The organism is Faecalibacillus sp. (assembly GCF_047023275.1).
GTDB lineage: Bacteria > Bacillota_I > Bacilli_A > Erysipelotrichales > Coprobacillaceae > Faecalibacillus.
Window position 1 is genome coordinate 57,672 of sequence record NZ_JBKYAR010000003.1, and the last position, 51,432, is coordinate 109,103.

General features: G+C 28.6%; 56 protein-coding genes (1 of these 56 cut by a window edge). 18 read left to right on the forward strand and 38 right to left on the reverse strand.

The window, feature by feature from the left end; translation table 11 throughout:
* Positions 1-359, forward strand: the 3' portion of a protein-coding gene (locus ACLVEP_RS01895) for a Fic family protein (protein ID WP_412113016.1). 832 nt of this gene lie to the left of the window's left edge; 359 of the gene's 1,191 nt are visible here — the last part of the coding sequence; the start codon falls outside the window, past its left edge; the stop codon is at positions 357-359.
* 100 nt (positions 360-459) lie between these two features.
* Here ACLVEP_RS01895 and ACLVEP_RS01900 read toward each other — a convergent pair whose 3' ends face one another.
* The 4 genes from ACLVEP_RS01900 to ACLVEP_RS01915 all read right to left on the reverse strand — a co-directional run bounded on the left by ACLVEP_RS01900 (position 460) and on the right by ACLVEP_RS01915 (position 5,267).
* Positions 460-1,605, reverse strand: a complete 1,146-nt coding sequence (locus ACLVEP_RS01900; protein WP_412113015.1) for a hypothetical protein — start codon at positions 1,603-1,605, stop codon at positions 460-462.
* A gap of 218 nt (positions 1,606-1,823) precedes the next feature.
* Positions 1,824-3,119: a hypothetical protein gene (locus tag ACLVEP_RS01905; RefSeq protein WP_412582460.1), complete on the reverse strand. Its 1,296-nt coding sequence runs from the start codon at positions 3,117-3,119 to the stop codon at positions 1,824-1,826.
* Between the two features lie 78 nt (positions 3,120-3,197).
* The gene (locus ACLVEP_RS01910) at positions 3,198-4,493 is read right to left on the reverse strand and encodes a hypothetical protein (RefSeq protein WP_412582462.1); all 1,296 of its coding nucleotides are present in this window, start codon (positions 4,491-4,493) and stop codon (positions 3,198-3,200) included.
* An 87-nt stretch (positions 4,494-4,580) separates the two neighbouring features.
* Complete coding sequence (locus ACLVEP_RS01915) at positions 4,581-5,267, reverse strand: hypothetical protein (RefSeq protein ID WP_412582464.1); 687 nt, start codon at positions 5,265-5,267, stop codon at positions 4,581-4,583.
* Positions 5,268-5,379: 112 nt separating this feature from the next.
* On the opposite strand from ACLVEP_RS01915, the gene ACLVEP_RS01920 reads away from it, so the two are divergent.
* The gene (locus ACLVEP_RS01920; protein WP_412582465.1) at positions 5,380-6,348 is read left to right on the forward strand and encodes an IS1595 family transposase; all 969 of its coding nucleotides are present in this window, start codon (positions 5,380-5,382) and stop codon (positions 6,346-6,348) included.
* Positions 6,349-6,724: 376 nt separating this feature from the next.
* Positions 6,725-7,639 carry an SDR family NAD(P)-dependent oxidoreductase gene (locus ACLVEP_RS01925; protein WP_412582466.1) on the forward strand — a complete coding sequence of 305 codons (915 nt, stop codon included), beginning with the start codon at positions 6,725-6,727 and terminating at the stop codon, positions 7,637-7,639.
* 207 nt (positions 7,640-7,846) lie between these two features.
* Here ACLVEP_RS01925 and ACLVEP_RS01930 read toward each other — a convergent pair whose 3' ends face one another.
* The 6 genes from ACLVEP_RS01930 to ACLVEP_RS01955 all read right to left on the reverse strand — a co-directional run bounded on the left by ACLVEP_RS01930 (position 7,847) and on the right by ACLVEP_RS01955 (position 12,975).
* Entirely contained in the window at positions 7,847-8,305 is a 459-nt protein-coding gene (locus ACLVEP_RS01930) for a hypothetical protein (protein WP_412582467.1), read from the reverse strand.
* Positions 8,306-8,375: 70 nt separating this feature from the next.
* On the reverse strand, positions 8,376-8,903 hold the full coding sequence (locus tag ACLVEP_RS01935; RefSeq protein WP_320096969.1) for a GNAT family N-acetyltransferase: 528 nt from the start codon (positions 8,901-8,903) through the stop codon (positions 8,376-8,378).
* A gap of 273 nt (positions 8,904-9,176) precedes the next feature.
* Positions 9,177-9,527 (reverse strand): EamA family transporter, encoded by a 351-nt coding sequence (locus ACLVEP_RS01940; protein ID WP_412582469.1) that lies wholly within the window; start codon positions 9,525-9,527, stop codon positions 9,177-9,179.
* 408 nt (positions 9,528-9,935) lie between these two features.
* Positions 9,936-10,916: a D-isomer specific 2-hydroxyacid dehydrogenase family protein gene (locus ACLVEP_RS01945; RefSeq protein ID WP_331872527.1), complete on the reverse strand. Its 981-nt coding sequence runs from the start codon at positions 10,914-10,916 to the stop codon at positions 9,936-9,938.
* Positions 10,916-12,085 (reverse strand): trans-sulfuration enzyme family protein, encoded by a 1,170-nt coding sequence (locus ACLVEP_RS01950; RefSeq protein ID WP_405316651.1) that lies wholly within the window; start codon positions 12,083-12,085, stop codon positions 10,916-10,918. The genes ACLVEP_RS01945 and ACLVEP_RS01950 overlap by 1 nt, the downstream gene beginning before the upstream one ends.
* A 41-nt stretch (positions 12,086-12,126) precedes the next feature.
* Positions 12,127-12,975, reverse strand: a complete 849-nt coding sequence (locus ACLVEP_RS01955; protein ID WP_412582470.1) for a MurR/RpiR family transcriptional regulator — start codon at positions 12,973-12,975, stop codon at positions 12,127-12,129.
* Between the two features lie 192 nt (positions 12,976-13,167).
* Between ACLVEP_RS01955 and ACLVEP_RS01960 the strand changes: the two genes are divergently transcribed.
* The gene (locus tag ACLVEP_RS01960; protein WP_331872524.1) at positions 13,168-14,457 is read left to right on the forward strand and encodes a PTS sugar transporter subunit IIC; all 1,290 of its coding nucleotides are present in this window, start codon (positions 13,168-13,170) and stop codon (positions 14,455-14,457) included.
* Positions 14,458-14,816: 359 nt separating this feature from the next.
* Here the strand turns inward: ACLVEP_RS01960 and tatC are convergent, their stop codons facing one another.
* From tatC to ACLVEP_RS02020, 12 genes are all read right to left on the reverse strand, one after another.
* Positions 14,817-15,497: a twin-arginine translocase subunit TatC gene (gene tatC, locus ACLVEP_RS01965; protein WP_405316653.1), complete on the reverse strand. Its 681-nt coding sequence runs from the start codon at positions 15,495-15,497 to the stop codon at positions 14,817-14,819.
* Between the two features lie 245 nt (positions 15,498-15,742).
* Positions 15,743-16,105: a hypothetical protein gene (locus ACLVEP_RS01970; protein ID WP_412582473.1), complete on the reverse strand. Its 363-nt coding sequence runs from the start codon at positions 16,103-16,105 to the stop codon at positions 15,743-15,745.
* A 394-nt stretch (positions 16,106-16,499) separates the two neighbouring features.
* Complete coding sequence (locus tag ACLVEP_RS01975) at positions 16,500-17,273, reverse strand: HAD-IIB family hydrolase (RefSeq protein ID WP_412113010.1); 774 nt, start codon at positions 17,271-17,273, stop codon at positions 16,500-16,502.
* 1 nt (position 17,274) lies between these two features.
* Positions 17,275-18,306, reverse strand: coding sequence for a Gfo/Idh/MocA family oxidoreductase (locus tag ACLVEP_RS01980; RefSeq protein ID WP_412113009.1), 1,032 nt, complete (start codon positions 18,304-18,306; stop codon positions 17,275-17,277).
* Positions 18,296-19,273 carry a Gfo/Idh/MocA family protein gene (locus ACLVEP_RS01985; protein WP_412582475.1) on the reverse strand — a complete coding sequence of 326 codons (978 nt, stop codon included), beginning with the start codon at positions 19,271-19,273 and terminating at the stop codon, positions 18,296-18,298. Before ACLVEP_RS01985 ends, ACLVEP_RS01980 begins: the two co-directional genes overlap by 11 nt.
* Positions 19,273-20,193, reverse strand: coding sequence for a Gfo/Idh/MocA family protein (locus ACLVEP_RS01990; RefSeq protein ID WP_117815333.1), 921 nt, complete (start codon positions 20,191-20,193; stop codon positions 19,273-19,275). Before ACLVEP_RS01990 ends, ACLVEP_RS01985 begins: the two co-directional genes overlap by 1 nt.
* Positions 20,190-20,924, reverse strand: a complete 735-nt coding sequence (locus tag ACLVEP_RS01995; RefSeq protein WP_412582476.1) for an HAD-IIB family hydrolase — start codon at positions 20,922-20,924, stop codon at positions 20,190-20,192. The genes ACLVEP_RS01990 and ACLVEP_RS01995 overlap by 4 nt, the downstream gene beginning before the upstream one ends.
* The gene (locus ACLVEP_RS02000) at positions 20,905-21,357 is read right to left on the reverse strand and encodes a heme-binding protein (RefSeq protein WP_412582477.1); all 453 of its coding nucleotides are present in this window, start codon (positions 21,355-21,357) and stop codon (positions 20,905-20,907) included. The genes ACLVEP_RS01995 and ACLVEP_RS02000 overlap by 20 nt, the downstream gene beginning before the upstream one ends.
* Before the next feature lie 118 nt (positions 21,358-21,475).
* Positions 21,476-22,270, reverse strand: a complete 795-nt coding sequence (locus tag ACLVEP_RS02005; protein ID WP_412582479.1) for a MurR/RpiR family transcriptional regulator — start codon at positions 22,268-22,270, stop codon at positions 21,476-21,478.
* Positions 22,270-23,004 (reverse strand): HAD family hydrolase, encoded by a 735-nt coding sequence (locus ACLVEP_RS02010; protein ID WP_412582480.1) that lies wholly within the window; start codon positions 23,002-23,004, stop codon positions 22,270-22,272. The genes ACLVEP_RS02005 and ACLVEP_RS02010 overlap by 1 nt, the downstream gene beginning before the upstream one ends.
* Positions 23,005-23,146: 142 nt before the next feature.
* On the reverse strand, positions 23,147-23,542 hold the full coding sequence (locus tag ACLVEP_RS02015) for a type II toxin-antitoxin system HicB family antitoxin (RefSeq protein ID WP_412582482.1): 396 nt from the start codon (positions 23,540-23,542) through the stop codon (positions 23,147-23,149).
* Between the two features lie 58 nt (positions 23,543-23,600).
* On the reverse strand, positions 23,601-24,134 hold the full coding sequence (locus ACLVEP_RS02020; protein WP_412582484.1) for a TIGR00730 family Rossman fold protein: 534 nt from the start codon (positions 24,132-24,134) through the stop codon (positions 23,601-23,603).
* 107 nt (positions 24,135-24,241) lie between these two features.
* Here ACLVEP_RS02020 and ACLVEP_RS02025 point away from each other — a divergent pair, with 107 nt between their 5' ends.
* The gene (locus tag ACLVEP_RS02025; protein WP_412582485.1) at positions 24,242-25,582 is read left to right on the forward strand and encodes an FAD-dependent oxidoreductase; all 1,341 of its coding nucleotides are present in this window, start codon (positions 24,242-24,244) and stop codon (positions 25,580-25,582) included.
* Between the two features lie 39 nt (positions 25,583-25,621).
* On the opposite strand, the gene ACLVEP_RS02030 is transcribed toward ACLVEP_RS02025, so the two are convergent.
* Positions 25,622-27,757, reverse strand: coding sequence for a leucine-rich repeat domain-containing protein (locus ACLVEP_RS02030; protein WP_412582487.1), 2,136 nt, complete (start codon positions 27,755-27,757; stop codon positions 25,622-25,624).
* A gap of 188 nt (positions 27,758-27,945) precedes the next feature.
* On the opposite strand from ACLVEP_RS02030, the gene ACLVEP_RS02035 reads away from it, so the two are divergent.
* From ACLVEP_RS02035 to bilS, 3 genes are all read left to right on the forward strand, one after another.
* Complete coding sequence (locus ACLVEP_RS02035; protein WP_412582489.1) at positions 27,946-28,839, forward strand: ROK family protein; 894 nt, start codon at positions 27,946-27,948, stop codon at positions 28,837-28,839.
* Between the two features lie 69 nt (positions 28,840-28,908).
* Complete coding sequence (locus ACLVEP_RS02040) at positions 28,909-29,244, forward strand: hypothetical protein (RefSeq protein ID WP_412582491.1); 336 nt, start codon at positions 28,909-28,911, stop codon at positions 29,242-29,244.
* A gap of 31 nt (positions 29,245-29,275) precedes the next feature.
* Complete coding sequence (gene bilS, locus ACLVEP_RS02045; RefSeq protein ID WP_412582492.1) at positions 29,276-29,731, forward strand: flavodoxin family protein BilS; 456 nt, start codon at positions 29,276-29,278, stop codon at positions 29,729-29,731.
* Positions 29,732-29,754: 23 nt separating this feature from the next.
* Here the strand turns inward: bilS and ACLVEP_RS02050 are convergent, their stop codons facing one another.
* The 7 genes from ACLVEP_RS02050 to ACLVEP_RS02080 all read right to left on the reverse strand — a co-directional run bounded on the left by ACLVEP_RS02050 (position 29,755) and on the right by ACLVEP_RS02080 (position 35,843).
* Positions 29,755-30,537, reverse strand: a complete 783-nt coding sequence (locus tag ACLVEP_RS02050; RefSeq protein WP_412582493.1) for an SDR family NAD(P)-dependent oxidoreductase — start codon at positions 30,535-30,537, stop codon at positions 29,755-29,757.
* A 91-nt stretch (positions 30,538-30,628) separates the two neighbouring features.
* Entirely contained in the window at positions 30,629-31,183 is a 555-nt protein-coding gene (locus ACLVEP_RS02055; protein ID WP_412582495.1) for an NUDIX hydrolase, read from the reverse strand.
* Between the two features lie 23 nt (positions 31,184-31,206).
* Entirely contained in the window at positions 31,207-31,962 is a 756-nt protein-coding gene (locus ACLVEP_RS02060; protein WP_412582496.1) for a MurR/RpiR family transcriptional regulator, read from the reverse strand.
* 13 nt (positions 31,963-31,975) lie between these two features.
* Positions 31,976-32,731 (reverse strand): MurR/RpiR family transcriptional regulator, encoded by a 756-nt coding sequence (locus ACLVEP_RS02065; protein ID WP_412582498.1) that lies wholly within the window; start codon positions 32,729-32,731, stop codon positions 31,976-31,978.
* A gap of 15 nt (positions 32,732-32,746) precedes the next feature.
* The gene (locus ACLVEP_RS02070) at positions 32,747-33,577 is read right to left on the reverse strand and encodes a Cof-type HAD-IIB family hydrolase (protein ID WP_412582499.1); all 831 of its coding nucleotides are present in this window, start codon (positions 33,575-33,577) and stop codon (positions 32,747-32,749) included.
* Positions 33,578-33,589: 12 nt separating this feature from the next.
* On the reverse strand, positions 33,590-34,891 hold the full coding sequence (locus ACLVEP_RS02075; RefSeq protein WP_412582501.1) for a pyrimidine-nucleoside phosphorylase: 1,302 nt from the start codon (positions 34,889-34,891) through the stop codon (positions 33,590-33,592).
* A 67-nt stretch (positions 34,892-34,958) separates the two neighbouring features.
* Positions 34,959-35,843, reverse strand: coding sequence for a LysR family transcriptional regulator (locus ACLVEP_RS02080; protein ID WP_412582502.1), 885 nt, complete (start codon positions 35,841-35,843; stop codon positions 34,959-34,961).
* 104 nt (positions 35,844-35,947) lie between these two features.
* Here ACLVEP_RS02080 and ACLVEP_RS02085 point away from each other — a divergent pair, with 104 nt between their 5' ends.
* Positions 35,948-36,955: an aldo/keto reductase gene (locus ACLVEP_RS02085; protein WP_412582503.1), complete on the forward strand. Its 1,008-nt coding sequence runs from the start codon at positions 35,948-35,950 to the stop codon at positions 36,953-36,955.
* A gap of 31 nt (positions 36,956-36,986) precedes the next feature.
* Positions 36,987-37,952: a D-2-hydroxyacid dehydrogenase gene (locus tag ACLVEP_RS02090; protein ID WP_412582505.1), complete on the forward strand. Its 966-nt coding sequence runs from the start codon at positions 36,987-36,989 to the stop codon at positions 37,950-37,952.
* Positions 37,953-37,973: 21 nt separating this feature from the next.
* Here ACLVEP_RS02090 and fmt read toward each other — a convergent pair whose 3' ends face one another.
* From fmt to gpr, 4 genes are read right to left on the reverse strand one after another with little or no spacing between them, the layout of a single operon-like run.
* Positions 37,974-38,927: a methionyl-tRNA formyltransferase gene (fmt, locus tag ACLVEP_RS02095; RefSeq protein WP_412582507.1), complete on the reverse strand. Its 954-nt coding sequence runs from the start codon at positions 38,925-38,927 to the stop codon at positions 37,974-37,976.
* A gap of 15 nt (positions 38,928-38,942) precedes the next feature.
* Positions 38,943-39,227, reverse strand: coding sequence for a hypothetical protein (locus tag ACLVEP_RS02100; protein ID WP_412582509.1), 285 nt, complete (start codon positions 39,225-39,227; stop codon positions 38,943-38,945).
* Positions 39,224-39,940: a stage II sporulation protein P gene (spoIIP, locus tag ACLVEP_RS02105; protein WP_412582510.1), complete on the reverse strand. Its 717-nt coding sequence runs from the start codon at positions 39,938-39,940 to the stop codon at positions 39,224-39,226. Before spoIIP ends, ACLVEP_RS02100 begins: the two co-directional genes overlap by 4 nt.
* Positions 39,941-39,979: 39 nt before the next feature.
* Positions 39,980-40,933: a GPR endopeptidase gene (gene gpr, locus ACLVEP_RS02110; protein ID WP_412582511.1), complete on the reverse strand. Its 954-nt coding sequence runs from the start codon at positions 40,931-40,933 to the stop codon at positions 39,980-39,982.
* Positions 40,934-41,046: 113 nt separating this feature from the next.
* On the opposite strand from gpr, the gene rpsT reads away from it, so the two are divergent.
* The 4 genes from rpsT (at position 41,047) to ACLVEP_RS02130 (ending at position 44,582) form a co-directional block, all read left to right on the forward strand.
* Entirely contained in the window at positions 41,047-41,307 is a 261-nt protein-coding gene (rpsT, locus tag ACLVEP_RS02115; RefSeq protein ID WP_022002730.1) for a 30S ribosomal protein S20, read from the forward strand.
* A 121-nt stretch (positions 41,308-41,428) separates the two neighbouring features.
* Positions 41,429-43,198: an oligoendopeptidase F gene (pepF, locus tag ACLVEP_RS02120; RefSeq protein WP_412582513.1), complete on the forward strand. Its 1,770-nt coding sequence runs from the start codon at positions 41,429-41,431 to the stop codon at positions 43,196-43,198.
* A 25-nt stretch (positions 43,199-43,223) separates the two neighbouring features.
* Positions 43,224-44,282, forward strand: coding sequence for a flavodoxin-dependent (E)-4-hydroxy-3-methylbut-2-enyl-diphosphate synthase (gene ispG, locus ACLVEP_RS02125; protein ID WP_317999876.1), 1,059 nt, complete (start codon positions 43,224-43,226; stop codon positions 44,280-44,282).
* 45 nt (positions 44,283-44,327) lie between these two features.
* Positions 44,328-44,582 carry a hypothetical protein gene (locus ACLVEP_RS02130; protein ID WP_318037042.1) on the forward strand — a complete coding sequence of 85 codons (255 nt, stop codon included), beginning with the start codon at positions 44,328-44,330 and terminating at the stop codon, positions 44,580-44,582.
* Here ACLVEP_RS02130 and ACLVEP_RS02135 read toward each other — a convergent pair.
* Both ACLVEP_RS02135 and ACLVEP_RS02140 read right to left on the reverse strand, forming a co-directional pair.
* Complete coding sequence (locus ACLVEP_RS02135) at positions 44,558-45,418, reverse strand: deoxyribonuclease IV (protein ID WP_412582515.1); 861 nt, start codon at positions 45,416-45,418, stop codon at positions 44,558-44,560. The two genes, ACLVEP_RS02130 and ACLVEP_RS02135, sit on opposite strands and share 25 nt — an antisense overlap.
* Positions 45,405-46,784, reverse strand: a complete 1,380-nt coding sequence (locus ACLVEP_RS02140) for a DEAD/DEAH box helicase (protein ID WP_412582517.1) — start codon at positions 46,782-46,784, stop codon at positions 45,405-45,407. Before ACLVEP_RS02140 ends, ACLVEP_RS02135 begins: the two co-directional genes overlap by 14 nt.
* Positions 46,785-46,904: 120 nt before the next feature.
* Here ACLVEP_RS02140 and ACLVEP_RS02145 point away from each other — a divergent pair, with 120 nt between their 5' ends.
* Positions 46,905-47,831: a DUF1848 domain-containing protein gene (locus tag ACLVEP_RS02145; RefSeq protein ID WP_412582519.1), complete on the forward strand. Its 927-nt coding sequence runs from the start codon at positions 46,905-46,907 to the stop codon at positions 47,829-47,831.
* Here the strand turns inward: ACLVEP_RS02145 and ACLVEP_RS02150 are convergent.
* Positions 47,823-48,233, reverse strand: coding sequence for a PTS sugar transporter subunit IIB (locus ACLVEP_RS02150; protein ID WP_107029032.1), 411 nt, complete (start codon positions 48,231-48,233; stop codon positions 47,823-47,825). The two genes, ACLVEP_RS02145 and ACLVEP_RS02150, sit on opposite strands and share 9 nt — an antisense overlap.
* A 138-nt stretch (positions 48,234-48,371) precedes the next feature.
* Between ACLVEP_RS02150 and ACLVEP_RS02155 the strand changes: the two genes are divergently transcribed.
* Positions 48,372-48,674 (forward strand): hypothetical protein, encoded by a 303-nt coding sequence (locus ACLVEP_RS02155; protein ID WP_107029031.1) that lies wholly within the window; start codon positions 48,372-48,374, stop codon positions 48,672-48,674.
* Between the two features lie 21 nt (positions 48,675-48,695).
* Positions 48,696-49,625, forward strand: a complete 930-nt coding sequence (locus ACLVEP_RS02160) for a 4-hydroxy-3-methylbut-2-enyl diphosphate reductase (RefSeq protein WP_412582520.1) — start codon at positions 48,696-48,698, stop codon at positions 49,623-49,625.
* On the opposite strand, the gene ACLVEP_RS02165 is transcribed toward ACLVEP_RS02160, so the two are convergent.
* Positions 49,622-50,968 carry an MATE family efflux transporter gene (locus tag ACLVEP_RS02165; protein ID WP_412582521.1) on the reverse strand — a complete coding sequence of 449 codons (1,347 nt, stop codon included), beginning with the start codon at positions 50,966-50,968 and terminating at the stop codon, positions 49,622-49,624. The two genes, ACLVEP_RS02160 and ACLVEP_RS02165, sit on opposite strands and share 4 nt — an antisense overlap.
* 123 nt (positions 50,969-51,091) lie before the next feature.
* On the opposite strand from ACLVEP_RS02165, the gene ACLVEP_RS02170 reads away from it, so the two are divergent.
* Positions 51,092-51,385 (forward strand): HAD-IIB family hydrolase, encoded by a 294-nt coding sequence (locus tag ACLVEP_RS02170; protein WP_412582522.1) that lies wholly within the window; start codon positions 51,092-51,094, stop codon positions 51,383-51,385.
* Positions 51,386-51,432: the final 47 nt, after the last annotated feature.

The window sequence follows — 51,432 nt, forward strand, 5'->3', positions numbered from 1 at the left end:
ATGATCCTAGAAATAATGGTGATATAACTTATTTTGTCTTAATGTTTTTAGATATTTTTAAAGAAGGTTTAGAAGATTATTTAGAAGAACTTACTGATAAAGTAAATCAATACATCTACTATGAAAATAAATTACTTAATTTAACTTTGGATGATACAAGTAGTTTAATCTTAAAAATCATTGTTGATTGTACTCTATTCCATCTAAAAAGTATTTCTATAAAAGAACTTGTTGATATGACACATTTATCTAAATCAACTATTTCTCATAGAATCAATCTTTTAGAAAAAGCAAACTATATCATTAGAATCAAAGAAAGCAGACAAACATATTTTTCATTTAATTTAGATTCTTTATAAAAAGGCATTTAAAAGGAAACTGCGACAACAGTTTCCCTTTTCTTTGGTAATTATCGAAATTACCTGTTTCTCATGTAGACACATAATATCACAAAAACAATCAATCATCCATTTCAAATAAAAGAACTTCTATATTTAAATGTTTTTCTAAATCTTTTTTTAATCTTTTCATAAGAGTTGGTAAAACATTAAAATAACTATTTTCTAATAAATAGTCATGAAACATATGTACTATTTCAATATTTTCTTCAAAATTTAAATCAACACTTTCTTTCATTGAAACAACATCTTCTTGATAGATTTCATCAAATCCTATTAAAAGAGGTTCTATTGAATTTCCATAACATGGGTATTGAATACTTACATAATTTACTTTAAAATCTAATTCTTTTATTTTATTACATATAAAATCATAAACATTTTGATAATAGATTTCTTTTGCTTTTTTATAAGAGAAATAAGCATTTCTTTTTATATATTCAAGAGCTACAAAATAACTTTGATTTAAAAATTGAAGATAATAATATTCTGTTTTTCTTTGTTTTTCGTTAACAACATTAGAAATAGAAAGCATGATATTATCTATAGAAAGCTGTTTTTCATTATCTGTATTTTTAATATGAATATTTTTTTGAAGATAATAAGAATAAAGTATTTCATTCTCTTTTAAAAAGACTTGTCTAAAAATAAACTTTATTTCCTTTTTCTCTTTTATTAAAAAATACTTATGTAGATTTGTATAAATAATAGCAAGAGAAGGACTCACCCATTGATACTTTTCATCATTTAAAACACCATAATAACGATGAATATGTACTATAAAATGATCCTTATCAAATACATATTCTCCTTGTATTTTTATCTTAGGATACAACAAATCATTATTTAATAGAGCCACTTCATACATTTCATTTTCTAAATAGAGATATAAACGATCAACAACATTTCCTTTTTTTCTCAAATAACACCGATTATCTTGTTTAAAACCATATTCATAAACATCTTGCCCTTCTTTTCTTGCCAAGCGACAACTATAAATTCCTTCAACGACCTTTTCATAGATTTCACTTCGTTCAATATAAGATTTTGTTCCTTGTCTTATCTTTTTCATCAAAAAAGAACTTGTATATAATTCTCTATGATCTATAAGATATCCTTTGAGCTTTTCAAGTTTCTTTTTATCTTCTTCTAAAATATCTTGAAAATTATTTTTATAACTTTTATACCATCTTTCTAATTCGTTCATTTCAAACACATATTCTATCATCTTATAACATCAAAAAAGGAGTTATTAAAAAGAAAAATAATAATTTTAGTCACCAAAAGAAAAATCAGTAATGAACCTATGGCTCCTATAACAAGATTTATGATATCTTTTGAATAAAGTAATACAAATAGTCCATGTATAAAAACAACTTATCTTCCTATAAACTTATAAAATTCTTGTTTTTCCATAAAAAACCTCTATTCCATTTTTCTTATTTTGACACTCTTATTCATTCTATCAAATTCTGAAACAACTTCTTTTATCTCAGTTTCGTTCAGTTTTTCTTTTCGTACAATTAATGTAATATCATAACTAAAATCTTCATCTTCATAATAATATTTTTTATCTAGAATCTTTTCATCTTCTTTTTCTAGTAAATACTTATGTTCATTTATTTTTGAGATTTGATAACCCTTTTGTTTCGCAAATTCATATGGATCATCTTCAAATTGTTCAACCGCAATCAGCGCTTCTGTTTCAAAAATACTTTTTACATCTGACTCTTCGTCTTTAATATATATCAACAATCCCAAAAGAGAAGCATCTACTAAGCAGTCTTCATCCATCTTTCTAAAATGTGTTTTCTTATATTTACTTAATAGTATTTCTTTATAAAAAATATCTGCGGGAATAATATGTTTATTTTTTGGTCCTTTTCTTGGTTCTTCACGAACAGTATTATTATAAAAATAAATTCGCTCATAAGGTGCAATACTTTCTATAGTATAAAGACCATTTTCACTTTTTACAGGACTTAATTTTAAAGATATTTCTTTTGCAGCTTTATCTACTTGATAATAATGTCTAATTTTCCATTCTTTAAAAAGTTTCCTTTCCTGCATTAAATTTTCATAGAGTTGAATTTCGATACCATTCTTTGTTTCTTCTGCATGATAAACATAAGGACATGATAAAAGTCTTTCTTTATCAAAATAATCAAACATATAACGACCAAAACACATTTTTCTGCTGAGTCCCACATTGATTCCTAACTCATCAAAAATACGAAAAGAGTCCCCTCTTAATTTATAATCAGCTTTCATCTTTTGAAAACAATTATGCCATTTATTATTTAAATCTTTAAAAGCTTGAATTTGTTGTTCATATATTTGTTCATCTATTACATGGATCATAAAATAACGATCTTGAAAAAGCTCTTTTAAAACATCTAAACAATGATTTATGATTTGTTCATCATTTTTACATTTTAAAAGAATATATGATATTCCTACAACTTGATCTGGTTGTTCCATTCTAAAATAAAGATCTTCATTATGAGAGTAAAAAGACAAATACCAATACCATAAATTGGCATTATTTAAAACCCATTCTGTATATTCTTTAGAATTGTATACCGCAAATCTTTCAGCACGCCAGTTACTTTGATTCAAATTTTCCCTTAAATCTAATCGATTTAACAAATTTTCTATAAAATCTATACTAAGAAACTCTTTTGTGATAAAAGTGATTTTTATAGAAACATCATAACTCATTGTTTGCCCTCTCTTTCCTGTTTAATAAAATACATATACACTTATTTAAATTTCAATAAATAATTTTCAAAAAATAGATTATTTCATTTTTCTTATTTTGACACTTTTATTCATTCTATCAAATTCTGAAACAACTTCTTTTATCTCAGTTTCGTTCAGTTTTTCTTTTCGTACAATTAATGTAATATCATAACTAAAATCTTCATCTTCATAATAATATTTTTTATCTAGAATCTTTTCATCTTCTTTTTCTAGTAAATACTTATGTTCATTTATTTTTGAGATTTGATAACCCTTTTGTTTCGCAAATTCATATGGATCATCTTCAAATTGTTCAACCGCAATCAGCGCTTCTGTTTCAAAAATACTTTTTACATCTGACTCTTCGTCTTTAATATATATCAACAATCCCAAAAGAGAAGCATCTACTAAGCAGTCTTCATCCATCTTTCTAAAATGTGTTTTCTTATATTTACTTAATAGTATTTCTTTATAAAAAATATCTGCGGGAATAATATGTTTATTTTTTGGTCCTTTTCTTGGTTCTTCACGAACAGTATTATTATAAAAATATATTGATTTATACGACACAAGACTTTCAATACTATAAATACTTTCTGTTCCTTCAACCTTTCTTAATTTCAAAGAAATTTCTTTTGCCACCTTACTTATTTGATAATAATGTCTAATTCTCCATTCATTAAAAAGACTTCTTTCCTGTATTAAATTTTCATAGAGTTGAATTTCAATACCATTCTTTGTTTCTTCTGCATGGTAAACATAAGGACATGATAAAAGTCTTTCTTTATCAAAATACTCAAACATATAGCGACCAAAATACATTTTTCTGCTGAGTCCCACATTGATTCCTAACTCATCAAAAATACGAAAAGAGTCCCCTCTTAATTTATAATCAGCTTTCATCTTTTGAAAACGATTATGCCATTTATTATTTAAATCCTCAAAAGCTTGAATTTGGCGTTCATATATTTTTTCTTCTATTACATGGATCATAAAATAATGATCTTGAAAAATGTCTTTTAAAACATCTAAACAATGATTTATGAATTGTTCATCATTTTTACACTTTAAAAGAATATATGAAATTCCTATAACATTCTCTGTTTGTTCCATTCTAAAATAAAGATCTTCATTATGAGAGTAAAAAGACAAATTCCAATACCATAAATTGGCATTGTTTAAAACCCATTCTGTATCTTCTTTAGTATGATATATTGAAAATCTTTCAGCACGCCAGTTACTTTGATTCAAATTTTCTCTTAAATCTAGTTGCTTCAACAGATTTTCTATAAAATCTATGCTAAGAAACTCTTTTGTGATAAAAGTGATTTTTATAGATACATCATAACTCATTGTTTGCCCTCCTTTTTTATATATCATAAAATAAATAATAAAAGTTTATTTATAAAATCTTATTTAACATACTATTATTCGGTGTTTTTAATAAAGTGAATATAAATATGTGAGAGATTGATTAAGTTGATCTTCATGTATAAATATATAATTATTTTTTAATGAGATATAGAGATTATTTATTTTTTTATCTATTTTTATTTTCTTTAGTTGTCCCTCTACGTCATAAAGATAAATATTTTGATTGAGATAGAAATATAGAATTATTTTATTTTTATAAGGTCTTGTAAATTGACATATTTCAAATGTAAATGCAAAATCATCCTGATTTTCAATAGAAAATAATTCTTTATGAAAAGAATTATAAAGTGTTATTTTATGTAAACTTTCATATTCTATATTTTCTATTTTAAAAGGCTTATATTCCTTTCTAATAAAGTAATTAAAATCATAAGAATAAAGATCATATTTTAAAAGATCATTCTTTAATAAAGATAACTTATTATGTTGATCTAAAGTATAATAAACTGTTTTTAAATCATTATGATTGATTATTTGTATAGGATAGATATATTGATTTTTGATTTCTATAGGATGTCTTATTAAAAAAATGTTTGTTGGTAAATCGATATAAATGATTTTATCTGTTTTTATTTGATAGATACAAAGAATATAATCAAATAGAAATAATTCTTTTAAATCACTTTCAAATTCATAAAAATCTTTTATCTTTCCTTTTGCTTTTTTATTTTTTAATTTAATTAACCATTTCATGCAGGAAAAATAATTTTTTGATTTTAACTCCGAAATATCGGAGTTAAAATGCTTTTTTTAAAAACGTTTATTTTCTATTTTGTATATAATTATACATGTGAGGTGTATGATTATGGCAAAAAACTTAAAACCAAAAAAGGATTCCTTAGTTGCATTGACAAAAAAATATGCAAATAATAACGATGAATGTGTTCGATTTTTCTTTGATATGAAATGGCCTACAGGTTTCTACTGTGAAAAATGTGGGTGCACTCATTTTTATTCAATAAAAAAAAGAAATGTTTTTGAATGTACTGAATGTGGGCATCAACATTATCTTCTTGCAGGAACTATTTTCCAGGACAACAAGCTTGATCTTTATACTCTTATTCTTGGAATGTTTCTTTTCTTTACTTCTAATAAAGGAATATCAGCTATAGAACTTGCTAGTGAACTAGATGTTAACTATAAGACAGCTCTTCTTCTTGCAAGAAAATGCAGAATACTTATGGCTGAAAGCTGTAGTGAAAAGATATTGGATAGTATGTTTTATGAATCAGATGTCGCATATATAGGATCAAAAAGCAAAGGATACCATAAGCAAGGTTGTGCTACTGAGCAACAACCTTTTTTGTCTCTTCTATCAACTGATAAGGAAAACAAATATCCTAAATACATTAAATTATTTGCTATACCGAAAGATCAGTCAAAATATATAGTAAAATACATAAAAGAACATGCAATATTAGATCAAACACGAACATTAAATACGGATGGAAAGACAACATACTATACTCTAAGTGATAATCTTAACCTAAAGTCAGATAAAATCATCTATAATGAAGAAGATCATAAACTTAAATGGCTAAATATTATCATTGGAGATATCAAGAATAATATTACTGGTATCTATCATGGAGTAACAAAAAGAGATTTCCCATTATTTTTAAATGAACAAGAATGGAGATTTAATCATCGCTACTCAGGATCTAATATTCTAGATAAGATTAAGAAATATATTAATAAATCGAGTCCTTGTCCAAAAAAATCAATAATTACAGTTCTAAATCTTTCAGAATCTTATTTTTCTTCCTGCGTCTGATGGTTAATTAAACTTTTTTTAAAAATGACGATACTTTTAATTTCTCAAAGAGAATGATACGCTATATGCGAGAATATTGTCTAAAAGATACTCATATTACAATGACTTCTAATAGTAGAGTGTTTATGAGTTTAGACTTTATCTTATATGGTGATGTTAGTTTGTTAAAAAATTGGGTATTACATTATGATATTGTATCAATTGAACAAGTAAAATACTTATAGATGCTCACTCAAATGTCTCTGAACTGACACGAAAAGAGAAAGATAAGTACTTTTTTTGAACAAAAAGTTACTTATCTTACTTTTATATAGAAATATTCATTCTTATTTTTTTACTTCTTTTTTATAATGAATCTACTGAAGGAGATCATTTTATGAATGAATTAAGATTTGATAATCAAGTAGCAATCATTACTGGTGGAGCAAGGGGAATAGGCTTTGCTCATGCAAAGTTACTTGGTAGTCGTGGTGCAAAAGTTGTTGTCAATGATATTTCAGGTGCTAAAGAGGCAGTAGTGAAACTTAAAGAAATGGGTATTGAAGCTATCGCAGATGAAAATGATATTTCAAAAATGGAAAGTGCACAAAAAATTGTTGAAGATGCTGTAAAAGAGTTTGGAAGAGTAGATATTTTAGTGAATAATGCAGGAGTAAATCGCTCTTTATCTATTGAAAATGAAGATGATGAAAGATTTGATTTTTTAATGAAAGTTAATACATATGGTAGTAGAAACCTTTGTAAAGCGGTTTTTCCAATAATGAAAGAACAAGGATATGGTCGTATTATTAATACAACATCTACATCTGCTATGTATGGTGGAGCAGATTTATTTGGTTATTCAGTTTCTAAAGGAGCTATATATGGAATGACAAGAAGTTTAGCGTTAGCAGCTAAAGATTATGGTATTTTAGTCAATGCTATTTCTCCTTGTGCTGCAACTATTATGGCTATGGATGATTTAGGATTTGATTTTAGCAATCCAGATGCAAGAAAGCAATACGAAGCTGCAATGCCACCTGAAGCAATTTCTCCAATTGTTGCTGTATTAGCTCACAAAGATTGCCCTGTAACAGGAAAAGTCTTTGAAACTGGTGGAGGAAGAGTTAATGAAATTTTTATTGGTACAACAATGGGATATTACGATCCTACTTTTTCACCTGAAATGATCGCTAAAAAAATGGATATCATTTCTGATCATGAAGATTACGTTATTATCGAAGACAGTATGCTAGCTAATGTTATCATGCAAAAAGCCATCGAACGTCAACACCAAAAAAAGACAAAATAAATTTTTAGGTGATAAATCATTGAAAATGATTATCACCTTTTCCGCTACTATAATATCGCTTGTATTCTTATAATCTGAAATCGTGTACATAATCTATGGACAAAATAACTTATGTTCACGCTCAATACATCAAATTAATAAAAAAAACATAGTCTTAATTATTTTGACTATGCCCTTAATATTTATATACATTTCATCCCTACTCATTCAAATTGTCTTGTTTAGAAATTTATTTGCTCCCTCAACAAATAATGCATATCTCCTATCTGTTATGCTATTATCTTCTTCAAACCATACTTTAAATATATTTTCTTTATTCTCAAAAAGAATAGAGCAAAATTGTTTTGCAGTATATTTTTCATCTTTTAGATCATACAAATCTATAATTCTTTTATCTAAATTCATATTATAAGTATTTTTACTGGTATATCCTGGTATATGTGTTAAATCATCGATACATTTATTTTGATATTTCTTACATGGTAAACAGATATCATCTCCATAAATCGTTAACTTTAAAGTCACTGTTGGATTATCTATAATTTCATTTGCTATTTTGTAAAAATCATGTCCCATTCTTTCATCAGGAACGAACTTTTCAATACCAGAACCATATAATTTGATAATATCTATAAAATGATGAGGTTTAATTATAATTTCATTCATATTAATTCTTCTCCTTTAATTGCAAATTCTTAGTAAATATATTTATCTATCTAGATAAGCTATCCTTTGTTTAATTCATTTCTTTTTCAAACCTGAAGAAACAATTGTTTTCTTTAGGAATATTACCAATACTTTCACCTGTTTGATGTGAATCTTTATGTTTTGAATGAAAAAATTCTACAATTTTGAATCCACAACGATTTATATAAAAATGAATATTTCTCTTATCATAATATGGTGTGTGTGTTTCCCATATTTTAGTCTCAGGATGTAGTTCTTCAATTGCTTGCCATATCTTATATCCATTACCAGAATTTTGTGAATCTAATTTTACATATAAAAGATGCAGTGAATTATATCCTGTTTCTTCATCAACAACAATAATTGTACCACCAACTCTTTTCCCATCAATTTCAGCAATATATGCTTCTGAGCCATTCGTTTGAAAGGATTCTTCAATATCTTCTGTAGGAAGAATGATCTTTTCATAATCACCAAATTCTTGTATATAAGAATTTTGAAAAGCTTCTTGAATTTCTTTTATAAATATACTCTTATCTTCAGTAGTCATAATAGGCTTTAAAATTAATTTTTCCATACTGCATTCTCCTTTTTAAATAATAATAGCATATATAATTAAAGAAATACACTTCATTCTCTACCTCCTCAATTAAATAATATCATCATTATCATTTCAAATTCTATGTACACAATATCATTAATAAATTAAAATTTATTTATCAACCCATATATGCATAGGATTATGTACATAATGCCTATGCTCATAAATGTGCACTATATTCCCATGCATATGTTTATGAGTATAAATACAGTCGTTATACAATTTTTCCAAGCGTATCTTTTATGATAATCAAAGTGCTAATAATGATGATAATAAGAATAATGCATAATTGATAAGCAGGCTTTCTCCTAAAATAACAAAACTAAATCCTACACCTAAAAATGGGGACACAGAATAAAATGCACTAGTTTTAGCTGCTCCTAAATTCTTTTGAGCCTTGATATAAAAGTTAATGATTAAATCATATGATATAAAGCCAAATAGTATAGTAATAAATATATAGATTATCTCAGGTTCTTTTTCACCTATTATTAATGCAATAATGATATTTCCTAAACCAGAAAAAATACCCTTTTTAAATACAATATCTTTTGAACTCTTATTACTGATACTTCTTGCACAATTATTTTCAATTCTCAAACATATACACGTACATAACACAAATACATCATTTCCTTCAAAACTTAAAATAATACTAGATTACATGACAAGAATAATTACAGACCATAAACTTTTAGAGATTTTCTCTTTAAAAATGACTAAAGCAACAATCAATGTTGCAACAATTTCAAAGTTATTTCATAGTAAAACATTAGCGAAATTTGTGTTGCGATACCAAACATAAAAAATATAGGTGCTGCTGCTAGAATTCCATGAATTGTTGCTGTTATAATTATATCATTGGAGATCTTTTTACATAGGTTAAAAGAAACATCTACCACACGCTTACTACAAGCTATTGACTATGTTATGAAAAAGTGGAAGTATTAATTATCCTTCCACTTTTTCAATATATATGTTTAATTTATCTTTACCATAATACCCTTTTTATACAATCAACCAAGGATTATTCTGTCCTTCTATTGTTTTAATCGCATTAACAATAGAGTATTCAACCATATCACTTACAGCTTGATGTGTAAAGAAAGCTGTATGTGGTGTTAACATAACATTTGGGAATGAGCGTAAAATAGCTAATTCTCGATTATCTAATATTTTGTTTTTAAGATCTTTATAATATAAATGATGTTCGTTTTCCACAACATCTAATGCAGCATAGCCAATACGTTGGTCTTCAATAGCTTCAATTAAAGCTTTTGTATCAATTAATCGTCCTCTTGCAGTATTAATAATAACAACATCCTTTTTCATTTTTAATAGAGCTTCTTTATTAACCATATGATAAGTATGTTCTAATGCAGGAGCATGTAAAGAGATAATATTTGAATCTTGATACAGTGTATCTAAGTCAACATATTGAGCATAATTCCTTACTTCTTCATTTGGATATACATCATAAGCCAATATTTTACAATTAAATCCACTTAACAAACGAATCACTTCTTGTCCAATTTTTCCAGTACCTATAATACCTACAGTTAAATCTTTTAATTCTCTACCTCTAATATAATCTAAGCTGAAATCCTGACTTACAAATCTTTCCATAATTAATTTCATATTTCTAAGTGACATTAAAATCATCATCACTGTATATTCAGCTACACTTGAGTATGTATAACTTACGTTTCCTGCATGAATACCATATTTTCTACACGACTCTAAGTCTATATGATCAAATCCAATTGTTCTTGTAGAAATATAAAGAACGCCATATTCATGTAATTTTTTTACTATTTCTTCATCAACTTTTGTTGTCATGATACTCACTGCTTGAACTCCAGCACATAAATGTACATTTTCTACTGTTAATGCATCTGATGTTTTGATTAATTCTACATCGTATTTTTTTGCATATTCATCTACGAAATCATATTCATCATTTCTTACACTAAAAAATGCTATTTTCACTATATTTCTTCTCCTTCATATGCATAATCCAAAGCACTTAATATATCATTAATAAGAAGATTTGAATCTTCCAAACCTAAATAAACTCTAAAATGCCCTAGATCTAACCCTCGTTTTTTCATTTCTTCTTCATTATTTCCTTTAAACGCAGTTAAAATTAAACTTTCAAAGCCTCCCCAACTATAAGCTAAACTTAAAACGTGTAAATGATTGACAAATCTCTCAATAATTTGAGGAGTAGCATTATCTAATACCATACCAAATAAACTGCTATATCCATTTAAATATGTTGATGCAAGTTCTTTTTGTTGGATGTATGGATGATAAATCTTTTTTATTCTTGAATCATTCTTTAAACAATCAAGGACTTTTATAATCGTTTCTTGTTGTGATTTCATTCTTATTGGTAATGTTCTTAATCCACGAATAGCTAACCAAGCATCATGTGGAGATAAACTCGCTCCCAATAGTACCGCTCCATATTCATCAATTGTTTTTACAATTTCTTTATTCGCTACTACGATTCCTCCAACAATATCACTATGTCCTCCAATATATTTAGAACAAGAATGAATAACTACATCAATACCATGGTTTAATGGATTTTGAAACAATGGTGTTGACCATGTATTGTCAATTACTGTATAAATATTTCTTTTTCTAGCAAAATTAGAAATTTGTTTTAAATCAAGCATTTCAAATTTTTGTGAAGAAGGGCTTTCAAAATAAATCATTTTTGTTTGTTCATTCACATAGTCAAATATTTCTTGTGTTTCATTCACATGAATAACAGAACTTTCTATACCGAATTTTTTAAGTGATTGTATAACCTTAACACTAGAAGTATAAACAGTGTTTACAACAATGACATGATCCCCCTGTTTTAATAAAGAAAAAATTGTTGCCGAAATAGCTCCCATTCCCGAAGCAAAAGCTCTTGCTTTTTCTCCACCTTCTAAAGCAGCTATTTTCTCTTCTAAAATAGCAGTTGTAGGATTCCCATCTCTTGTATAAGAATACATTTCTTCTTTCCCACAATTGACATCTAAATAATGTTGATAGTTTTCAAAACGAAATGACGATGTTTGAACTATAATTGGAGCTACCGGATTAGACATTTTTTGATCATTAACCTCGATACTTGTACAAATATTTTGAATATCTTTCATTTATGTTTCCTCCTCTTTTTTATGATTAGTGATAGATCATATTAAAAATGTAAATAAGATTTTTTACGTAATTCCCTACTTGTAATATTTTCTTCATAATTCATTTTAAATATACAAGCATATAGAACATTAAGTGCATAAAAAATAGCTGTTTGTGATGAAAAAGCAGATATATTCGCTTTTGCATCTTCTTGATTAGGTAGTGGTATAATAACATCAGCAATTTTTGCCACATAACAATTAAGGTTGCTTGATATGAAAATCATTGGTATCTTTTTACGCTTAATGATTCTCGCAATATTTTCTATTTCTGCTGTTGTTCCACTATAAGATAATAATATGGCTACATCCCTAGTTGTCGCGTTAGTAGCTAGAAAAACTTGATCTGGTTGTGAATGTACTAAATGAACATATTTACCTATTCTTAACATCTTCAAATGAAAATCGTTGAGTTTGACAAACGAATTACTCACTCCTACGGCAAATATTTGATCTGCTTTCATTATCATTTTTACTGCTTTATTTAACAATTGATCATTGAACAACTGTTGAGTAAGATCTATTGTATCTTTGCTTAATTCAGCAATTTTTTTTGACACAACAATCATTGAATCTCTACTATTAAAAGGAACATTAGCATCTACCTTTGATATTTGTTTATATTCAGCCTCTAACTCTCTTGAAAAGTTTATTTTAAACTCCTTGAAACCTGAAAGATTAAGTTTTTTACATAATCTAATAATAGTAGATGTAGAAGTATATGAAGATTTAGAAAGATCTCTAATTGACATGCGTATGACCTCTTCACTATGTTCAAGTATATAATCAGCTAATTCTTTTTCATACTGACTAAAGTTTTTCTTTTCTTGTAATGCTTTTATTAAATTCATATGACTATCACCGTCCTTATTTTATACATATGTTTTTTTTATTAAAGATGTTTTCTAACAAAAGGAACAAAATGACAAAAAAATTTTTATAATTGACATAAATAATTATAACAAAATGTTTATCGCATTCATGAATAGTTACATAAAAAAAATTAATGCTAGAATTTTGTTGAAAAAACAAGGAGGTATTATATGAATACAATTATGAATTGGGTGGAAAATTCACTCGTACCAAAAGTATCTTACTTTACTGAAAAAAGATATTTTCAAGCTTTAAGAAATGGTTTCTTTGCCATTATGCCATTAACTATTATTGGATCAATTTTTATGTTAATTACAGATTTTCCAATTCCTGGATATGCAGAATTTATGAATGGTATATTTGGAGAAAACTGGATAAGTTACATTTCACCAGCTTATCGTGCCACATTTAATATGATGGGCTTTATTTTTGCTGGAACTATGTCATACAAGTTAGCTGATAGTTATGATATGGACAAATTAACATCACTTGTATTAGCACTTGTTGCATATGTTGTTGTACTCCCTAAAACAGTAATAAGTGGTTCTGGAGAAGTTATTACTGATGTTTTATCTTTTGGATGGTTAGGAACAAAAGGTGTAGTAACAGCAATCTTTGTATCAATTATATCTGTTGAAATAGCAAGATTTTGTTATCGTAAAAATTTGGTTATTCATTTACCAAATAGTGTCCCAGAAATGGTTGGTAAAGCATTTAGTGCTTTAATTCCAGGTATTTTAATTGTCACAACTTTATTAATTATTAATGGTATTTGTATGGCAACTGCCGGATCATTACCTGAACTTATTTTCAATATCATTCAAGTTCCTTTACAAGGAATTGTTGGATCACCTTGGGCAATTATTATCGTAGCAGGTTTAAATGGATTATTATGGTGGTTTGGAGTTCATCCTACTGTTATTAATTCATTAATTTATCCATTATTATATGCAAATGCTGCTTCAAACCAAACTTTAGCTGATGTAGGTCAACTTACAGCTTCAACAGGAGCTTTCGGAACAGTACAAATGTTAGATCAATTTGCGACTATTGGTGGAGCAGGATGTACTATTGGTTTAATTATATCAATGCTTATTGTAGTAAGATCATCACGTTTAAAAGCTATGAGCAAAATATCTGCTATTCCTGCATTATTCAATATCAATGAACCTTTAGTTTTCGGTTTACCATTGGTATTTAATCCAATGATGCTAATACCAATTGTTTTAGCACCAATTGCTTCAGTAGCTATTGTCTACTTATCTATGTCTATTGGATTTATGCCACTATTTACAAATGTACAAGCACCTTGGGCATGTCCATTCTTCTTCTCTGGTTTCTTAGTAGCAGGATGGAAGGGAGCAGTCACTCAATTATTATGCGTAGCTGCAACTGTTTTAATTTATATGCCATTTGTAAAAGCATTAGACCGTCAATATGTAAAAGAAGAAAACAATTAATAAAATAGAGAAAAAATATTTTTTCTTCCCGTCTTTGTAGGATTCATACAATTTTCGTATGAATCCTACATTTATAATTGATGACAACAATCTGTTAGGGAATTAACCATTCTAGGTTAATTCTCTTTTTTGATTACCATTTTCATTAAATAAAAAACTATATTAAGCTTACTCGCTTCTTAGATGACTCATACTAAAAAAATATCTTGCTTATATTTCGATTTCTTTGAGAAACTTGATGAAAATTTGATATCTTTTAAAAATATATAAATAAAAAAGTAGAATGCTATAGTATCATTAGAATTCTACTTTAAATATAAATTTATTAAAATATCAATAGATCAATTCAATTACTGAATTTACTTCTTACGATTACTCTTATCTACTAGAGTACAAACCAAAATACTTAGTTCTAGTAATACAACCATAGGAATTCCTAACATAATTTGTGATACTACATCCGGAGGTGTAATAAAAGCTGCTAGAATAAATATAACAATAATAATATATGCTCTATTTTTCTTTAAAAAAGCAGGTTTTAATAATCCAAGTTTTGTAAGTAAAAATACTACAACTGGCATTTCAAATATCACACCAAAAGCAAGTAACATCATATTAACAAAAGACACATATGATTGAACTGAAATCATTGATTTTACTTCAGTTATTGCAATTTTAAGAAAGAAGTTCAATGTTGTTGGAAGAACTATAAAATAACAAAATACAGCTCCCATAACAAATAGAATTAATCCAAAGAACAATGAAATCAAGATATATCTTTTTTCATGTTTATATAACCCTTTTTCTACAAATGCCCAAATTTCATAAACAGTAATAGGCGAACATAAAATTAAAGCCATAATAAACGAAAGATTGACATACACTAATAACATTTCAGATGGTGTTGTATAGACAAGTTTCATTCCCGGATTAACTTCAATAAGATAATCCATTAACATTCTAGCTTGACTAAATAACAACATCATGGCAATAGTATTAACCACAACAATAACAACCAATCTTTTTCTTAATTCTTCCAAATGTCCTCTTTTCAAAATTATTATTATTATCTTATAATAAGATAATAATATTTATTCATTTAATTTCAAGTTATGTGGCGAAAACAACATATCATATGACAAAATTGACATATATATTTTCTTAAAGTTGTTTATTAATTTAATTGACCACATGAAGCAGGTAGTAAAAATCAAATCATTATTTATCCAGTATTAATTCTATATTTTATATTTAAATGTACTATAAATTTATACTTTTTGTAAAACTATAATTTTTCCTGTATCTTATGGTTAATTAAATTTTTTAATAAAATAACTACATCATCATTCATGGGACTTATATTTTCTATTTCATAATTTCTCAGAATTGTTTTCTTTGTTAAAAAAGTACCTTCCTTTAAGTCATAAATAGAAAGACATCCAGATTCAAATGTACTCAAAAATAAATAGTTATCTTTCATATCAATACATACATTTTTTACATGTACTTTATTGATTCTTTGCATTTTATCAGTTAAAACATGATAAACATTAATAAAGGTATTGTTTACAAAAATAATATCATTTTCTGATTGTGAAACATATTCATAATCTGATTTTAGCTTTAATATTTCATTTTTCATATTCATCTTACTTTCTTCCATTTATTCAAAGTATAAATCTCTATTAGATCTTTATTAAAGCCTATTATATCATAGATAACATTGAGTTTTATTATTTGATTATTGAATATAAAACAATTTTATTGCAAAACTCTTGTGAAAAATAAGTGTTGATGGATGACTACTTATTAGTTCTAGGGTGTGGTAGATAGCGCATGCAATTCTACTGGCTTACCTACACAATCATTGATGTAGATAGTCAAACCATGGGAAGGTGATTGGACCCCTAGCCTGGCACGGGCTAAAAATAATGTGACAATTGATGCAGGTTGCAGAGCATCGTCAATCAAAAATAAAAAAGTGTAGAAAATATATTTTTGTATGTTAAAAGGAACCGTATTTTCGGTTCCTTCATTTTTTATTAAAACCAACCCATTTTTTCACAGATATTATAAATACCATCATCTACATTTTTATCTGTGATGTAAGTTGCTTTTTCTTTTAAAGCATCACAGGCATTTCCCATAGCGACACCTGTCCATAAATCTTTATCAAACATATCAAGATCATTATAGTCATCACCAAAGACAACTACATCTTGAATAGGTGCTTGGAGTATTTCCATCATTTTGAAAATACCGCCTTTTTTATTATCTGGTTGAAACATTAAGTATTCTTTTTCAAAACGTAATGAACCTAATTGATCTTTGTTTTGAAAAGAAGCTTCTTCTTTTTCATCTAAAGCAAGATAGATTTTATAAAAGTTTTCTACTTGTGTATAATCAAAATCTTGATCTAAGATATAAGTTGTTGGTTCTTTACGATAGCCTACTTGTTGAATAAATAAATCATTTTCACCATAGACTTCTTGACTATCATTGATAGCTACTAAATAACCAATCCCTTTTTCTTTAGCTTCTTGAATGATTTTTAAAGCTCCTTGTTTATCTAAGGGGATATTTTCTTTTAAAATACCATCTAGTACAATTCCATTACCCCCATTACATACCATATTTTCAAAATTAAATTCTTTTCTTGTCTTTTCTGCTTTATAATGGGCTCTTCCTGTATTCAAACAAACAAAATGACCTGCTTGTTTAAGCTTTTCTAAAGCAACTTTCGCACTTGGGACAATTTGATGTGTTTTTAAATCAGTTAGTGTTCCATCAATATCAAAGAAAAAATATTTTTTCATACTATTTTAAATCCTTTACTCCTGTTTCTAACATTTCCATTTGTAGAATTGTTTGCCATGGTTGGATGACTTGTTCCTTACCATTTACAATACTATCATAGATACCATCATACACACGGGCATAGTCGCCGTCAACTGTTGGAACTTTTTCTTCATGATAAATGCCTTCATCATCATAATAAGTAAGAGTTCCATAATGTTCAGGTAAATCTTTTCCAAAATCACTATTTGTTGGCATATGAAAAAGTTTTAAATGTTCTTCTTGTCGATCTTTACTATATTTTTCAAACATTCCCTTTTTACCATAAACGATAAAAGAAGGTCTTGATTTTACTCTAAAGTAACTTGATTTAACGGATACTTTTAATGTTCCATAATAAAGATCTAAATCAAAATAATCATTCATACGACCTGTTCCTAAAAGTTGTCTTACATCATAATGAATATCATCAGGTTTTCCAAAGTAAGAAATGACTTGATCTAAAGTATGACAACCATGTCCATATAAATAAGACATTGCTGGATCAAAATGATCGACACTTTCAGGTATTTCAGGACGATAGTAATCAAAATGCATTTCTAATTCTAATAAATCTCCTAATTTCCCTGATTCAATCACTTTTTGGACAGTTAAAAAATCACTATCATATCTTCTATTTTGATAAGCTGAACAATAAAGTCCTTTTGATTTTGCAAGTGCAAAGATTTCTTTAGCTTGTTCACTATTTTCCATAAAAGGCTTTTCACATAAACAATGTTTATTATGTTCAAGTGCTTTTTTAGTATATTCATAATGATAATGATGTCCTGTACATACAACCACCATATCAATTTCATCATCTAAGAAAATATCATCTTGATTTTCAGTATAGTTGACTCCTTCAATTTTATCCCAAACATCATGATGAATACGTGGATTATAAATCGTTTTAACGATGAATTTATCCGGTCTTTGCATGACAAAAGGTAAATGATAGCGATTGGTACTTTTTCCATTTCCAATATATCCTAAAACAATTTTATTATTTATCATTATCAAACACGATCCCTTCTTGCATTCTTCCTTCTTCCATTAATTTAGAAATCAATAAAGAAAGATCTAACATTTCTTTTTGTTTTTTAACATCTTTTTCTTTCATTATTCTCATAAATTCTTTAAATTCATAAATTAAACGATGTTTCTTTTCAAAAGATTTTACTTCACTTGTCCCATCATTATAACAGATCTCATATTCAGTCATTTGACTTAACGGACATTTAACAACGATGGCTCCTAAGTTTCCTTGAATCGTATTCATTAAAGGCGCTTTACAATCTTTAGCCCCAATACATAACGCTTTAAAATGTTCAAAATCAAAAATCATCATCCCACTTGTATCAATATTTCTATCAATATTTGCCATATATTTATGATAAACAGGTTTCCCAAATAAATCGATCAAAGCATGAATATTATAAACATTTAAATCCATTAAAGCTCCACCTGCTTTATGAAAGTCAAAGGCTGGTAAAATGTTTCCTTCTTTAAAAGCATTATATCTTGATGAATATTGCGAATAGTTAAATGAAACAATTTTAATATCTCCTAATTTCTTTAAATCTTCTTTTAATGAAAGAAAAGCAGGTGTGTAATGTAAATTCATAGCTTCAAAAATCATGAGATTCTTTTTATTGGCGGTTTCAATTAAATCTTCTAATTCTTTACTATTCGCTGTAATTGGTTTTTCAATAATAACATTTTTATCATTTTCTAAAGCTTTTTTTGAAAATTCATAATGTAGATGATTAGGTAAAGCACAATAAATTGTATCAACATCACTTTGAAGTAATTCATCATAATCTGTATAAACTTTATCTAAATGATATTTTTCCATAAGTTCTAATGCTTGTGATTTTGATTTTTTTGTTGAAAAAAGATAAGTCTTTTCAACACCTAGTTCGTGATACATGGTAAGAACATCTTTAACAATCATTCCTGTTCCTAAAATTCCTAGTTTCATTATTTTGCTTCCTCTCTTATTCTTTCAATTGTTTCTTGTAATTTTTTTGAATCTTGTAATGTATGTGTTGATTGATTATGATCAATCAACGCTTGTATTTCTAAAGTCATATCGTCTCCTTCAATTGGATATGTTTTTTGCATAACTTCATTTTCTAAATGAATTGTATATTCAACCACACGGTTAAACATTGGAACATAGATTTCTCCCTTATCCCCTTTAATTAAAGCATAACGTTCTTTATTATAATTAATTGAACCTTCTACTTTTCCTTGAACTTCATTTTTAAAATTTAAAGTTGCTTTAAAATTCATTTCAATCTCATTTTCTTTTTCAATGTGAGATTCCACACTTTCAACTGGTGCATCCACTAAAGCAAGGACAAAACCAACGACATAACTTCCTACATCATTTAAAGCACCCCCTTGTTTTGGATCAAACAAGTAAGAATCTTTTTTATCTGTCCCATCAAAACAAAAGTTTGCTTCAATTGATTTTAATTTTCCGATCAGTTTTAAATCTTCTTTTAAATGATTAAAACCATTATTAAACTTTGTTTTAAAAGCTTCTAAACAATAGCCTTGATATTCTTTAACATATTGGTTAATTTCATCAATATCTTCACTTTTTAAGACAAGTGGTTTTTCACATAAAACCGCTTTATGATGTTTAATGGCTTCTATAATCCACTTTTTATGTTCATAGTGAGGTACTGCAATATAAACGGCTTCAATATCATCATCTTTTAAAAGTTCTCCATAATCACGATAAAGTTTAACTAAAGGATGACTTTGTAAATAACGATCGTTTTCATCTAAAGAATGTGAGGCAATGGCATGCACTCTTCCCCCACTAGTATAAGTAATACTTTTAACAAACTTCCGTGCTATGTTTCCATAACCTATAATTCCAAAATTCATTTTTCTACCTCCAATAACGCTATTGCTTCTGCAATATCATTAACACAATAATGTACTTGTTTTTGTATTTCTTGAGGGGATGTTTTAAAAGTAAAGGCTGTATCTACGACTTTTAACATCGGTAAGTCATTATAGGAATCCCCTATTCCTGCCATCTTTTCTAAGCGATAATGCTCTTTAATGATTTTAATTCCTGTTCCTTTTGAACAGCCTTTTCTTACAATATCAATTGAATTTCTATTTTGAAAACCTTCAACTTCTTGATATTTTTGATTAATTTCAAGACATGCTTTCTTGGTTATTTTGTCATCTTTAAAAACAAGAGATATGCCATAAATTATTTCATGTTCTACTTCTTTAAAAGAAGAAATGACTTTTAATTTAGGATTATAATCTTCTTTAAGGGTTGCATAAAAGACATCCGCATTTCCTGTTTGTAAAATGATATGTGCTTTCTTTTTATATTCATTAAAGATTTGTTGAACGATTTCTTTTTTCATTGGAAAATCTTGAATGATATTTAAATCTTTATCTAAGATCAGCGCTCCTGAAGAAAGAATATAGAAATCTAATTTTAGCTTTTCTAAATCAAACAGGGCACATCGAGGTCTTCCACTACATACTCCAAAAAGATGTTCTTTTTGATACTTTTCAATAGCCTCTTTATCTTGTTTTTTTATTTGTTGATTAAAAACAAGTGTGCCATCTATATCACTTGCAAGTGCCATCATCTTTTAATTCCCTTAAACAATCAACAATGACTTGATGATCTTCATCATGGACAAGCCCCGAAACAAGAATGCTTCCTCTTAATTCATTTTGGATAATCAATGGAAAACCTCCCCCACAAATAACAAGACTTTCATCTTTTTCATCATCTTGATACGTTTTATTTTCTTCATTTTCTAAATAGATGTAATAACTACTATGTCCATATTTTTCAACTGTTTTTTGTTTACGATCAAGCCAAATGACTCCTTTTTTACCATCCATCAAATATTGAAAAACAATATCTCCATCTAAAACAATACGGATTCTAACATTTTTTAAATGATTCTTTTCAATATGATCTACAATGATTTGTCCTAATTGATAGGCAGCATGATTATTGAATTCTTGAAAAGAAAGTTCTTTTTCTAATTGTAAGACTTCTTCTTTTGTCATCTCTTTCACCTCACTTTTGTTATAACATATCTTCTTTCTCTTTTTAAGAGATGCATCTCATTATGGAAATAAGGTTCAAGATAAATGAAAAAAAGCTCAGTTAAACTGAACTTTTGGTTCACTTATTTTTAAGATGATAAATAAGCGCATGTAAATTATTTAAGATGTACATAAAGGCAAGTTGAGAATAGAATGTTGCAATCTTATTTTGTTTTTCATAGTCAGGAATCATAATCTGATATTGACTATAAACAACAAGTGGACTTTGAAGATTAGCAGTAACCAAAGCTGTTTGAATTCCTTTTTGATTTAAGATTTTCATACATTCTAAAAGGGATGTATTTTCTCCACTATAAGAGATAAACAAAGCAAAATCTCCTGGCTGTAATTGTTTAGAAATATAGATTTCTTCCCCGTATTGAGTTGCTAAGATAGGAAATAAATTAATCTTTGCAAGTTTATTAATAAAGTTTGCTGCTGTTATTTGGCTATCGCCATAGCCATAAATAAAAACTCTTTTCTTTTGTACCATCAATGTTGCTATTTTATTTAAGGTTTTAATAGATAAATGATGATAGACTTGTTGAATACTTTCTTGATAAAGAGAAAACATGTTTTGAATGATTTGTTCACTTGTTTCATTGACTTGAAATGGGATTGTATAGTCTACTTGACTTACCATATATTTATTAGCTTCAAGTTCCTGTAATAAAGCCAATTTAAATTGTCGATACCCTTGATAGCCTACTTTATGACATAAACGAATGATCGTGGCATTTGAAGTATAGCTTTTTTTTGCTAGATCATTGATTGAAAGTAAAGTTAAATCTTCTAAATGATCTAATAAATAATCAATGACTTGTTGTTCTGATTCGGTATAATGATTTTCTTTAAGTTGTTGTAATATTTTCATTATTCTTTCATTAAAATATCAAGCGCTTCTTCCACACTATCAACTACATCATCAACAATCGATGTTAAACTCTCTGGTGATGTTGGAAAAGTAAAAGAATGATCCACTGTTTCTAACATAGGAATGTCATTATACGAATCCCCAATTCCGGCAACTTCCTCTAAATGCATTAATTCTTTTAATTTTAAAATTCCTAAACCTTTAGAACATCCTTTTTCAGTAATATCAATAAATTCTTTATTTTGATGTGCTGTTAATTCAGGAAAATGTTCTTCAATATCAAGACACACTTTTTTAGCGTTTTCATCTGTTTTTGCATTCATGGATAAACCATAAATATCTCCTTCCACTTCATCTAAAGATGTAATAACTTGTCTAACCATTGAACCTAAATCTTCTTTTAAAAATGTATAAATTTGCATATTAGCTTGAATAAAAATATCATAATCTTTTTGATAACGATCATAAAATTCATGTAATAAATGTTTAGAAATCGTACTTTTATAAATAACTTCTCTTTCTTTATTAAGCACAAGTGCTCCTGTACATAGAATATAGAAATCAAAATCAATATAAGGCTTACAAAATTCGTAAATACCTTTAAAAGGTCTTCCACTACACAAACCAAATAAGTTGCCTACTTTTTGAAATTCCTTGATTTTCTTTAAATCCCCTTCTTTAAATTGTTCATTAAATAATAATGTTCCATCATAATCACTTGCTAGTACTTTCATAATAATCCTCCAATGTCTTTATTGTAGTTGATTTCATAAAAAAAGAAAATCATTTTTCTTAATAAAAAATAAATATCAAAAAGGAGATCTTTATAATCTCCCTTGATTTAATATGTTAGGAATATCATCCTCTTTTTACATTTTATTGAATTTCTTTAATGAGTGCTTCTTGTAATATTTTAGAAAAATTCAACTTTTTCTTTGTAGCTATATCATTTAACCACGCTGGAATTGTGAGTGTTTTTTTTACAGCCTTATTATCAAATGTCTTTAAATATTCTTTAATATCTAATTCAATCAAAGCAATACATTCATTTTCCTTTAAAACAATATTTTGTAATTTAGAAGGAGTAGGAGCACTTTTAAATAAATCACCAACATAATCTTCTAAATATAATTCCATTGCTTCCTTAGCCATATCATAAGCCTCTTCAAAAGTATCCGCACAGCTAAAACACCCATCTAAATCTGGAAAAGTAATTGTAATACCATCATCCTCTTGCAAAAAAACTGCTGGATAAATTAATTTTTTACGCATACAAACAACCTCCATTTATGATTATAACACGTGTCGATACGTATAATAATATCTACTATTAAGAATTTATAATTTCTTTTATATCCTCTAAATTTTCTACAAAATAAATACCCTCTTGTTTTTCCTTAGATGACAAATCAAAATCAATCATCTTATCTAAAAGTTTCTTTAAATCATCATAATACCCATTTAAATTATAAAGCATACAAGGTGTCTTTAAATGTTTCAATGAGACTTTAGACATAACTTCTGTAATTTCTTCTAATGTACCTGTTCCTCCTGGAAAAGCAATAAACGCATCTCCTAATTCAATCATCTTTGTTTTTCTTTCGCTCATATCTTGTGTCACAATTAATTGTGTTATTTCAGGATAATCAAAACCTGCATCAATGAAAAATTGTGGTTCAACACCTATGACTTTTCCCTTTGCCTTTAAAACACTTTCAGCCAGTTCTCCCATTAAACCACATTTAGAACCTCCATAAACAAGAGTATGTCTATTTTCTCCAATCCACTTACCAAGTTCTCTTGCTGCTAAAGTAAGTTTTTTATCATTTCCACTACTTGCCCCTAAATAAACTGTTATATTCATGAATACCTCCAAAATTTATAAATTAAATCATTTTTATTCTTTTGACTTATTATATCATTTTCTGTATAAAAAATGATCTTTTGCTTCATAATAAAGCAGGTGATTTTATGAATGAATCTTATTGGCAAAAAACAAGTCAACATCCTTGTTTTAAACAATTAAATAAAGATATAAAAACGGATATTCTTATTATCGGTGGTGGTCTATCTGGTATTTCATGTGCTTATCAGCTAAAAGAAACAGGTAAAAAAATAACTGTTGTAGAAAAAAATCTTTTAGGTAGTCATACCAGTGGACATACAACTGCTAAAATTACTCTTTTACAAGGTCTTATTTATCAAAAACTTGTAAAACATTATAATATTGAAACAGCTTATTTATACTATCAAAGTCAAAAAGAAGCGATGAAAGGTATTCAAGATTTAATTAAAAAAGAAAAAATCGATTGTTGTTTTAAAGAATGTACCATGTCTTTATATACCAATGATTTAAAAAATGTCGAGAAACTTGAAAAAGAACAACATTATTTACAACTCTTTGGAGAGACTGTTTTTGATAAACAAAAACATTTAAAAACAATCAGTTTAGATCATCAATATATTTTTCATCCTTTAAAATATCTTTATCACCTTGTTGAACGTTGTCAAAAAGAAAATATCCAATTTTATGAACATAGTCGAGTTGAAAAAATCATTAGAAGAAAAAATGATTTTCTTGTCTATGTACAAGGACATCGTATTATTTGCCAAGATCTCATTCATGCAACGCGTTACCCTTTTATTAAAAGAGGATTCTACTTTTTAAAAATGTTTCAATCTTTAGAAAGTGTTGATTTAAAACAAAGAACAGGAAATCAATGTACACTCTCTATTGATCTTACAGAAAGCTATCGACCTTTAAAAAATCATGCTTTAGTTATTAATTCTAAAAGTAAAGACTGGTTTGCACAAGATACGATTCCTTTAAGAGGAATTCCTTATATAGGGCGTTATAGAGAACATGAATATTTTATTTATGGTTTTCAAAAATGGGGTATGACAAATTCTTTTTTAGCGTCTAAAATCATTAAAGATCTTTATTTAAATAATGATAATGCCTATCTTTCTTTGTTTTCTTGTCATTATTATTCTTTAAGCTATTCTAAAATATATTTTAAACAAATACTTCATCATCTTTATCTTGGTTATATAAAATTTCATTTTCATACCAAAAAAAACTTACAAAGAGGTCAAGGTGGACTTATAAAAATCAATCATAAACTCTATGCTGTTTATTTAGATAAGCACGGTATTTATCATTATTTTTCACCCTACTGTCCTCATTTAAAAGGTCTACTTTCTTTTGATGAAAAACATCAAATATGGCATTGTCCATGCCATCAATCTATTTTTGATTGTTATGGAAAACTCATTGAAGGTCCATGTTTAAAAGATATGAAAAACAAATAAAAAAACAGCAAATGCTGTTTTTTATTACTTGTATAAATATTATTTAATCATGTCTTTTTTCTTGATAAAAATCATTCCACTAAGTGCACTCAATAAAGTAACGATCCACATAGCTATAGTAGATGTATCTCCTGTTTTTACTTTTGAATCTGTTTTTTCTTCTTTTTGAGAAGGTTGTTCTTGAGAATTATTTTTATCAATAGAAACTGTAACATTTTGATCTTTATCGGCTGGTTGTGTTGGTTTCGTTGGTTCTTCTTTTAATGCTGGAATAACTTCACCTTTACTTAAAAGTTGACCACATCCTAAGCAATAAGTATCACCAGTATATCCATCTTGACCAATTTGTGCTTCAATTTGACCTCTTACTTCAGTTTCACCATCATGATTTTCTAAATCAAAATCACCATATTCTTCTCCACAAACATCGCAGATAGCTTTTTTATGACAATTAGCTTTTCCACCTTGATGATCTTCGATATCTTTTTTAGCACCACAACCACATTCTAACCAATGTTTTTGATCATCATGATTCATGACATAAGAATGTGCATGTACCTTATTTCCTTCATTATCTACAAATTGAATTTGACTATCTACTGGCACAGTAATCATTGAATCTTCATGATTATAATCTGGTAAAACAAATTTTCCTTCTGCTTTTTCTTCAATAATAAGAGATGTATCTGCTGTTAAACGGATTTCTCCTGTACCACTTATTGATTTAACTTTTGTATCACCTGTTATTTGTAATCCACCATCATTTATAGAAATATTTAAATCATTTACTTGTTTAGCATCTGCTGATAAATAAGCATCATTTAATTCCAAATTTGTAAAATTTTCAATATCTGGTAAATGGTAATAATAATTACTTCTACCTATATTTTCAAATGTTATTTGAGCATTTTCACTATATCCTTTAATTTGAATTTGTTTACCTAAAGGTGTACTTCCTGGTAATCTTCCTTTAAATGTAAGATGGTTTCCCGTAATTTCACTAAATCCAAAGCTTCCTCCATTTTCCATAACAAAGGCATATTCATTAGCGTTTAAATGGCATAGATTTGAATTTGTAAAGTTGTTGACATTTTTTATTGTTAGAGGTGCTTGTAATGTTATACTTTCAGGAAGGTTTACTTGATTTTGACCAAAATCAATAACAACTGCTTTATTTGGTAAAGTTGCTGGCCAGTCGATTGCTGTTGTATGATTACTCATATAGACCATAAAAGGACCTTCATTACTGCTTTCATTAATTCCTTTAAAAGCATCGTCTAAAGAAGCATATGATAATACTTGTCCTTTATTATCTTTTACAACTGCTTTTGTATCTTCCACATCTTCATTGGCTAATTTAACTGTAACTCTAGAATTTGATTTAAATTTTATTTCCATTTTTGATTTTAAATCACTATTTGGAACTAAGAAAGTAACATTTTGTGTCATTCCAAACATTTCTGAATTCAAATTACTTACAGTTGATATCTTATGTGGACAATTTAAGATAAATCCACTAGGTAATCCACTAAAAGCATATCTTGAAAATTGAAGAGGATTTAAAATTGTTATTTTTTCAATACCCGAATTATAAAATGCGAGTGCACTATTTGTTGTTATTTGTACTGAGGCAAATTGTAATTCTTTTAAAGCTTTACAATTTTCAAAAGCTCTTCTATCTATTGTTAAATAGATAGCTGTATCTTCTGTAAATTTTGCTTCTGTTAAATTAGTACAACCACTAAAACAATATTGTCCAATTTTTTTTACAGAAGTTTTTGATAAATCAATACGTGTTAATGCTGTATTTCCTTTAAATGCATTATCAGCTAATTCAGTAACATCATATTTTCCATTAGAAGTGATAAATGATGGAATCGTGATATCTCCACTTGCAGTATTTCCATTGGTTAATTTAACTGTTCCATGTGTTGAAGTTGATGGAAGTTTAGTGATTTCATATGTTATTCCATTTTCTTCAATAGTATCTCCTATTGAAGCCGAACTTTCATCAACAGTATTTAATTGTTTTACATCTTCATTAATACTTTCTGTTAAAACTTCATTGTTTTCTAAATTTGTTGCGTTTTCTTGCATTGCAAAGACAATTGGACTTTGCGTACACATCATTGTCGCAATTAACACAGCTGATGCTGCTTTTTGTTTTAATTTCATTTTTATGCTCCTTTGCATGTTATTAATCTAAAGCTCTAAATTACATAAATGAGTATATCTAGACAAGTAATTTTCAAATAGCTTAAAATGATTAATATCATGTAAAGATTAAGTAAATGATATTTTGATTTAATGATATCCTTTTCATTTTTTCTATTATATAATAGAAGTAGTATGGGAGGAAGTTTATGAAAACATATTTAACATTAGATGTTGGTGGTAGTGCCATCAAATATGCATTAATGCAAGAAGATTTAACTATTTTAGAAAAATCAAGTGTACCAACTCCTATGGATACCCTTGAAAATTTTATTGAAACGATTGGAAAAATCTATGATCAATATAAAGAGCGAATTGATGGTATGGCACTTTCCATGCCTGGCATCATTGATCCTGAAAGAGGTTATCAATATACGGGAGGATCTTTGCGTTATATTGATAAATTAGAAACTGTTGAGGTTTTAAAAAAACGTTGTCCGACAAATATTACAATTGGTAATGACGCTAAATGTGCTGCCAACGCGGAAATTGGTTTTGGTAATCTCCAAGATATTCAAGATGGAGCTGTAGTAATTTTAGGAACAGGAATCGGTGGATGTTTAATTAAAGATCATAAAGTCCACACAGGAAGACATTTTTCAGCAGGTGAATTTTCTTTTATTAAAACAAACAACTTAGATCCTTTTACTTGGAATCATGCTTGGTGTATGAGAAATGGTATTTCAGGATTATTACAACGTGTTCAAGAAGCCCTTGAAACAGATAAAGAGTATAGTGGCATTGAAATCTTTGAAATGGCTAATAATGGAAATGAAAAAGTCATTGCAGGAATTGATGCTTTTGCCAAGGAAGTAGCAACACAAATTTTTAATGTACACATTATTTTTGATTGTGAAAAAGTAGCTATTGGTGGTGGCATTTCTGCACAACCTTTACTTATTGAACTTATTAATAAAAATATTAATGAAATTTTTGATAATTTACATTTTGATGTCTATCATCCTGAAATTGTCCCATGTAAATTTAGAAACGATGCCAATTTAATTGGTGCACTTTATCAACATATTCAAACTTTTAAATAATTTTCTCTTTGAGAAATATCTTTTTTAAAAGAGAAAATCAGTGTACAATAACATTGAGGGGTGACAATTATGCAAGTGGTATTTGTTGTTTTACATAAGACAGAATTATTACAAAATTTATTAACAAGTTTAAAAAAAGCAGGTGTCAGTGGAGGAACAATCATTGATTCCCAAGGAATGATTTCTTATATTCAAGAAAGTGATGAAAGTTATATTTTAGGTTCTTTACGACTTTTCCTTGAACAAGCACGTCCTGATAGTAAAACAATGTTTTTCATTATCAAAGATGAACAAACTGACCTTGTTTTCGATACAATTGATAAAGCTTTAGGTGGTTTAGAAAATCATAATACAGGGATTGCCTTTGCAATGCCTATTACAAGAGTCGCAGGAGTTGTAAAATAAAGAGGACGAAAGTTCTTTTTATTTATAAAAAATGATTTACTATTTTAGTCAAACAGGAAACACCAAACTCCTTGCAGATACTTTAAAAGAAGTTGTTAAAGATTCAAAAATCATCTATGTTGGTTTTTGGACAGATAAAGGAAACGCCAATCAAGAAGCTTTAGATTATTTAAAAACATTACATCATCAAAAAATCTTTCTCTTTGGAACAGCTGGTTTTGGAAAAAGTGAAGAATACTTTAAACGCATTATCAATAAAGTTAAAGAAAGTATTGATTCTACGAATGAAGTTGTAGGAAGTTTTATGTGTCAAGGGAAAATGCCTGAAACTGTTTTGCAACGCTATCTTTCTTTAAAAGAAAGTGGAAAAGCACCAAAAAATATTGATTTACTTATTGAAAACTATTATGAGGCACTTAATCATCCAAATAAAGAAGATTTTGAGAATTTAAAAAAAGAAGTCCTAAATGAAAAAGACAACTATTAGTTTCTAACAGTTGTCTTTTTTCATTAATAAGTTTGTCCACCATCAACGCCTAAGTTTTGAGCTGTAATGTTGTTAGAATCATCACTTGCTAGAAATAAAACGGCATTTGCAATATCCTTTGCTTCTTGTGGTCTTCCTAAAGGAATATCTTTTGTAAAAGAAGTAAAGACTTCATCTTTTTGATCTTCATGACCAACAGTAAGTTCATTTAACATGTTTTCCCATAATGGTGTACGAATAATCCCCGGTAATACGCAGTTAATATTGATATTATCTTTTGCATACTCTCTAGCAAGACAAGCTGTAAGTTCTAAAACACCTGCTTTGGTAATGGAATAAACAGATGCATTAGCTCCACCTAATTTTGCAGCTACTGATGACATATTGATAATTTTTCCATAATGTTGTTTTTGCATAACAGGCAAAACTGCTTTACATCCATAAACTGTTCCATTTAGATTAATTTTAATCATACGATCAATATCTTCATCTTCCATTTCGATTAATGGTAATGATTTACAAATACCCGCATTATTTACTAAAACATCAATTCTTCCCCATTGATTTTCAATAGCACTTACAAGATTTTGAAAATCATTTGCTTTAGAAACATCAACTTGATAAGCTAATACCTTTGTCCCATATTTCGATAATTCTTCTTTTGTCTGATTTGCTGTTTCAATATTTAAATCAGCAATCACAACATTTGCTTTTGCTTTAACAAACTCTAAAGCAATAGCCTTTCCAAGACCCATTGAAGCTCCTGTAACAATCACATTTTTTCCACTAAAATCATATTTAATCATTTTCTTTCACCTCTAGTGGTTATTATAGAAATCTCATTCTATTTATACAATTTCATTTACTAATAGAAATCATTAGTAAAAAGAATTGACATTAAAAAATCATTTTTATTTTTTTATTTAGTTTTTTATAAACATTTTCAACTAACCATGGTTCCGTGGAAGCTTTTAAGGCTTCTTCAAAGCCAAACCATTGTAATCCCTTATTTTCATCTTCTTTAATAGTTAATGTTTCTTGATCATTAGCTTCCATTAAATAGGTAATATTATAATGAAGATGACTAGATACATAGGCTCCGTTTTTAATATGTCCATTGACTGTTAAAATTTCAATTGAAAAAGGATCATCCATTAAAAACTTAACATGCTTTAAACCACTTTCTTCTTGAAATTCTTTTAAAGCCACTTTTTTAAAATCTTTTTGACCATCAACATGTCCCCCAAGCCAACACCAAGAATTATAAATTTTATGATAACACATTAAAACTTTATCATGACTTTGATTTAAAACCCAACATGATACTGTAAAATGTCCACCTTTACTTTTTCTTGTAAGGACATCTTTCTGGTCAATAACTTTAAGTAAGAACTCTTTATCTTTTTCTTCTTGTTCGTTAAATGGTTGATAATTAAGTAATTGTTGTTTCATTATTTTCTCCTAAAAAAAACAGGTTATCCCTGTTTTTCAATATATTTTTGATAATACATCACACGAATCAAATCAAAGATCGTCATGATTTGATAATTGAAATTAATCCCATCAAATCTACCTGGTACTTGAATCGTATCTGTTGTTAGTTTCTTTCTTGCATAGGTTGGATTTTGGGTAATAAGTAAAGATGTGGTATTTTGTAATGAAAGATTTGTTCTTGTATACATAAAGCCTTCTAAAGATCTTCCTGAAGAAGAAGTAAAGATAACATAATCATTTTCATTAAAAATCATATCTTTATCATACGTATGATATTGTAAAACTGTTTTTCCAAACGAAATCAAATCAGTTTGAAACTCTACCGCAATAGACATTGGATAAAGAGCTCCTACTAGAATCACTCGTTTTGATTCATGGATTTTTGTACAAACTTCTTCTATTTTCTTTAAAAATTCTTTATTATCATTAGAAACCTTAATACGTTCAACATACGTACAAATATTCAAATTTTCCATACGTTCTTCAATTTGTTCAAGACGTACTTTTTTATGTTTATGATAAGTTTCTACAAAAGTTTCATAATCATAGAAACCTAAATATTTTAAGAAGTTTAAAATACTTTCTGGTGTTGTCTTTAGTTCACTTGCAACTTCATCTAATGAATAGTCTCCAAAGTTTTGATAATGAAGGATAAAGAATACACAAAAACGATATGCATCATCAAGGAACAATGTACCATTTAAATATTTTAAAATTCTTGAAAGTAGTATATTCATAACATCCTCCCCTTTAAATAAAATGATATTTTTTATAATACGTTACACGCATAATATCAAAGATCGTCATCAAACGATAGTTAAAATCAATACTATCATGTCTTGAACTGGCAACATAGATAACACGTTCATCGCCAATTTGACTCTTATATTTTTTATTTTGTGTAATAAGTAAGAATTGAGATCTGTTGATATCAAAATCTCGATGATCATTCATAAAAGCATCATAGGCTCTCCCTGTTGCTGATACAAAAATAACATAATCATCTTTATTTAAATCAAGTTGTGTATCAAAAGAATGATATTGGAAAACAGGCTTTCCAAAAGTAATCAAATCTGTTTGAAATTCAACAGCAATAGAGATTGGATAAAGTGCCCCAATAATAATCACTCTTTTAGACGAAGAAATATCATGACAAATATGATCCAAATCTTCAATAAATTTTTCTTTATCATCACATAAATGCACTTGTTTAAAAAGATCATCCATTTTTAATCCAAGCATTCTTGAACGAATTTGATCTTGTCTTAAAATAACATCAGCATAAAGCTTATCTTGGAAAGAAGCATAGTCATCAAATCCTAAATGACTTAAAAAATTTAAAATTGCTTCTTTAGAAATCTTTGATTTTTCAACAACTTCTTCTAATGTCATCTTATAAAAATCTATATAATTTTCAATAAAGAATACACAAAAACGATAATTATCATCTAAAAAAAGTGTCCCATTAAAGTATTCAAGTATTCTTGCAAGTAGTACATTTCCCATACGTACCTTTCCTTTCTATATTAAGCCTAGTTTTTCTAAGCTTAAAGCAATACCATCTTGATCAGGATCTTTGAAAGTATCATAAGCAATATCTAATAGCTTTTCCTTTGCTCCTTCAAAAACAATTCCTTGATTTGCTTTTTCAATCATTTGATAATCATTCATACTATCTCCAAAAGCAATTGTATCTTCCATGCTTGCATGATAGTAATGAATCACTCTTTCAATGGCATCTGCCTTTGTACAGTTTTTTGAAATAATTTCCCCATTAATAAAATCATCTTCTGGTTTAGAAAATAAAACCACATTAAAATCTTTACTCAAATGAGGCACCGTATCAAGCAATGCATATTTATCATATGCAATAAAAACAATTTTAGTCACTTTATCTTTGCCAGGATCATATTCTGTAATTGGTTTAAAAGCCTGATTTCTTTTTTCAAAGAAACGTGCAAGTTCTGGATTGGCTTGTGTATCTTTGATTTGTCTTCTTTCCATATATTCTCTAGCATATCCTGATTGAAAAAGTTCATTTTTTGTTTCAAGCGTAAAACCAACTTGCGCATTTGAAAATAAAACAATGGCCTGTTGAAGACGTTTACTATCTAAAAAATTTTCATAAATGTACTTGCCATCTATTTGAATAAAGCTTCCTGCTGCAGAAATGACACCATCAAAGCCAACATCTAAAATATCTTGTGTAATTGAAACTGGTGCTCTTCCTGTACATAAGAAAGCTTTATGTCCATTTTTTCTTAATTTACGAATGGCTTCTTTATTTCTTTGTGTAACTTCTCTGCTTTTCCCTCGAATTGTTCCATCAATATCAAAAAATACATACTTCATTTTTCTTACCTCTTACTTCATGATTTCTTCAATCAAAATAGGTTTTTCTACAAATTCATCAACAATCGTATAACTTTGATAAATTTCTTCTATGATTTCTTGACTGACTTTGTTTCTTGCATAAACAGTCAATAATGTTTCACCAATTTCTACCTGATCCCCTATTTTTTTATTTAAAACAAGTCCTACAGCATGGTCAACATCTTCATCTTTAGTCATGCGACCACCACCTAATTTCATTGAAACAATTCCTAAATTCTTTGCTTCCAATGCTTTAACATAACCTGTTTCCTTTGAAGTTATTTCCATTATAACACTTGGTTTTTCAAAAAGTTCAGGATTTTCTATATATGAAACATCTCCACCTTGTCTTTTAACCATTTCTTTGAGTTTTTCTAAAGCTTTTCCATTAGAAATTACCTCTTGTAATGCTTTATACGCCTCTTTTTCATTTTGATAAAGTTTTGCTTGAACAAGCATTGTACTTCCTGCTTTTAAACATAATTCTTCTAAATCTTGAGGCCCATTTCCTTTAAGCGTTTCAATTGCTTCAATGACTTCTAAACTATTACCAATTGCCTTTCCTAAAGGTTGTGACATACTTGAAATGGTTGCACGCGTATCTTTATAACAATGTTTTCCAATGTCGATCATTGTTTGAGCAAGCTTTTTAGCATCTTCTAACGTTTGCATAAAAGCCCCATTTCCATATTTGACATCCAATAAAATCGTATCTGCCCCACTGGCAAGTTTTTTAGACATAATAGATGAGGCAATTAAAGGAATACAAGAAACTGTTCCTGTTACATCACGTAAAGCATAGATTTTTTTATCAGCAGGTACAAGAGAAGCACTTTGTCCTATGATGGCTAAACCAATATCATTGACTTGTTGGATAAAATCTTCTTCTGATACATAAATATTAAAACCTGGAATAGATTCTAACTTATCTAGTGTTCCACCGGTATGTCCTAAACCTCTTCCTGACATTTTTGCTACTTTACCGCCACAAGCAGCGACGATAGGTCCTAATACAAGTGATGTTTTATCACCAACACCCCCAGTTGAATGCTTATCTACTTTAATTCCTTCAATTTTAGATAAATCGATAATATCTCCACTATATTCCATAGCTTGTGTAAGCAAGGCTGTTTCCTTTGCAGTCAGTCCTTGAAAACAAATCGCCATTAACAAAGCAGACATTTGATAATCTGGAATACTACCCTTTACATAACCATCTATAATAAATTGAATTTGTTGCTGATTGAATTCTCCATTATTTTTTTTATATTCAATTAAATCAACCATTCTCATTGTCATTTCCCCTTTTATTTCAATCTAATCTTATTTTACTATAATTTATTTTATTTTGAAAACACTTTCATTCTTTCGAGAGAATCTTTTCAATTACTGTGAGAAATTCTTCCATTTTTTGAGAAGAATTTCTCTTACAAACGATTCCATAAGGTAAAAAATAGTCTTCTTTTAAAGAAATAGCTTTTAGAGAAGGATGAATGTTTTTCCAACATTCAAGTGATAATAGAATATCTTGACTTAAAGCACATTCATTAAAGGTTTCTGTATTATAAGAAGGTGCGATGTCTCTAATCATAATAGAAGGATAATGTTTTAAAATATCCTGTCTTATTTGATCGTTGATAGGACTACTTCCTTCTTTCATAATACGAATTGTTTGATGTTTTAAATCTTGAAAACTTAATTCATTAGATGAAGCCAATGGATGATTTTTATGGACCATTAAACAAAAACGATACTTTCCTAAAGGAATAAAATGATAATGATTATTTTGTTTATTTAAATTATAAGGACAAACAATAAAATCATAATCTTTATCTAATAGATCCAAGCGATGTTGATCATCTTGAAAAGATTGTATCTTTAGTTGAAAATTTGTATTTTCTTTTTGAATTTCATCCCATAAATTCATAAAAGATTCACAGGGATAAAGTGTGGACGTTCCAACAACAAATTCTTTTTGATTATGAGTCCCTGCTCGTTGAACTTCTTTGATCATTTGTTGGCTCATTTTTTTAAGTTCATCAATTTTGTAAGCTAACACTTTTCCTGCTTCTGTAAGTTTGATTCCTTGAGGACTTCTGATAAACAATTTTACTTTCAACATTTCTTCTAAACTATTCATTTGTTTAATAATAGCTGTATGTGTTAAATAAAGCTCTTTAGCAGCTTTAGAAAAACTTCCACATTCAACAACTTTTAAAAAAATATCAAGTGCTGGTAAATACATAAAATCACCTCTTTAGTAGAAACTTATAGTTTCTACTATTGTATCTTTTCAAAACTTCTTTGTCAAACAAACTTCTTCTATAATAAAGACAGGAGGAATATCAAATGAAAAAAAGAATGATTGGAAATTTAGAAGTATCTGAAGTTGCTATGGGATGTATGGGATTTTCCCATGGCTATGGAAAAGTGCCAGAAGAAAGTTATAGTATTGAAGCTATTCAAGAAGCTTATCAATTTGGCTGTACTTTTTTTGATACAGCTGAAGCTTATGGACGTGAAATGTTTTATGAAGGACATAATGAACAAATTGTCGGTAAAGCTGTCAAGGACTTTAGAAAAGACGTTGTCCTTGCGACAAAATTGCATATCCATAATGAAGAACTAAATCTTGGAGAAACGGTTGAAGAGATTATTCGTCGTCATTTAAAAAAATCTTTAGAAAATTTACAAACAGACTATGTAGATCTTTATTATCTTCATCGTATTAATGAAAATATTGAAATTGAAGAAGTGGCCAAAGTTATGGGAAAATTAATTGACGAAGGCCTTATTAAAGGCTGGGGTCTTTCTCAAGTAGGTGTTGAAATACTTGATCGTGCTCATCAAGTTACTCCAGTAAGTGCTGTACAAAATCTTTATTCAATGATGGAAAGAGATTGCGAAAAAGAAGTCATTCCTTATTGTTTGAAACATCATATTGGAGTTGTTCCTTTTTCACCTATTGCGAGTGGTTTCCTATCAGGAAAAGTCACTACAGAAACAAAATTTGAAGGCGATGATGTTCGTAAATGGGTCCCTCAATTATCAAAAGAAAACATCGAACGTAATCAACCCCTATTAGAAATGATTCATGAACTTGCATTAAAGAAAAATGCAACAAATGCTCAAATTTCTTTAGCATGGATGTTGCATAAATATCCAAATGTTGTCCCTATTCCTGGTTCAAAAAATAAAGAAAGAATTTTAGAAAACTTAAAAGCTTGTCAAATTAGTTTTACCAAACAAGAATTTGATGATTTAGAAGCAGCTTTAAATAAAATTGAAATCTATGGACATCGTGGTATTGAAGAAAGTCAAAATAAGTCTTTTAGTGCCAATTGGCGAAAAAAATAATTTTTGATAAAATGTAATGGGAGGTGGATTTATGAAAATCTTAGTGTGTGCCCCATTACAAGAGGTGGAAAGTAAAAAAATCCAAGAATATTTTATAAATGATACAGTTCTTATTAAAAGAAGACCAACTCAAGAAGATATTGATCAAGTAGATGTGATTGTTGGAAATCCCCATCTTGATTTAAATTTAAATCAAGAACATTTACAAGCTATCTTACTTAATAGTGCAGGGAGTGATCAATATATCAAAGAAGGTATTTTAAACGAAACGACAAAACTTACAAATGCTAGTGGAAGTTATGGAATTGCCATTAGTGAACACGTTATTGGTATGATGATTACTTTCTGTAAAAACTTAAAAACGTATACTTTACAAATGAAAGAGGGAAATTGGCTTCCTTCAAAACAAGGAAAAGAAATTTATCATAGTCGTGTTTGTATTGTTGGATATGGTGATATTGGCTATGAAATTGCTAAAAGACTCAAAGCTTTTGATTGCCATATTACAGCTATTAAAAGAAGAGTCCAAAAGGATCTTCCTTATGTTGATGAAGTTGCAACAATCAATGATTTAGATACAATTTTACCACAAAGTGATTTTGTTATTCTATCTTTACCTCAAAGTAAAGAAACCATTCATCTTTTTAATTCAGAAAAATTATTAAAAATGAAAAAAGATGCTGTTTTAATCAATGTCGGTCGTGGAAGTGCAATTTGTAATGAAGATTTAATTAAAGTATTAAATCAAGGACATCTTTATGGTGTTGGCTTAGATGTTGTTGAAGAAGAGCCTTTACCATCAACTTCTCCTTTATGGACTTACGATCGTGTTTTAATCACTCCACATAGTTCAGGTGGTTTTGTCTGGCAAAGTGTCAGAAATTATTATACAGAGCTTGTTATTAGAAATATTCAACATTTAAAGAATAATGAAACTTTAGAAAATGAAGTTGATTTTCAAACTGGTTATCGAAAAGTTGTCACATACAAAAAATAGCGCCTTAGCGCTATTTTTATGTTATTCAAATTTTTGATCAACTTCAAAGATATTATGCCCATTTAAATAATCTTTAACAAGCATACGTTTTTTACCTTCTAATTGGAATTCAGTAATAATATAAACTCCATCTTGTACCTTTACTCCAATAGCATCTTTAAAAATCTTAACGATTGTTCCTGGTTCTTGATGTGCATGATGGCTCATTGCATTTGGACAATTATGTACAAGTCCTTGATAGATTTTTACTGTTTTTCCTTGATACGTTGTATAAGCTCCTGGCCAAGGATTTAATCCTCTTACATGGTTATAAACTTCTACTGCTGGCTTATTGAAATCAATTTTTTCTTGTTCTCTAGAAATAACAGGAGAATATGTTACTTTTGATTCATCTTGAGGAATGGATTCATTTGTCCCCTCAATAATAGCAGGCAGTGCTTCAATAATCGCTTCAGCTCCTAAAATAGATAAACGATCATAAAGTTCTCCTACTGTTTCATCATTAGAAATAGGTGTTTCTTTTTGATAAATAATATTTCCTGCATCCATCTTTTTTACCATATACATAATCGTAACACCTGTTTTTTCATCTCCATTTAAAATAGCATAATGAACAGGTGCACCTCCACGATATTTTGGAAGTAATGATGCATGAACGTTAATACATCCAAGACGTGGGCAATCTAAAACTTCTTGTGGAATCATTTGTCCATAAGCAGCTGTAATAATTAAATCAGGTTGCATATCGATAATGGCTTGATAATCTTCTTTGATACGTTGTGGTTGAAATACGGGTATATCATGTTCTAAGGCCACAACTTTAACTTCAGGCATTTTAAGTTCTTTTTTTCTTCCAACACGACGATCTGGTTGTGAAACAACTTGGACGATGTTGTAATCATGTTGAATTAAGTTTTTTAAAACAGCTTCAGAGAAAGTTGCTGTTCCCATAAATACGATTTTTAATTGATTCATTTTTTTCACTTCCTTCTATAAGATATTACTAATAAATTGCGAGATAAGCAAGACAATTGTTTGAATTATTTGGATACATATTTGACTTATCTTTTTAACAATTAAAGAAAGTGTATTATCTTTTTGATTATCATAGAAACCTTCATCTGAATTAACTTCTTTTTGTTTTTGTACATTTTGTTCAAAAGAAGTAATATTTTTAGAAACTAATTCATTTTGAATATAATGATTATTCAATAAACCATTCATACAAAACAATAATAAACCGACCATTGTAAAATCAATTAAAAGTTCTTTCATTGTAAATACTCCTTGATTACTTGAGACATCACTTCGATTGTATTTTGGACTTCTTCTTTCGTATTACTTTGTCCTCCAAATTCAATTAAAACTGTATGATCACAAATTCCTTGATTATAGTGATTTCTTTTTACCATAATTCCTTTAGATAAACCAGGCACTTTTTCATTTGCTCTATTAGAAAGTTCTGTAGATAATTGATTGACCATATCAAATTTTCCACTACTTTTTCCTACCACAAATAAAATCTTGGCATAACTTTTTTGATTATAAACAAGCGTTGAATATTTTTTATTGAGACTATCTCGATGAAAATCAATAACTAAATCATATTGACCATTTTCTCTTAAAGAATTTTCTAAATACATCTTTGAAACAACATAAGATTGATTATATGCAATGCGATGTATATTTTTATAATTTTCAAAATCATTTTGTTCAACATCACAAAAATAACCTTCTTTTGTTAAACAATCCTTTAAATAACTTGCTCCCTCTTTTACATTATATCCAACATATTCTTCTCCTTGATGTGTATTATAAAGATGAATTTTTTTACTTGAGGTAACTGGTACGCTTGTCTGCAAAGCTTCCGTTGTTGAAATTGCTTTAAAAACTTTCACATTTTGATGACTATAAGAAGGTAAATAGATAATCATTAAAACAATGATCATTATTTTGAAAATAATTTGAATAGATACTTTTATTTTCATAGGCGCTCTCCTTGTATTTATTCAAATATATGAGATAAATCAAGAATTATACCTCAAGTCATTCAGAGCCTTTGCTAGAAGAGCACTCATCCTTTCAACTGTTTCATCAATTTGTTTATCAGACATCACAAAATTACGATCAACCGGTGTCAATATTTCCTGTAATAAAGATTCTAATTCCTCTTGATCAAGACTCCCAATATGACCTAACAAATAACGTTGCTGGCTTGATGAAAGCGTTCCTTCATATTTTTCTCTTTTCCCAATTTTTAATCTATTTTTTATATCAATAGCATCTCCAAAATAATCTTTCATTAATTGAAAAACATCTTTAACAATTGAACTGGCATAAATAACAGTCGGAACCCCTATCGCAATGACTGGACAGCCTAAGGTTTCTTCTTGAATTGCTTGGCGATGATTACCAATTCCACTACCAGGATGAATACCGACATTATTAATTTGGATAACATGCCCTAATTTTTGATAATCTTTTGCACATAAAGCATCAATAACAATCACTAAATCTATTTGAAATTGATCTACCATTGCCTGGATCACCTCAACCGTCTCTACCCCTGTTTGATACATCACACCTGGTGTAAGTGACAAAATATCATAATAATGCTTTTCTAATTTAAGACTATCATCTAAATAATGCGTGACACGAATATCTCTTAAAGTACGTGGTCCAATCGCATCACTGGTTAAATAAGGATTACCAAGTCCTGTAACTAAAATACGAGGGTATTCATTTTGATCAATCATTTCTTTTAATATTTTTGTTATTTGCTCACTAATATTAGAAATATGATCTTTAAAAAAAATTTCAATATACTTTCCTTTTTTTAAATAATCCGTATCTTCTAAAAACTCATACGTTTCAATCGAAAAGTCCTCTTTTTTTTCAATCTTTCTTTGATAATGTTTTCCTTCTTTTAATAAATCCAATGATTCTTTCGCTAAATCACTATGTGTATTATACTTATTCATATTCTCACCTGCATAATTATTCCCTTATTTCCAACAAATTACACAAAATTGTTGCAATTCATTGACTTTTTATATATAATGAAGTGGCAAATTGCAAAGCGAGGTGAAAAATCATGGCAAATATGAAACAACAAATCAAACGTTATAAAAACGATAACAAAAAAAGAGCTAAAAACGCTTCTTATAAATCAGCTTTAAAAACTGCAATCAAAAACGTAAGAGCTGAAGTTGAAGCTGGAAATAAAGAAGCTGCTGAAAAAGCATTAGTAATCGCTTCTAGCAAATTAGATTCTTATGTAAACAAAGGAATCCATCATAAAAACTACGCTATTAGACAAAAATCTAAATTAGCTAAATTAGTTAACTCAATCTAATCATTGAAACCAGACATTTGTCTGGTTTTTTTGTTTATTCTTTCTTTTCTTGATTATAATGTTAATAGACTTTGAAATAAAATAAGAGTAAAATATTTTTACATTACAAGGAGATGTATTTATGGAAAGAAAAGATATAGAAGAAAAATATACTTGGGATCTTTCTAAAATTTATCAAGATCCTCAAGAGTTTTATCATGATATAGAAGTCAGCCAACAATTACTTGATGAATTGACTTCATTTAAAGGAAAAATGACTGAAAGCATTGATACCCTTTTACGCTTTTTATCAAAGCGTGATGAAATGTCAATGCTTGTAAGTAAAGCTTATTGTTTTGCTCATTTAAACTGTGATGTAGAGCCTAAAGAACAAGAATATCAAAAAATGCTTGCTACAGTGATGTCACTGATTCAACAATCAAGTGTTAAACTTGTATTTGTTGATAATGAAATCGTTGAAAATGATAAAAAAGTAAGAGAATATTTAAAAGATGAACGTTTAAAATCTTATCGCTATTCTTTAGAAAATGCTTTAGCGTTTAAACCTCATTTATTAGATAAAGAACAAGAAGAATTGGTTGCAAAAGTAGACAATATCTCTGAACTTGCAGAACAGGTTTTTGATTCTTTACGTTTAGAGTTTGAAGATGTTGAAGTCAATGGTCAAAAGAAAACATTAAATCAAGCAACACTTAATGAATTTTTAAAGAATAAAAATGGAGACGTCAGAAAACAAGCTTACCATCATTTCTTTAAAGAATATCAACGTTTTGAAAATACCTTTGCCTCAACTCTTTCAGGGGTTATGAAAAAAGATGCTTTTTATAGTGATATTCGTCATTTTGATTCACCACTTGCTGCAAGTGTTTTTAACGATGATGTTCCTACCGATTTATTTTTTAAGATTTTAGATAAAGCAAATAATGAATATCGTTATTTATTCCATCGCTATAATCATTTAAAAAAAGAAATTCTTGGGCTAGATGAACTTTATAATTATGATTTATCAGTTCCTCTTGTAAAAAGTGTTTCTAAAAAATTTACAATTGAAGAATGCTTTGACATCATCAATCAAGCTCTAGCTCCTTTTGGTAAAGATTATTTAGCTATTATTAATCGTGCTAAAGATGAAAGATGGATCGATTACTACCCTACTACTGGTAAACGTGGTGGTGCTTATAGCAGTGGAAGCTATTTAACACAACCTTATATCTTAATGAACTTTATTGGTGATTATAATTCATTATCAACAATAATCCATGAATTAGGTCATAGTGTGCATACTTATTTATCAAGTCATAATCAAGACTATATTAATAGTAATTATCGTATTTTTGTAGCAGAAGTTGCTTCAACCGTTAATGAAACCTTACTTATTAACTATATGATGGATCATGCTTCATCAAAAGAAGAAAAAGCCTATTATATGTATGAACAATTAGAAAACTGTGTCGGTCTTATTTTTAGACAACCGATGTTTGCGGACTTTGAACATCGTCTTCATGAAATGGCTAAAAACAATGAACCCATGTCTTCTAAAATCATGACTGATCTTTATGCAAAATTAAATCAAGAATATTTTGGTGAAGATGTAAAAATGGATGAACTTGTGGGTTGGTCTTGTTATTATGTTCCTCATTTCTATTATGATTATTATGTTTATAAATACACTTTAGGAATGACTGTTGCTTTAGCTATCGTTAAACGTATATTAAATGGTGACACGCAACAAGTTGAACGTTATTTAAACTTCTTAAAATCAGGTGGAAAAGAATCTCCTGTTGACTTATTAAGTCATGCTGGTGTCAATCCTTTAGACGATGCTATTTATGATGATGCTTTCCATTATTTTGAAGATTTGTTAAATGAATTTGAAAAGCTGGTAAAATAATTTATAATAGTATTAGGTGATAGAAATGAAAAGAGAAGAAACAAGAGCGTTTCAAGTAGGAAATTTAACATTAGGTGGTAATAATCATGTCATTATTCAATCCATGACAAATACCAAAACCAAAAATGTAGAAGCAACCGTTAAACAAATCCAAGAATTAGAAGATGCCGGTTGTGAAATGGTCAGAATGGCTGTTTTTGACAAAGAAGATGCATATGCGATTGCTGATATCAAAAAACAGGTGCATATTCCTTTAGTTGCCGATATTCATTTTGACTATCGTTTAGCTTTGATTGCGATTGAATCAGGAATTGATAAAATTCGTATTAATCCTGGAAATATTGGAAGTATTGAAAAAGTAAAAGCAGTTGTTGAATCTTGTAAAGAACATCATATTCCTATTCGTATTGGTGTCAATAGTGGTTCTTTAGAAAAAGATATCTTAGAAAAATATGGTCGTCCTACTGCTAAAGGAATGATTGAAAGTGCAAAGAAACATATTGATATTTTGGAAAGTCTAGATTTCCATGATTATTGTATTTCTTTAAAATCTTCCGATACGATGCTTACAATTGAGGCCTATACACTTGCGAGTGAGACTTTTGATTGTCCCCTTCATTTAGGGGTTACAGAAGCCGGAACAAAGCTTGGAGGAACAATTAAATCTTCTTTAGGAATTGGTACTTTATTATATCAAGGAATTGGAAATACGATTCGTGTTTCTTTAAGTGATCATCCTGTAGAAGAAATTAAAGTCGCAAAAACATTACTTAAAGAATTGGGATTAATTAAAAATGTTCCTACCCTTGTATCTTGTCCAACTTGTGGAAGAATTCAATATGATTTAATTCCAGTCGCTAAAGAAATTGAAGATTTCTTAAATAATATTCATCAAGATATTACCGTAGCCATTATGGGTTGTGCAGTTAACGGTCCAGGTGAAGCCAAAAATGCCGATATTGGTATTGCCGGTGGTGTTAAAGAAGGATTATTGATCAAAAAAGGAAAAATTATTAAAAAAGTTAAACAAGAAGACATGGTACAAACGCTCAAAGATGAAATTTTAAAGATGGTTAATTCATAAAACCATCTTTTTTTCATATGTATATAACTATGGAGGCGTAAAACTATGGAAAATTTATTCATTGAACATTTTTTATCGTATGAAGATTTTAGAAGCAATAAGGAAATACAAGCATTAGAGCTAAATGAAGAAGATTTGAAGGTGATCTATCAAGTGATAGATCAAAATCGTTTTTTACTCTGTAGTGAACATTATTTACCTATTCTATTTCAATCAATTATGAAAAAAACTAGTGTTGCCACTAGTTTAAAATTGAAATCTTTGTTTCAAAATCATCATTCAATATTTCTAAATTCTTGATTTTTCAACATATCTATTTCTTCTTTATAAGGAGCTTTACCATCAATATAAGGTGTTTCTAAAATCTTAGGAACATCTTTTATTCTTTCATTATGAGCAATCCCATTTAAAATATCAAAACCAATCTCACCTAAGCCAAGATTTGCATGACGATCTTTATGAGCCCCTTTAACATTTTTAGAATCATTTAAATGAACAACAAGTAAACGATCTAAACCAATCACTTGATCAAATTCATCTAAGATTGCATCAAAATTTGATAAATCATAACCTGCATCATGAATATGACACGTATCTAAACAAACACCTAATTTTTCAGGATAATCACAATGAGAAATCAAATAATTGATTTCTTCAAATGTCTTTCCTAACTCACTGCCTTTTCCTGCCATTGTTTCTAAAGCAACCTTTCCTTGATAAGGTGTATCTTTTAATACTTCATTTAAACCTTTAATAATTTGTTGAAGACCTACTTCTTCTCCGGCTTTTACATGACTTCCAGGATGTAAAACAAGAATCGATGTCCCAATATCTTGACATCTTTGAAGTTCTTGTTTTAAGAAGTTAACTGCTAATTCAAAAGTTTCTTCTTTAACAGTATTGGCAAGATTAATGATATAAGGTGCATGAACAACAACATTTTTTAAATCAATGTTATTTTCCTTCATTAAAGCTTTTGCCTCATCCACCTTTAATTCACTAATGGCTTTTCTTCTGGTATTTTGTGGTGCTCCTGTATAAAACATAAACGTATTAGCACCATAAGATAAAGCTTCTTTTACTGAACCTAAAAGCATGTCTTTTCCAGACATTGAGACATGACTACCAATTATCATTGCCTTCCTCCATACGTTTAGCAATTTGTGCTTGACGTGCACGTTCTTTCTTTTGACGACGAATATCTTCACGAATCATTGCACGTTTTTGTTTACGTACAACTTGTTCTACTTGATATTTACGTTTCTTTTTATATCCTGGTTTCACTTTTTTAGGTTTACGGATAATCATTTGAACTTGTTTTTCAAGTTCAGTTTGTTGACGAATACGTTTTTTACGTTTTTCTCTTTGTCCTAAGTCAACAAATTGTCCGTTTTTAAGTTGCATATTCTTAAATTCAATCCCTTTTCTTTCAAGAATCGCAATATTCTTTTCATCAGTTGTATCATACATGCTATAACAAATACCTGTATAGTTTCCACGCCCTGAACGTCCACTACGATGAATATAGAAATCAGGTTCTGTTGGAAATTGCATATTAATAACATGAGAAACACCATCGATATCAATTCCACGTGCAGCAATATCTGTTGCAACAATATATTGATATTCATTGTTATTGATTTGACGCATCATTTTCTTTCTTTCACGTGGTTCTAAATCTCCATGAATTTCACCAACTTTATAACCATCTTCTCTTAACTGACGAGTAATTTTTGATACTTCTGTTCTTTTGTTAGCGAAAATAATACAAATATAAGGATCAATTGTTGCCATGATCTTCTTTAAAACATCATAACGATCTTGATGCTTTGTTGCGAGTAAAATATGTTCAACATTAGCTGTTGTAGCAAGTTTACTATCGATTTCAATAGTAACTGGACTTTGCATATATTTCTTTAAAAATGGTCTTAGATTTTGTGGAATCGTTGCTGAGAAAACCATCATTTGTAGATCATTAGCCATTTTTCCTGCCACAGCATCAATATCTTCTAAATAACCAAATTCTAATGTCATATCTGCTTCATCCACCACAAAAGTTTTTGCTGTTGTAATTTGTAAAGCTTGCGCATCTAAAGATAAATCTTTGATACGTCCTGGTGTTCCAATAACCACATGTGGTTGTGTTGAAAGTTTATTAACAGCTCTTTGACGGTCACTTCCTCCAACAATCAATGAAACACGTAATTCTGGTAAATATTTTGTAAATGTTTTAGCGTTATTAAATAATTGAGAAGCAAGTTCTCTTGTTGGTGCTGTAATAACGGCTTGCACACAATCTTTATTGACATCAATACGAGACATGATTGGTAATAAAAATGCATGTGATTTACCTGTCCCTGTTTGTGAAATCCCGATAATATCTTTATTCTTTAATACAAGGGGAATGACTTTTTCTTGTATTGGGGTTGGCTTTTTAAAACCTAACTCTTTAATTACTTGATTACAATATTCTTGTAATTTAAAATCTTGAAAAGTTGCCATAAAATCCTCCTTTTTTCTTTTTTTAGTCACGTTATTATACCACATTTTTGATACATTTCAACAAATATTATAGATGGATTTTTATAATTATTCTATAATACTCTTGTTGGAGGTGATTAGATGATCTTAAATACTGGTAATCGTACAGATATTCCTGCCTTTTTTAGTGACTGGTTTTTTAATCGTATTCAAGAAGGTTTTGTCTGTGTTCGTAATCCCTATTTCCCTCATCAAGTTACAAAATATATTTTAGATCCTCAAGTCATTGATATTATTTGTTTTTGTACTAAAAATCCTAAACCAATGCTTTCACGTCTAGATTTAATCAAAGACTATAAACAATTTTGGTTTGTAACAATTACCCCTTATAATCAAATGATTGAACCCTATGTTCCTAATAAAAATGAAATTATTCGTAGCTTCATTGAACTATCTAAAAAAATAGGAAGTCATTGTATTGGTTGGCGTTATGACCCTATCTTTTTAAATGATTATTATACTATCGAATATCATCTTCGAATCTTTGAAAAAATGTGTCAAAAACTCACTGGATATACTCATCAATGTGTCATTAGTTTTATTGATCTTTACCAAAAAACAAAAAAGAATTTTAAAGATGTTCAAGAAGTAAGTCAAAAAGATCAAATTTATCTTTGTCAAAAATTTGTAGAAATTGGAAAAAAATATGACATTGAAATCTATACATGTCACGAAAATGAATCTTTAAAAACAACAGGTGTTCATACAAGTGGCTGCATGAACCAACAAATTATTGAAAGAGCTCTTGGTGATTCATTAAAACTACCTAAAATAAATGAAGCTAGACAAGGATGTCGTTGTTTATTAAATAATGATATTGGCGTTTATAATACGTGTTTACATGGTTGCCTTTATTGTTATGCCAATTATGATCGTGCAACTGTTTTAAAAAATGTTAAAATGCATAATAAAAAGTCCCCTTTTTTAATTGGAGACTTTCAAAAAGACGATATTATTAAAGAAGCAAAACAAGTTTCTTATATTGATCGACAACTTTCCCTATTTTAAAGGATGTGCGTGGCGATAAGCAACACCTCTAGTAATACGTAATAAATTATCTTCTCCAGGAAATTTAACAGGCACGACTGGATTTTCTTGATACATTTTCATTACATCTTCAATATCGACAATGATTTCATCAAATTTCATGAGTCCATACATTTTAGGTGGAAGTAAATAAAGTGGTTTATCAATTGTTTGATTTTTTAAAGCTCTATCTAATTCTACCTTCAAATGTGGACATAAAATGACAACATCAAAACGGTCTAATTCTTTTAATCCTAAACCAAATGGTAAAAATTCAATACTGTATTTATCTTCTAAATTTTTTTCTTTAATTTCTTTTTCCATTCTTGTTGCAATAGCACTTGAAGAAAAGCCTCCACCACAACATAATAATATTCTAATCATTTAAACACCTCACTATTTGTCAGTATAACATATCCTCCGTTTCAATGTAAGGGCTTTTATTTTTCTTTGTAATCTTTATCTTATCTTTTTAAGTTTCACTTTTTTACCTTTTCATCATATTTTATAGTAGGTGATTTTATGTATCCTTATCAAAACCCTAATTATTATTACTATCAACCTCAGATGTATCCTTATTTTCAAAGAATGCCTAAAAAATTTAATTTACAACATACTCTTCATACAACGATACGAGGAATTCAAATTGCAAATCAAGTTATACCTATTATCTATCAAGTAAAACCATTAATTGATAATACCAAACAAGGTTTGACTTTATTAAAAGCAATGAATCATTTAAATGACATAGATTTTGATGAAATAGAAAAGGAATTAAAACCAATTTCTAAAGAAAACAATGAAATATTTGAAAATATGTTATAATCATCTTTGAGGTGATAAAAAATGTTAGTAAAAGGAATTGTTCCTAGAGGGTATTGTAAAGGCGTTGTTCGTGCAATTGAAATAGCTAAAAAACAAGCACACCAAACAACACCTGTTTATATTCTAGGAATGATTGTACATAATCAATATATTGTAAATGCTTTAGAAGATTTAGGAATTCAAACAATTGATATCAAAGGAAAAACACGATTAGAACTATTAGATGAAATCAATGAAGGAAAAGTCATTATTACTGCTCATGGAGCAAGTCAAAAAGTATTTGATAAAGCGAAAGAAAAAGGTTTAGAAGTAATTGATGCTTCTTGTTTAGATGTAATTAAAACTCATGATCTTATTCAAGATAAATTAAATGAAGGTTATGAAATTTTGTATATTGGTAAAAAGGGGCATCCTGAAGCAGAAGGCGCAATTTCAATTGATGAAAAAAGAATTCATTTAATAACAAATACAGATGATTTAAAAGCAATAGATCCTACTAAAAAATATGTTATGACTAATCAAACAACAATGTCGCTTTATGATGTTTATGATTTATGCGAAAAAGCAAAAGAGATTTTACCTTTTGTAGAAATTGAAAAAGAAACATGCACAGCTACTAAAATACGTCAAGAAGCTATTAAAAACATTGAAGATGATGTTGATATTATCTTTATTGTGGGTGATCCTCATTCAAACAATACAAGAAAACTTGCAAGTATTGCTCATGATTATCATACATGTGATGTTTATATGATTGAAAGTATTGATGATTTAGAAATTGAATGGTTAAAAAATAAAAGATATGCTGCTGTAAGCTCAGGAGCTTCTACACCAACATATCTTACAAATCAAGTAATTGATTATTTAAAACAATTTGATATCAATGATTCTAAAACATATCAAAAACCTATCATTGATAAAAATAAAATATTAAACCAAAAAGATGCCTAGGCATCTTTTTCTTGTGGTAACCATTGTACTTTGAAAAAATAAATAATAAAAATCAAACTACATACGACCCATGTTGTAGGCCATCCTAAAAAGACATAAACAATATCACTTGTTACTTTTGTAATTAAGAAAAGATAAATTTGTCTTAAGAAAACAAAAGAGAATATCATCACATACATTGGAACAGCTGAACGTCCAGCTCCACGTAAAACTCCATTGATAACTTGATTGATTGGTAAAACAATATAGAATGGTAAGAATGTTAACTGCATCAATCTTCCAGCATCAATTACATCTTTTTCTTGATTAAATAAGGCAATAAAATCACGACCAAAGAAATACATAATTACTACAAAACAAGCAATGGTAAGTGTTGCTAATGCTGTTGTAATATAAGCTCCTTTTTTTACACGGTCATACTGTTTGGCTCCTATATTTTGACCAACAAAAGTTGTAATAGCCATATTAAAGGCTTGTAAAGGTAAGTTAACAAAACCATCTATTTTAATCGTTACAGAATAACCTGCAATGACAGAGGCTCCATAAGCATTAATATAAGATTGAACAATAACATTTGATAAAGAAACAATACTTTGTTGAAAACCTGTAGGTAAACCAATTTTTATAATTTTTAATAAAATTTCTTTGTCAAAACCAATTTCCTTTAAAACAACTTTATAATCATCCTCTGTTTTCATTAAAACATACATGACCATAATCGCTGAAATAGCTTGAGCGATTAAAGTCGCATATCCTGCACCAGCTACACCAAAATGAAAATATTTAACAAATAAAAAGTCTAAGATAATATTAATAACACTTGAAAAAATCAAAAAATAAAGCGGTCTTTTAGAATCTCCCACCGAACGTAAGATACCTGATCCCATATTATAGACCATTACAAAAATAAGACTCCAAAAATAAATAGACAAATAAGTTGAAGCTTCAGAAAAAACTTCACTAGGAACACCGATTGCTTTTAAAATTGGATCATTAAATAATAAACCAACAATCGTTAAAACAACTCCCATAACAAGAGTTAAAGCGATACTATTATGAATTGCTCTTTTCATTTTACAAGTATTACCAGCTCCAAAGAATTGAGCAATAACAACTCCTGCTCCTGTTGAAATGCCCATAAAAAAACCAATCAACATATTAATGATGGGTGTACTTGCACCAACTGCCGCTAAAGCAACTTTTCCAACATAATTTCCTACAACATAAGAATCGACTGCATTATAAAGCTGTTGGAATAAGTTACCTATTAATAAAGGAATTGAAAACAAAATAATTGCTTTGACAATACTTCCTTTTGTTAAATCCTGTGTATTTCCTTTCATACATTCACCTTCCGCTTATAATTTTACTCTTATTTTATTGAAAACAAAAATATTTGCACGAAATGAAAAAAATAATTTCAATACATTCTTTTCGCTATAATAAAATTAAGTTGGAGGTTAGTTATGAGTAAAAAAATTATCTTTTTTGATGTTGATGGTACTCTCGTTGATGTCAGACCTGCAAGAGAATATGTACCAGAATCAACAATCAAAGCAGTAAGAGAAACAAGAAAAAAAGGAAATCTATGTTTTTTATGTACAGGAAGATCACTTGCTGAAATCTATCCTCATATTTTAGATGTAGGTTTTGATGGTATTATTGGTGCTGGTGGTGGATTTGTAACAATTGGTGAAGACATGCTTTATCATAAAAAAGTATCTGATAAAGATGTCCATCGTGATGTAGAATTATTTTAAGAAAATGATTATGACTATTAACTTGAAAGTAATGGTGGTTTGTTTGC

Coding starts and splice junctions, on each gene's coding strand:
- ACLVEP_RS02165 (WP_412582521.1), bottom strand. CDS start 50,968: ATGAAAGGAAATACACAGGATTTAACAAAAGGAAGTATTGTCAAAGCA.
- ACLVEP_RS02000 (WP_412582477.1), bottom strand. CDS start 21,357: ATGACAAAAGAAGAAGTCTTACAATTAGAAAAAGAACTTTCTTTTCAA.
- ACLVEP_RS01925 (WP_412582466.1), top strand. CDS start 6,725: ATGAATGAATTAAGATTTGATAATCAAGTAGCAATCATTACTGGTGGA.
- ACLVEP_RS02025 (WP_412582485.1), top strand. CDS start 24,242: ATGAATGAATCTTATTGGCAAAAAACAAGTCAACATCCTTGTTTTAAA.
- rpsT (WP_022002730.1), top strand. CDS start 41,047: ATGGCAAATATGAAACAACAAATCAAACGTTATAAAAACGATAACAAA.
- ispG (WP_317999876.1), top strand. CDS start 43,224: ATGAAAAGAGAAGAAACAAGAGCGTTTCAAGTAGGAAATTTAACATTA.
- ACLVEP_RS02085 (WP_412582503.1), top strand. CDS start 35,948: ATGAAAAAAAGAATGATTGGAAATTTAGAAGTATCTGAAGTTGCTATG.
- ACLVEP_RS02135 (WP_412582515.1), bottom strand. CDS start 45,418: ATGATAATTGGTAGTCATGTCTCAATGTCTGGAAAAGACATGCTTTTA.
- ACLVEP_RS01990 (WP_117815333.1), bottom strand. CDS start 20,193: ATGAATTTTGGAATTATAGGTTATGGAAACATAGCACGGAAGTTTGTT.
- ACLVEP_RS01935 (WP_320096969.1), bottom strand. CDS start 8,903: ATGGAAAAATTAATTTTAAAGCCTATTATGACTACTGAAGATAAGAGT.
- ACLVEP_RS02020 (WP_412582484.1), bottom strand. CDS start 24,134: ATGAATATAACAGTTTATTTAGGGGCAAGTAGTGGAAATGATAAAAAA.
- ACLVEP_RS01930 (WP_412582467.1), bottom strand. CDS start 8,305: ATGAATGAAATTATAATTAAACCTCATCATTTTATAGATATTATCAAA.
- bilS (WP_412582492.1), top strand. CDS start 29,276: ATGATTTACTATTTTAGTCAAACAGGAAACACCAAACTCCTTGCAGAT.
- ACLVEP_RS01955 (WP_412582470.1), bottom strand. CDS start 12,975: ATGAATTTAATAAAAGCATTACAAGAAAAGAAAAACTTTAGTCAGTAT.
- ACLVEP_RS02130 (WP_318037042.1), top strand. CDS start 44,328: ATGGAAAATTTATTCATTGAACATTTTTTATCGTATGAAGATTTTAGA.
- ACLVEP_RS02065 (WP_412582498.1), bottom strand. CDS start 32,731: ATGGGAAATGTACTACTTGCAAGAATACTTGAATACTTTAATGGGACA.
- ACLVEP_RS01905 (WP_412582460.1), bottom strand. CDS start 3,119: ATGAGTTATGATGTTTCTATAAAAATCACTTTTATCACAAAAGAGTTT.
- ACLVEP_RS01900 (WP_412113015.1), bottom strand. CDS start 1,605: ATGAACGAATTAGAAAGATGGTATAAAAGTTATAAAAATAATTTTCAA.
- ACLVEP_RS02015 (WP_412582482.1), bottom strand. CDS start 23,542: ATGCGTAAAAAATTAATTTATCCAGCAGTTTTTTTGCAAGAGGATGAT.
- ACLVEP_RS02040 (WP_412582491.1), top strand. CDS start 28,909: ATGCAAGTGGTATTTGTTGTTTTACATAAGACAGAATTATTACAAAAT.
- ACLVEP_RS01995 (WP_412582476.1), bottom strand. CDS start 20,924: ATGATGGCACTTGCAAGTGATATAGATGGCACACTTGTTTTTAATCAA.
- ACLVEP_RS01985 (WP_412582475.1), bottom strand. CDS start 19,273: ATGAAACTAGGAATTTTAGGAACAGGAATGATTGTTAAAGATGTTCTT.
- ACLVEP_RS02150 (WP_107029032.1), bottom strand. CDS start 48,233: ATGATTAGAATATTATTATGTTGTGGTGGAGGCTTTTCTTCAAGTGCT.
- ACLVEP_RS01980 (WP_412113009.1), bottom strand. CDS start 18,306: ATGATAAATAATAAAATTGTTTTAGGATATATTGGAAATGGAAAAAGT.
- ACLVEP_RS02070 (WP_412582499.1), bottom strand. CDS start 33,577: ATGAAGTATGTATTTTTTGATATTGATGGAACAATTCGAGGGAAAAGC.
- ACLVEP_RS01975 (WP_412113010.1), bottom strand. CDS start 17,273: ATGAAAAAATATTTTTTCTTTGATATTGATGGAACACTAACTGATTTA.
- ACLVEP_RS01915 (WP_412582464.1), bottom strand. CDS start 5,267: ATGAAATGGTTAATTAAATTAAAAAATAAAAAAGCAAAAGGAAAGATA.
- ACLVEP_RS02035 (WP_412582489.1), top strand. CDS start 27,946: ATGAAAACATATTTAACATTAGATGTTGGTGGTAGTGCCATCAAATAT.
- ACLVEP_RS02010 (WP_412582480.1), bottom strand. CDS start 23,004: ATGAAAGTACTAGCAAGTGATTATGATGGAACATTATTATTTAATGAA.
- gpr (WP_412582511.1), bottom strand. CDS start 40,933: ATGAATAAGTATAATACACATAGTGATTTAGCGAAAGAATCATTGGAT.
- ACLVEP_RS01910 (WP_412582462.1), bottom strand. CDS start 4,493: ATGAGTTATGATGTATCTATAAAAATCACTTTTATCACAAAAGAGTTT.
- ACLVEP_RS02155 (WP_107029031.1), top strand. CDS start 48,372: ATGTATCCTTATCAAAACCCTAATTATTATTACTATCAACCTCAGATG.
- ACLVEP_RS02170 (WP_412582522.1), top strand. CDS start 51,092: ATGAGTAAAAAAATTATCTTTTTTGATGTTGATGGTACTCTCGTTGAT.
- ACLVEP_RS02030 (WP_412582487.1), bottom strand. CDS start 27,757: ATGAAATTAAAACAAAAAGCAGCATCAGCTGTGTTAATTGCGACAATG.
- fmt (WP_412582507.1), bottom strand. CDS start 38,927: ATGAATCAATTAAAAATCGTATTTATGGGAACAGCAACTTTCTCTGAA.
- ACLVEP_RS02160 (WP_412582520.1), top strand. CDS start 48,696: ATGTTAGTAAAAGGAATTGTTCCTAGAGGGTATTGTAAAGGCGTTGTT.
- ACLVEP_RS02050 (WP_412582493.1), bottom strand. CDS start 30,537: ATGATTAAATATGATTTTAGTGGAAAAAATGTGATTGTTACAGGAGCT.
- ACLVEP_RS01970 (WP_412582473.1), bottom strand. CDS start 16,105: ATGAATATGAAAAATGAAATATTAAAGCTAAAATCAGATTATGAATAT.
- pepF (WP_412582513.1), top strand. CDS start 41,429: ATGGAAAGAAAAGATATAGAAGAAAAATATACTTGGGATCTTTCTAAA.
- ACLVEP_RS02145 (WP_412582519.1), top strand. CDS start 46,905: ATGATCTTAAATACTGGTAATCGTACAGATATTCCTGCCTTTTTTAGT.
- ACLVEP_RS01950 (WP_405316651.1), bottom strand. CDS start 12,085: ATGAAAGATATTCAAAATATTTGTACAAGTATCGAGGTTAATGATCAA.
- ACLVEP_RS01920 (WP_412582465.1), top strand. CDS start 5,380: ATGGCAAAAAACTTAAAACCAAAAAAGGATTCCTTAGTTGCATTGACA.
- ACLVEP_RS01960 (WP_331872524.1), top strand. CDS start 13,168: ATGAATACAATTATGAATTGGGTGGAAAATTCACTCGTACCAAAAGTA.
- ACLVEP_RS02080 (WP_412582502.1), bottom strand. CDS start 35,843: ATGTATTTACCAGCACTTGATATTTTTTTAAAAGTTGTTGAATGTGGA.
- ACLVEP_RS02055 (WP_412582495.1), bottom strand. CDS start 31,183: ATGAAACAACAATTACTTAATTATCAACCATTTAACGAACAAGAAGAA.
- ACLVEP_RS02140 (WP_412582517.1), bottom strand. CDS start 46,784: ATGGCAACTTTTCAAGATTTTAAATTACAAGAATATTGTAATCAAGTA.
- spoIIP (WP_412582510.1), bottom strand. CDS start 39,940: ATGAAAATAAAAGTATCTATTCAAATTATTTTCAAAATAATGATCATT.
- ACLVEP_RS02075 (WP_412582501.1), bottom strand. CDS start 34,891: ATGAGAATGGTTGATTTAATTGAATATAAAAAAAATAATGGAGAATTC.
- ACLVEP_RS02060 (WP_412582496.1), bottom strand. CDS start 31,962: ATGAATATACTACTTTCAAGAATTTTAAAATATTTAAATGGTACATTG.
- ACLVEP_RS02005 (WP_412582479.1), bottom strand. CDS start 22,270: ATGAAAATATTACAACAACTTAAAGAAAATCATTATACCGAATCAGAA.
- ACLVEP_RS02090 (WP_412582505.1), top strand. CDS start 36,987: ATGAAAATCTTAGTGTGTGCCCCATTACAAGAGGTGGAAAGTAAAAAA.
- ACLVEP_RS02100 (WP_412582509.1), bottom strand. CDS start 39,227: ATGAAAGAACTTTTAATTGATTTTACAATGGTCGGTTTATTATTGTTT.